Source organism: Polaribacter marinus (assembly GCF_022662535.1).
In the GTDB taxonomy this organism is placed as follows: Bacteria; Bacteroidota; Bacteroidia; order Flavobacteriales; family Flavobacteriaceae; genus Polaribacter; species Polaribacter marinus.
Genome location: NZ_JAKQYM010000009.1, coordinates 1 through 57,671, shown reverse-complemented (window position 1 = coordinate 57,671; position 57,671 = coordinate 1). Strand labels below are relative to the sequence as shown.

Sequence of the window (57,671 nt, the reverse complement as noted above, 5' to 3'; positions counted from 1 at the left end):
CCAGACTTATCAAATGTAGATAGTACTTCTTTTATGTTTAAAGATGCTTATTTAGCGAATCCAAATACAACTAATTGGGATACTTCTAATGTGACAAATATGAGCCGAATGTTTGAAACTGCGATTGCAGCTAATCCAGATACTACCAATTGGAATACTGCAAATGTTACAGATATGTCATTTATGTTTAAGCAAGCATCAATAGCAAATCCCAACACCACGAATTGGAATATAGATAAGGTAACTAATATGGAAGGAATGTTTTATCAAGCAGACTTGGCAAATCCAAATACCATCAATTGGAATACTATAAATGTAACGAATATGTCAAATATGTTTGTTTCAGCTGACCTAGCAAATCCCAATGTATCAAACTGGAACACTTCTAATGTAACCACTATGCAAGGTATGTTTCAAGGGGCTACTTCTGCAAACCCAAATACAACGAATTGGAATACTGATAAGGTAACAAATATGGCAGGAATGTTTGCTGGAGCCACTTCTGCAAATCCAGATGTTTCAGGGTGGAATACTTCTAGTGTGACTATTATTAGCGACATGTTTTCAGGTGCCACTTCTGCTAATCCAGATACTACTAATTGGAACATTTCCAAGGTAAGTAATCTAACTAATATGTTTCGTAATGCCACTTCAGCAAATCCAAATGTTTCAAATTGGGATACATCCAAAATAACAGATATGAAAAGAATGTTCCAAGGAGCTACTTCTGCTATCCCAAACACTACTAATTGGGATACCTCAAAGCTGAGAAATATATCAGAAATGTTCCAAGGAGCTACTACTGCAAATCCAGATGTGTCAAATTGGGATGTTGTTGAGATAGATAATGCGTATAATGCTATGACTAACTCTGCTTTCTCTACCACAAACTATGACGCATTATTAGAAAATTGGAGTGCCCAAGCCCTTCAATCAGGAGTTAATTTGGGGGTAGTTCCTGCTGAGTACTGTAGTATAAATGCATCCATTGGTCGTGACGATATGATTAATGGAAATAACTGGTCTATTACAGATAATGGATTGGGTGGTGGTTGTACGGTAGTTCCACCTCAACATCGTCCAGCTTCAGCTCCAGATCTTCTTGTAAGTTCTGATACTGGTACATCGTCAACTGATAATAGCACTTCAGAAACAAATCCAGATTTTGATATCTCTTGTACCCAAACGGGAAACACTGTAACGCTATATTCTAATCAACCGTCAATGAACACTATAATTGGTTCTCATACTTGTGTTGGAGTTGGTACAGAAACAATAGCAACATCTACAACATTATCCGAGTTGGTCCATAATATTTCGTATACAGAAACAATTACTGGGATAGAATCAGCGCATTCACCAGTACTCCCTGTTTCTATTGTTTCTGAAGCTGCATATAGATTTACCTTAAATCTTTCTGATGGAACAAATACGAAAACAACCCGTATTGTTATAGGAACTGGTGATGGATACGAAAAAGGTTTAGATGTTGGATATGATGCAGGAGCATTTGGAGCAGATCTTCCTGGGACTGGTTTTATAAATATGTTTGATTCTAAATTAGCTGTATATACTCGTCTTATTGAGGATACTTTAGGTCAAGGTTTAGCGTTTACTATACAATCACTTCCGGAATCTGAATTAGATGATATGACTACGGAAGTTGGGGTGAGTGTTGCGTCAGATACTAATGTGGTTTTAGATATAGATATTGCTGATATCCTAGGAAATCCAACCACTCTACCTGTAGGTAATTTACTGATTCTTGAAGATCGTTTATTGGGCACTTTCACAGAATTACAAGATACTGGAACTAGCTATACTACTGCCGTTTCAACAAGTGAGTCAGAAATTGGGCGTTTTTATCTACACATGACAACTGATGTGACAGACCCAACTGGTCCTGGTTCAATGTCGTTACCAACGACATTAATTAATGATATAAATGCTAATATTGTTGGTTCATGTGGTACAGATGTTTCTAATGGGAGTGTATTGGTAACGACAACTCCTGTGAATGGTTTTACGAACCAATACAACACATCAATACGATTAGATGCTAATGGAGATTTTACTATCACGGATCCAAACTGGAGTGAAGGATCATATTCTGTGAATTTTTCATGTACTGATAAGGTTGGAAACGGACCAACAACTATGGGACCATTCGGACCGATTGAAATCGACACCACCCCGCCTCCAACCCCCACAACCCCAGACCTACAAGCAGGATCAGACACAGGACTCACTAACTCTGATAACAATACGTCAGATAGTACACCCACTTTTGATATTACTTGTACTGAATCAGACAGCACCATCACCCTGTATGCTGAGGGAATATCAGCAGGAACTCACGTATGTACTGCTATTGGCTCAACTATGGTAATGGTCTCAACAACTCTTTTAGATGGCACCTATGATTTTACAATTAGTGAAACAGACCTTGCTGGTAATGAGTCACCACAATCTTCCTCACTGTCAGTAGTTATCGATACCACTATCGATCCGGTTACACTTAATACACCAACAACAGGATCACCCTTATCAGGAACAGCCGATGTTAATAGTACCGTCACAATTACTACACCAAGTGGAGCAACATGTACTAATACAGCAAATGCAACAGGTGCTTACACTTGTACGCTCTCACCATCACCCGTAGATGGAGAAAACATTACGGCAATATCTATTGATATCTTTGGAAACACGGCAAGTACCATCGAAGTAGGAGGGATTGATACAAATGCTCCAGGTAACCCAATTATTAATCTAGTTACCGCAGGAGACACTGTTATTACTGGCTCAGGAGAAAACGGAACAACTATTACTCTTGATATTGCAACATGTACCAACGCACCCGTAATTGTTGCAGGAGGTGTATGGTCATGTGATCTAAAGCCTACCGATGCACCGAATAAAGGAGAAGGTATCGTTGCAACGTCAACTGATATTGCAGGGAATTATAGTACGGGGGTGTACAGAATTCCTAGTGATAAAAAAACTAGTTCAAAGCGAGTTTCAAAAGCAAGATTAAAGGAAATATTTGGTAAGAAAATAGAAGAAATTGTACTTGAAGAGCAAGCCGAACCTATTACAAATGAGACTAAGTATAATTGCTTTGTTAACTACAATCGTTTAATTAAACGAGGAATGCAAGGAGGAGATGTTAAACAAGTACAAAAATGTATTGCGTCACTTGGGTATCCAACAGGGCCATTTGATGGTATCTATGGACCTCTAACCCATGCTGGTATACGTTCATACCAACAAGCAAATAATCTTATGCTTGATGGAATTATTGGACCCGAAACTGCAGGGCACTTGAATGGTCTATCTGGTGTAGCATTAGATGGCTTAACAAAACTCTAGTATTATTATAAATTTGTTTAAAGAAAAACAAGACAGAGAAGTAATTCTCTGTTTTCTTTTTGTTGATAAAAGGGATTCCAAAGGTCTCCTTTGGCAAGACTGCTTTTGAATTGTTCCGCTGAACTGTTCAAAAGCAATCTTGCAAAATTCAAGTTTTTGGATTTTCCGTTTATTTTGATTTGTCGAAAAAGCATCGCAATGCGACTTTCGTTTAATCGAAGACGTCTGCTTCCAAAAAGTCCGCAGACGACTTTGGACAGACCTCAAAAATGTCTTTTAAATATTAAATTATCAGGTGTTTATACTTGGAAATACATATTTATAAATATGTATATTTGAAGCAAACTACTTTTGATATGAGAAATATTTTAATATTATTTATTTTTTCAGTTTTCGTTTCTGGATGTTGTTCATCTAAAATTGAGCTTACAGGATGTAAACATTCTTCAGGATGGTGTAATGAAATAAGAGATATTTCGTCCGAATCTTGGAAATATGCTCAATTATCAAAAAATGTATATAAAGATGATTATAAGTTTGATGTTTCTGCTTTTTTTGAATCTTTAGAGGTTTTTTCGAATGATAAAATTGATTATTATTCTGAACTTTTTAAAGATAAATCAAATGGAGATTTAGTGTTAGTTTTTAGAGGTACTGATTCATTTGAAGATTTTAGAACTGGTAATAATCCTTTCAAGCAAAGACAGAATGATTATGCCTTAAAGATATTTGATGAAATCAGAAACAAATACGGTTCAGAAAACTATATTGTAGCTGGGCATTCTCTTGGTGGAGGTATATCAATTCATGTTTCTCTAAATAGAGAGAATGTAGTAGCATTTTCATTTAATGGAAGTCCCGTTTTTAGAAATAAGAAGAATTTTAAAAATAAGAGATACAGTATTGTTGAGAATGGTGAGATATTGAAAATAGTTAGACTTTTAGGTAAAGAAGCTAACCAATTATATACTTCTATAGGATGTTCAAAAGGAAATCTTATTTCGCAACATGATATGAAAAGTTTGGCATTATGTTTAACTCAGATAGGAGCGATTAAAAATCATCAAGCTAGGGAGTCATTAAAAACCAACAATATTGACTTTAAGTATAAAAAATAACTTTATTTAATCCTTATTTGATTTAACTCAGTAAGACGAGATTTCATCTTTACACCCTACGTTTTTCCAATTCTATTTTTCTCAATAATGGATGCTTTTGAACTGTTCAGTTGAAAGAGACCAAAAAGATAACTTTGAAAACATCATAAACTTATTTAGATTTTATATCTTAATTAGTTAATTATTAATTAAATTTTAGAATCAGGATGTATAAATACTAAATTCCCTTTTGATGTAATTTTTTCCATTAATTCTTTATCTATGAAATTGTTTTCTGCATCTTTTAATCTTAAAGAAATTCTTCGTGATTTAACATCTTCTGTTGCGTGATAAGGAAAAGAGTCAATTTCTCTATAACAATAAAATCCAGTAAAAAAAGAATGGTGTGTGTAAATATCAATTTCCAAACCATTTTTATAAATAACAACAGTATACATTTCATTTTCTAACCCCTGACTTTCAATTAATTCAAAACAAAATAGCTCTTTTTTTAAATTACCACTTGATTCACAATTTAATGTTTTACCGAGTAGTAAATTGTTATTCTTTAACTTTATATGTTCAAAAATAAAATCAGATACAAAAGTATCTATAACATCTTTCTCTAAAGATTGACACAGATTTAAAGCTTTCTTATTTGCTAACTTAATCTCTTCAATTTTAAACGTGTATGGTGAGCTTAAACCATGCTCATCTAAAACATTGTCAATTGATGACATTCTTTCTTTTTCATTACCAGAAAATGAGTTGTAAAATTGTTTATCATTTGTTAAAAAAATAGAGTGATCTTCTTTTAATAAAGGTTGTGGAAAAATACTCGAGAGTAAAACTAAACTATCCTCTTTTGATATTCTTGAGGATAAGACTAAATCTTGATGTGGCTTCCATAGGTCTTCATGCAGAATATTATCTTCATAGATTATTCCATAATTATCATTCATCTCCTTTAATTCATCTTCAATAATGATTTTTATATCCTGATAGCAATCTTGAAAATCTAATTCAGGAGCTTTAAATCCATTCCTATATTTTAATGCAGAACTAAAATTCATAGTTCCCCCAGAGCTTTGAGATTCTTGGTGTATTGCTCTTAAATAATGCTCATATTTTCTAATACCAATAAATTCATAGGTCACAAACCTAGAGCAAACTATATCTACAAAAGGAGATTTATTGAGTTTTGAAAAGAAATAATTAAAACTAGGAAAAGTATTATCTATTAAATATGCCAATAATTGAGTATCAATGGCTATTTTTATTTTAAAATTTGTAAGAATAGTACCTGTAGGTTTTGTCATATTGATCGAATTAGTTTTCAAAATACTTTTCTACAAATTCAGCACTAATTTCATCATTATCATTTAATTCATCAGCAGCTCTTTCCATAATGAAATATAATTTTCTTAAAACTAATCTTGGTAATTCTTCTGATGCTTTATTTAAAAAATCTATAGCTTCATCGGAAAAAGGAAAGATATTTTCACTTGGTTCTCTAGATAAGTTTAAATAATTTAGTATAATTTGTTTTGTTTGAGTATTTGATAAACGTTCTATATTTATTTGTCTATCTGTTAATCTATCAACCAAAGGAGGTGATGTTTTTTTTATGTCATCTAAGGCAGTTCTAGTAAGTGCAATCAGCAAACACCATCTTCTTTCTTTGTCTATTAATGCTCTTAAATTGTAGGCATAAGAATCACTTTCCTTTTTTGTTAATCTACCAGATGTAATATCTTCAAACTCATCAACAAGTAAATAAAATCTTTCAAAACCTTGATTTTGTATTATATTAATAATTGCGTTTAATAGTTTAACAACTTTATTATCTAAATATTTACCAGAGCCTGTAGTAATAGTTTCCCATGTTTTATTGACTCCAAAATCTTCTGAAATTAAATTATAGAAATAATCAGAAATCACTGGGTCATTACTATTTTCTTTCTCAAAAATTCTTAATATAATAGATTTAAGTGTCTGATTGAATTCAGTTCTTTTGGTTCTGTTATTTATTTGATTTAAAAATGCGTCTAAAAAAGCTTTATGATTAGATTCATTTTCAACCGAAAAAGGATCATTATCACTACCAAACATTTGACCTTGTTTATCGGATAAATAGCTTAAAAGTGAGTTTTTGTAATCATTACTGTCTTTTTTAATTTCATCAATAACTTGATTCCAAAGATATTTTTTGAATTGTTCTTGTCCAATTTTCTCAATTATAGATCCAATTAGTTCTGATAATTTTGTTCCAGGATTATTGATATAAATTACAAAAGCTTTTTTATCTTGATTCTGAATTAAGTATTTCGCATATAATAAAAGTTGAGTTTTCCCAGTTCCATAATCGCCAGTTATTGTTCCAATAAGTTTTTGATCTTCCTCTTGTGTTGAAAACAAAGAATCCTTTACATAATTAATTATTTGCATATGTACTTCATCATCAATTGGTATTAATAACCTTGTTTGATCACTTGATTCATTAATATTTGCCGTCCCAGATTTTGGAAAAGGGTTTGATGTTAGGTCAAATTTTTCAAATCTTTCCTGATCAGATTGATTTGCCCTTTTATTAAAAATTTTATTTATATCAATGCTCATTTTCTTAAAATTAGGTGTGAAATATAATTGTTATTAATTATAGGGTAAAGATATGTTGCGTCTTTTATATTCCCAATACTATTTTTCCCTTTAATAATGAAAATTTCAGAAGTTCTCTCAAAAGTCAATTTATCGTTAGAATGAATTTCATTTATAATAAATTTTTTCACACTCTCTACAGAAAAAGAAAAATCATTTACTATTTTAAAAATTAATTCAGGAATAGATATTTGCCTATTCTTAAAAGGTTTGTTCGCTATATAATTTACTAAATCAAATTTTTTAAAAGGTTTGATAAAATATACTAAAGTTAAATTTTTATCAATATCAGTTTTAAAATCGATTAATGAAAGGTTAAACTTATCTATTATTTTTAAATAAGTTCCCCATTTTATATATACTTCACAAAACCTCATTAAATGCGAAAGCTCATCGTTAATTTTATATATATATTTAATAGACTCAATATTATTTATTAATCTATTATAAAATCTATTCTCAATTTTATAAAAGTATAAATGCTTTGATTGAGTAATAAAATCAATTTCATTTAATACTTCATAATTTTCATGAAACTCAATACTTGGATTAATAAACCAAGAAGAAATTTCTTTAAACCTAAAATAAGAAAAGAAAATTTCTTTAAAAACAAAAGTATCAGAAGTACTTATATCTGAATTTATAACAGAATTTATAAAAACTTCACTCTTTATAGAATAGTCTTGGTAGACTAATTGGAAGTTTACTAATGCATTTAAATATTCAAGAACTTTTCTTTCATTCCAATCTTTACTTTCTGGAATAACTTTTTTTTCAACTTCTATTGATATTGTTTTTAAATCTTTTTTAAAAGGATATTTTAATACTAAATAAACATCTCTTAAAGCTCTTAAGGAATATATATTAGAATAAGTCCACCCCTTGTTGAATTTGATTTTTGCATCTTCATCAGAAAGGATAGGAAGTGTTTTTTCGGTAGCTCCTTTTATTTCAATTAATTTTTTATTCAAGAATTAATATGTTTTCAGATAATTTTAAACTATGTCTATATCTTAATGATTGCCATTTAGTACCTCTTTCTCTTATTTTTATAATTTTATAATCATTAAACCCAACATTTTTTGCTATTTCACCCAACATTTTTGTAGTATCAATAAAAACACCATAAGGGGCAGAGTCTCCCAATACTAGATAAGCTTTACTTCCATCACGTAAAACTCTTTTCATTTCAACAAGGACTTTGTACATATCTTCAAAATAATAAAGTGAAAGTATATGAAAACTTTTTTTTCCTTTTCGTGTTTTACTTATTTCGTGAATCTTGAAAATATCAGGCATTATGCTATCCATGATTTTTTTATTTTCAATATAAAAATCTCTTAACTTCCATTCTTCAAATTTAAATTCACTTTCTTTATAATGTGTAGTGGCGCCAGTTACTAATTTCTTTCTTACTTTTTCTGTAATGTCACCCCAACTATCTGTAATTCCATAAAAATGCGAACATACTTTTGATACTTCACCGTAATCCAAATTGTTTAAGTAAGGAGGAGATGTTATACAAATTGAACATGAGTTATCTGGTATGTTACTATTAATCTCACGTGAATCTTGTAAGTATATACTTGTCGTCTTTGGTAAACCTTTAACAGATTTTAAATCTAACAACATTTTTATTACTGTATTTTTAAAAGTTTCTAATGCGCTTAATGAATTACTTAAAGTTTTACTTCTAGATATATATGGTATTGCAATTGGATGAATACTTACTTTATGCAAGGTTTGTGTTAGAGCTAATTCCAGAAATGTAGCTTCATCTACATTTTTAACTTTTTCCCTAATAAAATCCCTAATAAAATATAATTGAAATAAGTCACCCTCTGAATAAAGGGTTTTATGTAATTCATGAATGGGGATTAAATTAGAATTTAAGGATGTACTTGATTCAATTTCATTAATAATATTCTTAATGTTTGTAAAATTAATGTTCCAATTCAATTTAGCATTAATTACTCCAAATAAAAGTTTTTGAGCTTCATTGCCGACTGCGCGAATTCCTCTTTTTTGAGCAGAGACCAATGTTGTCCCACACCCTGCAAAGCTTTCATATATTACATCATCTTTCCCAAGGTTTTCATCCTTTATTATTTTATCAACTAATTTATATGAAAATCCAGCAGTAAACCTATACCAATCGTGTACTGGACTTTTTCTGTTATCTTTCGCTGTACCTATTTCCTTGTGAAGTTCTGTTGAATTCATTTTTAGCCAATTCTATTATTAGAATTAAAATACTATATATTTATCTTTTAATGTAATTTTTCAAAAGTAAGAATTTATAATAACAAGTTAATGTAATATAAACAAAGACTAAAAAATTAGGTCAATAAAACATAAAGAATTATTTTAGTGTGGGAATAAAAATTCATTTAAAGAACGTCCAATTAAAAGTTGAAGTAGCCGTATAAAAAGAAATCAAGCACATAAAAAGATGAGGAATAGCTATCTTCGATTTAAAACATATTGTACTTAATAACAAACCAGTATTCCAATATAATAAGAAAATTCAATTTGTTTGACCTATGTTTGACCCAAATAAAAAACCGAAGTGTAAAACTTCGGTTTTTATCAGTGTACTCAAGGCGGGAATCGAACCCGCACTTCCGAAAAAACTGGATTTTGAATCCAGCGCGTCTACCAATTCCGCCACTTGAGCATAAAATAATTTAGATTGCAAATCTACTAAATATTTTTAGTTTTTAAAGTCTAAAAATAAATTTCAAACTCAATAAATAATATCTACTTTTGTTTGCTAACAACAACAACACAAAAATACAACTAAATGCCTACAAATCAATTAGCGCCAAAACTTTTTGCTTGCTCTCAAAGTACTGTTTTAGCAGAAAAAATTGCAAAAGAATACAATACAACATTAGGAAAAGTAATAACCACAAAGTTTAGCGACGGAGAATTTCAGCCAGCTTTTGAAGAATCTGTTCGTGGAAGACGTGTATTTATTATAGGTTCCACTTTTCCAAATGCAGACAATTTAATGGAAATGTTATTGATGTTAGATGCTGCTAAAAGAGCATCAGCAAGACATATTACAGCAGTAATGCCTTATTTTGGTTGGGCAAGACAAGATAGAAAAGATAAGCCAAGAGTTGCTATTGGTGCAAAATTAGTAGCTAACTTATTACAAACAGCTGGTGCTACAAGAATTATGACTATGGATTTACATGCAGATCAAATTCAAGGTTTTTTTGAAAAACCTGTAGATCATTTATTTGCGTCAACAATTTTTATGCCTTACATCAACAATTTAAAACTAGAGAATTTAACCATTGCGTCACCTGATATGGGGGGTTCTAAAAGAGCTTATGCATATTCTAAACACTTACATTCTGATGTAGTAATTTGTTATAAACAACGTAAAAAAGCCAATGTAATTTCTCATATGGAGTTAATTGGGGATGTAGCAGGAAAGAATGTGATTTTGGTTGATGACATGATAGACACTGGAGGAACATTAGCACACGCTGCAAATTTAATGATGGAAAGAGGGGCTTTAAGTGTTCGTGCAATATGTACGCATCCAATACTTTCTGGAGACGCTTATGAAAAAATAGAAAATTCAGGATTAACAGAGCTAATCGTTTCAGATACAATTCCGTTAAAAAAGACAACATCTAAGATAAAAGTTGTATCTTGCGCGCCATTATTTGCGGATGTTATGCATAAAGTGCAAGACAACACTTCAATTAGTGGACAATTTTTAATGTAAATAAATTAATACAAAAAAGTAATGAAATCAATTACAATTAAAGGATCAAAAAGAGAAAGCGTGGGTAAAGTAGCTACTAAAGCCTTACGTAATGCTGGTATGGTTCCTTGCGTTATATACGGAGGAGAAAACCCAATACACTTTTCAGCAGAAGAAAAAGCGTTTAAAAACTTGGTATTTACTCCAAACGTTTATACAGCAAGTATTAATGTTGATGGACAAAAAGTAGGAGCGATTTTACAAGACATTCAATTTCACCCTGTAACAGATAGAATTTTACACGTAGATTTTTATCAATTATTTGATGATAAAGAAGTAACAATGAACATTCCTGTAAAATTAACAGGTACTTCTCCAGGAGTTTTAAATGGAGGTTCTTTACGTTTTACAAATCGTAAATTAAAAATAAAAGCATTACCTGCTAACTTGCCAGATTTTGTTACTGCAGATATTTCTAAATTAAAAATTGGAAATAAATTATTTGTAACTTCATTATTTAATGATGATTATACATTTATGCACCCAGATAATACTGTTGTAGTTCAAGTAAGAACTTCTCGTAACGCAACAGTAGTGGAAGAAGACGAAACAGAAGCAGCAGCTCCTGAAGCAGCAGCAGAATAAATTTTGCAAACATAATTTACAAAAGCGTTACAAATCTGTAACGCTTTTTTTATTTTAGTATTTTACCAAATGAGTTTAAGAAGTTTATTGTTTAATTTTTTTGGTACAAAAGTTGAATCTAAAGAAGAATTGATGAAGAAATTTTTAATTGTTGGTTTAGGAAATATTGGTGATAAGTATACAAACACGCGTCATAATATTGGCTTTAAAATTGTTGATGAAGTTGCAGAAGAACACAATGTAACTTTTGAAACCGAAAAATTAGGAGACGTTGCTACTTTTCGATTTAAAGGAAGAACATTTGTTTTATTAAAACCAAGTACCTTTATGAATTTAAGTGGAAAATCGGTTAAATATTGGATGGACAAAGAGAAAATATCTATAGAGAATATTCTAATTGTTACAGATGATGTCAATATAGATTTTGGTACCATTCGTTTAAAAGCAAAAGGTTCAGCTGGTGGGCATAATGGATTAAAAGATATTCAAGAAAAATTAAACACTCAACAATATGCGCGTTTTAGATTTGGAGTTGGAGCAAATTACCCAAAAGGAAGACAAGTAGATTTTGTTTTAGGAGAGTGGAGTAAAGAAGAAACAAGTCAATTAATAGAGCGTTTGCCTACTTCTGCAAAAGTTATTACTTCTTTTGGAACAGCAGGGTTAAATAATACCATGAACACTTTTAATGGAAAATAATTTTTTTAATTTTCGCTAGCAAACCATTCCGCAAAAGAAGATTCTGTTTCTTGTAATTTTAGAGAAAACAAATTAATATTTTCTGGTAAACGATTCTTTATTTTTTTTGCAAAATCAATTACCATCATTTCGCTAGTTGGCTGGTAGTCAACGAGAATAACATGGTGGTCTCTTTCTTTTAATTCTTTTGCCAACTCAATATGAGGTGTGTTTTTGTTAAAAACGGTAGCATGGTCAAAAACATCTACAATTTCTTCTTTTACAATTTTTTTAAGGTCAGAAAAGTCAATTACCATTCCAAATTTAACGTTTGTATGGTCTGTAATTGGTTTTCCAGAAACTGTTACAGAAAGTTTGTAAGAATGTCCGTGAACATTTTTACACTTTCCATCATAGCCATAAAGTGCATGACCTGTTTCAAAATTAAACTGTTTAGTAATTCTAATTGTGCTCATTAACGACGCTTGTTTCTATATTTGTTGTAAAAGTATACAATTACTAATGCTATTGCTAATCCTAAAAATAAAAAGTCTCCTCCCATTTTATCTAATTTAATTTTATTCTTTTATTAAAAAATTTTCTAAAACATCTGCAATTTTTCTATTATCTGATAATTGCGGAATCTTATTCTGTCCGCCAAATTTACCAATAGATTTCATATATTCATGAAAACCACCTTTTTTAACTTTTCTAATAATTAAAGGGCGTAAAACTTTTCCTTCAATTAAATCTAAATAGTAAACATTTTGTGACTGCATAGAAGCATCAATTTTTGTGGCTAAAATTGATAAATCTTTGGGTTCGTTTTCAAACTCTATAAACCATTCATGATAAGGCAAACCACTTTCTGGGTTTACTTGTGGTGCTACCGTAAATTCACTTACATTAATGTTTGTTCCTAAAATAGCATCATTTAAAGCTTTTTCTACTTCTTTTCCTATTACATGTTCTCCAAAAGCAGAAATAAAGTGTTTTATTCTACCTGTAACTTTAATTCTATAAGGTTTTGTTGATGTAAATTCTATAGTATCTCCAATATTATATCCCCAAAGTCCTGCATTTGTATTTAAAATGATAACGTAATTGATTCCTATTTGAACATCTTTTAAAGAAATTCTATTTGGATTTTCGTTAAAAAATTCAGTAGCAGGAATAAACTCATAAAAAATTCCAGAGTCTAACTGGAGTAACATTCCTTTTTCTGTTTGAGAATCTTGATAAGCAATAAATCCTTCTGATGCAGGATATAATTCAATATAATCGATTTTTTTGCCAATTAAACTTTCAAATTTATTTTTATAAGGCTCAAAGTTAACACCTCCATAAATAAAGAAATTAAAATTTGGAAATAATTGGGAAACAGATTTTCCTGTTTTTTCAATTAATTTTTCGAAATACATTTGTACCCAAGAAGGAATTCCGCTAATAACAGACATATCTTCGTTAATGGTTTCTTCTACAATGGCATTTACTTTGGTGTCCCAATCTTCAATACAATTGGTTTCCCAACTTGGCAACCTGTTTTTTAATAAATACTGAGGCACATAATGCGCTACAATTCCACTTAATCTTCCAAGTTTTACACCGTTTTTATCTTCTAAAATAGGGCTTCCTTGAAGAAAAATCATTTTTCCATTTACAAAGCTAGCATCTTTTTTATCAACAATATAGAATAACAAAGCATTTCTGGCGGCTTTGATATGCGTTGGCATCGACTCTTTAGTAATGGGGATGTATTTAGCACCAGAAGTTGTGCCAGATGTTTTTGCAAAATAAAGAGGTTTTCCTTTCCAAAGAACATCAGATTCTCCTGCTACAATTCTATCTACATAAGATCTTAAGCCTTCGTAATCTGTAACTTTTACGCGTTTTTTAAAATCATCATAATTAGTAATGTTTTTAAAATCATGATCTTTTCCAAAGGCAGTATTCTTTGCGCTTGAAATTAATTTTTTAAAAACTTTATCCTGAGTTTTATGGGGTTTTTTAGCCCATTTTAAAACTCTTTTTGTTGCAATTTTAGCAAAAGGAATTGCAAAAACAGATTTTACGCTCATTATTTAAAATCTATAAAATTTGTTGGATTTATGGCATAACCGCCACTCCAAAGTTCGAAATGTAAATGTGGCCCTGTTGTAAGCTCTCCTGTAGAGCCAACGCTTGCAATGACCTCTCCAGATTTTACAAAATCACCTTGTTGTTTTAATAAGGTTCCATTGTGTTTGTATACAGAAATATAATCGTTGCTATGTTTTAAAATAATAACATAACCTGTTTCTGTACTCCAACCAGAAAAAAGAACGGTTCCGTCTGCAATTGCTTTTATTGGGGTACCCACTTTAGCTACAATATCCACAGCAAAGTGTTTTGTTTTGATATCAAAATTTTGAGATATTGTTCCAGAAACAGGAGCAAAAAAGACAATTTTTAAATTGCTTTTTGAGGTGTTTAAAATAGGGAAACGATCTTCACTTTCTATTTTTTCTCTAAATAAAGAATCTTCTTTTGTTGCGTTTAATTTGCTTTCATCAATAACTCTATGTCTTGCTTCTATTTGTATAGAATCGAAACTCTCTGTGTTAACTTCACCAGTTAAAATAGGTCTTAAACTATTGAGATAATTTTTAAAATATTCGAGTTCAATTTTTAAGGAATCTGCTTTAAAGGTTGCAGAAACGGCGTCTGCTTTTAATTTTGATGATGAATAGCCAGGAATATATTCTTTGATTGGTGTAAAAGCAATTAAAACAGTTGTTGCTGCAATTAATAAAATTGAAAAAAACCCGCCTAAAACAAATACGTTTAAACGAGATAATTTTAAAGAAAAACGTTCCTCAAAAGTATTTTCGTTTAAAACAACTAATCGATATTTATCTGTTAGTTTTTGTTTTAATTTTCCTTTTTTTTTATTTTTTTTAGCCAAAACTAGTTTTTGATTTTTTTCAAATATATAACGTAAAAATAGTGAAACTATTTTTTGTAAAAATTCATTTCATCTATATATTCCCAAACTTCTTTAGAGAGTAAGGGTTGTATGTTCTTTTTGTTTTTAATTCCGTTACGAATCATGGTTGATGAAATTTGTACTATTGGTGCATCAACTTTATGAATTTTTGAATGATTTGAAAATTGACTCTCTACCTTACCTTCTGCAATCCTAGGATACACATAAATATGATGATTTTCTAAAATAACTTCATAGTTTTTCCATTTATGAAAGCTTTTTAGGTTGTCTTCTCCCATAATTAAACAGAATTCATTTTCTGGATGTAGATCTGAAATATGTGCTAATGTATGTACTGTATAGTTGGGTTGAGGTAATTTAAATTCAATATTTGAGGGTTTAATTTTTGAGTAATTTTCTGTTGCTCTATAAACTAACTCAAACCTGTGATTGTTTTCTAATAGAGAACTTTTCTTTTTAAATGGATTGTGTGGCGTTACCACCATCCAAATTTCCTCTAAATCAGAATTCTCAACCATATGATTGGCAATAATTAAATGGCCAACATGAATTGGGTTAAATGTACCAAAGTATAAACCGATTTTCATTTTTTTTAAGATGATAGAAGAAAGAGGATACTCTGACTTCTTTATTCTTTATTTTTATTTAGTTCTAAAAAATCACTTACCAAATCTTCTGCTTCTTTTAAAGCATCTTCTAAGACGTAATTTTTTATGATTTTATCAAATTGTGGTGCTGTTGCAAGTTCTACAGAAGCTTTAGCAATTCGCATATTTATTTTTTCTTCGCTTTCTGTTTTGCGTTTTTTTAAACGAATTTTTAATTCATCTACACTTGGTGGTTTTACAAAAACAGATAAAGTTTCTTTTGGGTATTTTTTCTTAATTCTTAAGCCTCCAACTACATCAATATCAAAAATAACATGTTTTTTTAAAGCCCATATTCTTTCTATTTCACTCTTAAGTGTGCCATAAAAATTATCTCGATAAACTTCTTCCCATTCTAAAAACTCATCGTTTTTAATTTTGTTTTTAAATTCTTTTAGTGATATAAAATAATAATCTTTTCCATCTTTTTCAAAACCTCTTGGTTCTCTAGAGGTTGCAGATATGGAAAAGGCTAAATTAAATCTTTCTTGTTCAAGTAAATGACGAACTATGGTAGTTTTTCCGGATCCTGAAGGTGCTGAAAAAACAAATAATTTTCCTTTAAAATCTGACATTTACAATACGTTTAAAATCTGTTCTTTAATTTGCTCTAACTCATTTTTCATTTGGATAACCGCTTTTTGCATAGGTGCAAAATTTGCTTTAGATCCAGTTGTATTTATTTCTCTTCCCATTTCTTGAACAATAAACCCTAATTTTTTACCATTAGAATCTTCGGATGCCAATGTTTGTAAAAAATAATCTAAGTGATTTGCTAAACGAACTTTTTCTTCATTTATATCTAGTTTTTCTAAATAATAAATCAATTCTTGCTCAAAACGGTTCTCGTCTGTTTCTACTTTTAAGTCGTCAATTGCCTTTTTTAAGCGTGTTTTAACGTTTTCAACTCTTTCGCTATCTAAAGCTTTTACTTCTTCTAAATAGGTCTTAATATTAGCAATTCTTTCTTTAAAATCTATTTCTAAAGAAGCTGCTTCATCAATTCTGTATTGTACTATTTCTGTAATAGCAATATCTATATTTTGATTGATAAGATTCCATTCATTTTCATCTAATTCTTCACGTTCTGTTTTTAAAGCATCTGGCATTCTTACGGCCATCTTTAATAATTCAACATCGTCTGAAGTACCTGTTTGCACAACGTTTCTTAGCTGTAGCATATATTCTTTTACAACTCCATGATTTATGGTTGTAGAAGTTTCATCTGCTGTCATTTCTATAAAAATAGAGAAATCTACTTTTCCTCTAACTAGAGCAGAGGCTAGTTTTTTACGAACGTCTAATTCTTTTTCTTTGTAATAAGAAGGAATTCTAACGTTTAAATCTAAGTTTTTACTGTTTAAAGATTTTATTTCTATAGTTACTTTTTTTGTTGGTAACTGTAATACAGATTTTCCATAACCTGTCATAGATTGAATCATACAATCGTGATTTTAAATGAGTTGCAAATATAGCTTTATTTCGTAGATTTTTCTACTTGTTTAGTAACCAAATATACACCTAAGAAGATAAGTAGAGTAGCGCAAATTTTAACAAGATTTAAAGAATCGCTACCTACAATTAATGCATAAATAGTAGCAATTACGGGTTGTAAATAAATAAAAACGCTTACAGTTGTAGGTTTTAATTTTGATAAACCATATAAATTAAAAAGATAGGTAATACAAGAAGTGAAAATAACCACAAAGCCAATATTCCAATAAATATTAGAAGGAATTTCTTGCCAAACAATTTCGGTTAATTCTCCATATCCAAAAGGAATTACAAAAAACAATCCAAATAAATACAGCCATTTTACAAAAACAACAGGATGGTATTTGGAAATAAGATTTTTAGCCAACACCAGGTACAAACCGTAAGATGCTGCATTTATGAATACTAAAAAATTTCCCCAATTACTATTTGTATTATTCCCTTCAGCAGAATTTCCATAAGTAATTAATAAAATAGTACCAACTAAGCCTATAAATACACCTAAAATTCTTTGTTTTCCAATTGCTTTTTTTATCAAAATGCTAGAAAAAACAAGTACCATTATTGGCGAGGTTACCATCATTACAGAGGCACTTATTGGTGTTGTTAAGCTTAAGCCTTTAAAAAAAGCAAGCATATTTAAAGTAATACCAAAAAAGGAAGCTAGTAATATTTTTTTATAATCTCCTTTATCTATTTTTTTAGATCTTACAAACAAACCAACAGTCCAAAATACCAACGTTGCTCCAGAAACTCTTAATAAAATAAAAGCATAAGGCTTAACATAAGTAGGCATTACATCTTTGGCAATGGTAAAAGTTACTCCGTAGATTAACGTAGCTATAGAAACGGCAATTAATGCTAATGTTCTTTGGTTCATTAGAAAATAGACTCTAAAATTAGAGTGCAAAGTTGGTGATAAAATTTAAATTTATCGCATAAAAAAGAGTTTCAAAAACTTGAAACTCTTTTCACTTTGGTTGATTAACTTTTGGTTAGTCCACTAAAGGTGGAATTCTTAAAACCTGACCAGGGTAAATTTTATCTGGATGTGATAACATAGGTTTGTTTGCTTCAAAAATTACAGGATACTTCATTGCGTTTCCATAATATTCTTTTGCAATTTTACCTAATGTATCTCCGCTTTCTACTGTGTGAAATTGCGCCATTGCAGCCTCTTCAATTTCTTCAACTTCTGCAACAGACATATTGTCTTCTACAGAAGCAACACCGTTTGTATTACCAACCACTAAAACAACTTTTTCTTTTGTTGCTAAATCTGAAGCTTCTCCCCATACTTTTACAGCATCATCATTTACCTCTATAGATAAATCTGTAACTTCTAATTCTAGATTTGTGATGGCATTTCTTAACTGCATTGATTTTTCAGCATTTTCTTCTTCGGTTGTTTTTCCTATACCAAAGACTTTTGCTCCTGCATTTTTAATGAATGAAAATATTCCCATTTTTTTGATTTTTGTTATTAATTAATATTGATTTTTTGTGTGTACAAGATACATCTTTTATGCAATTAGTTTACATTTGTTTTCTAATTTTAGAAAAATGACAATCCATTATCTTGCAGAAGAAAATTCAATTCTTAATAAATTTATAGCAGAAATTAGAGATGTTTCAATCCAAAAAGATTCTTTACGTTTTCGAAGAAATATTGAAAGAATAGGAGAGGTTTTAGGATATGAACTAAGTAAAAACTTAACTTTTACAGATGTAGAAGTTACTACTCCTTTGGGAAATAAAACAATAAGTCTACCTAAAAAAGATGTTGTTTTATGCTCTATATTAAGAGCAGGACTCCCATTGCACCAAGGCTTGTTAAATTATTTTGATGATGCCGAAAATGCATTTATTTCTGCGTACCGTCATCACCCTAATAATAATGAAGAATTTGAAATTGTTGTAGAATATTTTGCATCTCCTGCGATTGAAGGTAAAACAATGTTATTAGCCGACCCAATGTTAGCCACAGGTCAATCTTTAGTAGCGGTTTATGAAGCTATAAAAAAGTATGGCACCCCTAAAGAAATTCATATTGTTGCTGTTATTGGTTCTACAGAAGGAATCTCCTTTATTAAAGACAAGTTTCCGGAGAATACACATTTATGGATAGCAGCTATTGATGATAATTTGAATGATAAGGGTTATATCGTTCCTGGTTTAGGAGATGCTGGGGATTTAGCTTTTGGAACTAAGTTATAAGAAAAAAGTACAAAGTATAAAACTTAATAAAAGCATATAAATTACACTGTTTTTAAAAAGATTGTTTTTTATTAATTCTAATCCATTTGCTAAAATAACGGATACAGGAAATATTAAAAAAGCAATTTTATCTTCATTATTGCTTCCTAAAATAATAAAAAACACAGTAGTTATTAGGAGATGGAAAATAAGTAAAAGCCAACTTTTTTTAAAAATATTATTTACACTTAAAGCTTTTGGGGTTTTTATTAGAACAGACATAAAAGTTAGTGTGAAAATGATTAAAAGTAACCAGGTGTACTTGCTTTTTATGAGGAATTCTTCTGTAAAATCAATTTTAAAAGTAAATAGAGCAATAAAATCTTCAGTATTGTCATACCAAAAACAATAAGAAAAATAAAGTATTACTGGGGTAATAAAACCGATAACAGGTGTTAAAAGTGTTGTAATAGTAATTTTTTGATATAAAAAAATAGCACTAAAAATTAACACCCCAAAGATTAAGAAATAGGGGTCTATTATAAAACTTACTCCAAGCCAAAAACCACTGTCAAATAGTTTTTGAATAATTTTTCTTGAAGAGTGGAAACTATAAATTTTTCTTAGTAGTAGAAAGTGTAATAGTATTAAAATCAATACATTACTACTAAGTATTTCGGGAAGTATGCATGATAATAAAATGGTAAAAAAAAAGAAAGCATAAGAATTATCGTATGTCAAATTATTTTTAGAAACAATAAAATTGTAAAAGAAAAAAAGACTTAAAAGGATACCTAAATACAAGCAACTATTTAGCAATTTATCCAAGGAAAAACTACCTGCTAACACGGTTGAAAAAGAAACACGACAAAACCCTAAAAAAAATAAACTCAACAAAACAATAAAATTGATGGGTTTTGATTTGTTTAAAAAATTGGCTAGCATTGTTTCTTTTGTTATTTTTGCAACGTAAAGATAATTAAGTTATGATAGCAAGCAATATTTTTAGATGGATTGGTAGTTTATTTACTGATTTTTTATTTGTTCCTTTTAAGTGGTTACGATTAAATGTAGCCTTATCTGATGCAGGTTGGTGGACATCTAATGCAATAAATTGGGGTTTTTTAGTAGTACTTTTAGTTTTATTTGCTTATTGGATGAAAGAATCTCGTAAGTTTTTAAAAGAAGGAACTGAAGACAGAGCATAATTTTACACTTTGGGAAGCAAAAACAAACTAAAACGTTTCAAAGAAAATGAAACGTTCAAAAATGTCATTCAACCAACAAGAGAAGAGGTTTTAAATAATTTTTCTCTAAAAGGGAAGTGGCATTCTTTTTTTGATAATAAAAATCCAATTGTTTTAGAATTAGGTTGTGGTAAAGGAGAGTACACTATTGCCTTGGCTCAAAAAAATCCGGATAAAAACTTTATAGGTATAGATATTAAAGGTGCTCGTTTTTGGAGAGGGGCAAAAACTGCAATTGAAGAAAATTTAGAAAATGTGGCTTTTGTTAGAACTCAAATTGAGTTGGTAGATTTTATTTTTGAAGAAAATGAAGTTGATGAAATTTGGATAACTTTTCCAGACCCACAAATTAAATATCAGCGTACTAAACATAGAATGACAAATACCCAATTCTTAAAAAAATATAATCATATTTTAAAAGAAGATGGTATTATGAACTTAAAAACTGACAGCGAATTTATGCACGGTTATACTTTAGGTTTATTACATGGGGAAGGTCATGAAATTTTACACGCTAATCATAATGTTTATCATAACGAAGGCGCTCCAGAAGAAGTAACTTCTACACAAACTTTCTACGAAAAACAATATTTAGAAAAAGGAAAACCAATTACTTATATTCGTTTTAAGTTAAAGTATTAGTTTTTTAAAGAATCCTTTGTTTAGATTTAGAGCATTTATTATAATTCGAAACAAGCTATCTTTACTTTGTGAAAAAAACTGAAAATTTTTTTGAAAAAACATATGAGGTTGCTCGTTTAATTCCTTTTGGAAAAGTAACTAGTTACGGAGCAATTGCCACTTACTTAGGTACAGCAAGATCTGCAAGAATGGTTGGTTGGGCTATGAATAAAGCACATGATTTAGAAGATGTTCCTGCGCATAGAGTTGTAAATAGAAAAGGGATCCTAACAGGGAAACATCATTTTGATGGTACAAACCTCATGCAACAATTATTAGAAAATGAAGGAGTTGTTGTGGTAGAAAATCAGATTCAAAATTTTGATAAAATCTTCTGGAACCCTATGGATGAGTTGTAGCTTTTTTATTTCTTAATAATAAAAAAGCCTATCACTTAAATGATAGGCTTGTGTTTTATTGTTTTAAGAAAGTTTTATTCTTCAAGAAGATCGTCATCTACTTTTTTAAATTTTCCTGTCCAAGATAAATCTTGTAAATCAGATTTATAATAATACTTATTACCTTTAACCTTTGTTATTTTAGTGTTTAACGTTGTTCCTGCTTTAAAAGGAATGTTTTTCTTTTTTAAATCTACAATTGTAAGTGTATACTCATCTTCAGATGTCCAGTTGATTTTAGCTTTTATAAATTCATTATTTGGGTAATACTCTGTGTAGTAGTCTCCTTTAATAGAAACAATAACGTCATTAGAGCCTAATCTGTAGGTGTAGGTACCTTCTTTTAGAGCAGTGTTTGTAATTACTGTGTCACTAGAGTAGGTTACCTGAGTGTCTCTTTCTGAAGTAGTCATTGCAATGTCTTGACTATAAAAATTGATTGTGGTTGCTAAGAATAAGATTGCAATACCGAATGTTTTAATTGTATTTTTCATAATTGGGGGATTAAGTGTTTTTCAAATGTAAGAAAAATTTTATTATTATTTTCATAAAAAATATTTATAATGTTAAATTTATGTCAATAAAATGTATTTAAAATATGAATAATTCATATAAATACATAAACATATGTGAGAATAATTCAATTTAGTATAGGTTGTTTTTATTCAGTTTTTGCCAAACCTTATAATAAGTAGTGCCTATTCGCTGATAAATATTCAATATCTAAACGCTTTATTTTCTAATGACTAAAATGTATCTTTGGAATTTAGAATTAATCCTAATTAAAATCTCGAAATGAGTTTTAAAAAACAAGATATATACAAAGCGTTAGAAACTATTACTGCGCCAGGAGAAGGTAAAAGCTTAATAGAAAACAATAATGTAACAAATGTTGTAACCTTTGGTAACGAAGTAATTGTAGATGTTACTATTAGTAATCCAACATTACAGGCAAAAAAGAAAATAGAAACAGAAATTTCAAAAGCAATTCACACAAATATTGATAAAAATATTACTGTAAAAGTGAATGTAAAGGTTGTAGCTTCTGCTCCGAAAGAGAATCCTAATCAAATTAGGGGAAAAGAAATTCCTAATATTAAAAACATTATAGCCATAGCCTCAGGAAAAGGCGGGGTTGGAAAATCGACAATTACAGCTAATACAGCTATCTCTTTAGCTAAAATGGGTTTTAATGTTGGTGTTTTAGATGCTGACGTTTACGGGCCATCACAGCATTTAATGTTTGATGTAGAAAGAGCAAAACCACTTTCTGTAAATGTAAACGGGCGTTCTAAAATGAAACCTGTAGAAAATTACGGGGTAAAATTACTGTCTTTAGGGTTTTTTACAAATCCAGATCAAGCAGTAATTTGGCGTGGACCAATGGCTTCTAAAGCATTAAATCAATTAATTTTTGATGCAGATTGGGGTGAATTAGATTTTCTTTTAATTGACTTACCTCCCGGAACAGGAGATGTACATTTATCAATTGTACAAGCGCTACCAATTAATGGTGCTGTAGTAGTAAGTACACCGCAAAATATTGCTTTAGCAGATGCTAAAAAAGGAGTTGCAATGTTTCAGCAAGAAAGTATTAATGTGCCAGTTTTAGGAATTATAGAAAATATGGCATACTTTACACCAGAAGAATTACCAGAGAATAAATATTATATCTTTGGTAAAGACGGGGCAAAAAACCTAGCAGAAGATATTAAAACAAAGTTCTTAGGAGAAATTCCTTTAGTACAAAGTATTCGTGAAGCTGGTGATGTTGGGCATCCTGTTGCTTTGCAAGAAGGAACTATTTTAGAAAATTCTTTTAAAGATATCACTAAAGAAATGGTTTCAGAATTATTAAAAAGAAACGCAAATCTACCACCAACAGAAGTAGTAAGAATAACTACAATGAGTGGCTGTAGCACAAAATAAACTTGATTTATGACAGCAGAAGAAACATTAAACAATGTTGAAAAGGCATTAGATGAAATTCGTCCTTTTTTAATGAGTGATGGAGGGAACATCAAACTACTTTCTATAGAAGACTCTATTGTAAAAGTACAATTAGAAGGCGCTTGTACAGGTTGTTCTGTAAATCAAATGACTTTAAAAAATGGTGTTGAAGCTACTATTAAAAAGTATGCGCCTCAAATAGAAGAAGTAATTAATGTTTTATAACTGATAAAAGTCAGTTTTTATTTAAATATCTACCTTTATTTTTACTCGATTTTTAAGAACAGAATGATTACAACAGATATACTAATTATAGGAGCAGGACCAACAGGGTTATTTACGGTTTTTGAAGCTGGTTTGTTAAAATTACGTTGCCATTTAATAGATGCTTTACCGCAACCTGGAGGGCAATGTTCAGAAATTTATCCTAAGAAACCCATATATGATATTCCTGCATATCCAGAAATTTTAGCAGGAGATTTAACAGGAAAATTAATGGAGCAAATTAAGCAATTTGAACCAGGATTTACCTTAGGAGAACGTGCAGAAACAATTGAAAAACAAGAAGACGAAACCTTTATTGTTACTACCAATAAAGGTACAAAACATCAAGCAAAAGTTGTTGCAATTGCTGGTGGATTAGGTTCTTTTGAGCCTAGAAAACCACCAATTCCAAACATCGTAAATTTTGAAGATAAAGGTGTAGAGTACATGATTCGAGAGCCAGAAATGTACCGTAATAAAAAAGTAGTTATTTCTGGAGGAGGAGACTCTGCTTTAGATTGGTCTATTTTCTTAACCGACATCGCAGCTGAGGTTACATTAATTCATAGAAGAAATGAATTTAGAGGCGCTTTAGATTCTGTTGAAAAAGTACAAGAATTAAAAGATGCAGGTAAAATTAAAATGATAACACCTGCGGAAGTTAAAGGAATTATTGGTAAAGATAAAGTAGAAGGAGTTTCTGTTGTTCAAAATGGTGGAGAAGAATTTACGATAGAAACAGATCATTTTATTCCTCTATTTGGATTGTCACCAAAGTTGGGTCCCATTGCAAATTGGGGATTAGAGATAGAGAAAAATGCTATTAAAGTAGATAACGCATTAGACTATCAAACTAATATACCAGGAATTTACGCTATTGGAGATGTAAATACCTATCCAGGAAAATTAAAGTTAATCCTTTGTGGCTTCCATGAAGCAACGTTGATGTGTCAAAGTGCATTTCAACGAATTTTCCCTGATAAGAAATACGTAATGAAATATACAACGGTAGGTGGTGTAGATGGTTTTGATGGAACCAGAAAAGAAGCACCGAAAGCAGTTGTTAAGAAAATAGACTAATGAATCCAGATATCACTATAAAAGTAACAGATAGGGAAGGAACACTTCACGAAATTCTTGCGCCAACAGATATGGCCATGAATTTAATGGAAGTGGTACGTTCTTACGAATTAGCTCCAGAAGGAACCATTGGTATTTGTGGCGGAATGGCAATGTGTGCATCTTGTCAGTGTTATGTTAAATCGGATCACGAATTGCCAGAAATGGGAATTGACGAAGATATGATGTTAGCAGAAGCTTTTCACGTTCAAGACAATAGTAGATTGGGTTGTCAAATAGCGATTACTCCAGAACTTGATGGGTTAGAAATAGAACTAGCTCCAGAAAGTTAAAAATCATTGAAACTTTCTGTATATTTGTAGAGCTAGCAATTTTAAAGCTCTAAAAAAATGTATTTAGACTTACTATCACATTTAAAATTTTTGATAAAACGCAATCCAGAATGATGAACATCTTGTTGTTATCCTGAACTTGTTTAGGATCTCTTTTATCAAGTAAAAGTTGAATCATTAAATAAAAAACATGCCTTTTTATCATAAATTAGGAGAAATTCCACCCAAAAGACACACGCAATTTCGTAAAAAAGACGGAAGTTTATATTACGAACAATTGTTTGGTACTATTGGTTTCGACGGAATGTCTACCAATTCGTATCACGAGCACAGACCCACAATGGTCAAAGAAATTCGTAAACAGTATTCTGTAAAACCAAAAATAGCGAAAGCTAATAATATACAATCGTATCGTTTTCGTGGATTTCAAGTCCCACCAGAAAATGATTATTTAGAAAGCAGAAAAGTTGTTTTAACCAACTCTGATTGTAATATTATTCTATCAGCACCAAAACAATCTACCAAAGATTATTTTTATAAGAATACAGATGCAGACGAAGTTATTTTTATACATAAAGGAACCGGAAAGTTAAGAACACACCTCGGAAATATCAATTTTAAATACGGAGATTATTTAGTAATTCCTCGTGGAATTATTTACAAATTAGATTTCGATGACGAACATAATCGCCTTTTTATCGTTGAATCGTACTCGCCAGTGTACACGCCAAAACGTTATAGAAATTGGTTTGGTCAATTATTAGAGCACTCACCTTTTTGTGAAAGAGATTTACGTCGTCCAGAGGAATTAGAAACCTATGATGAGTTAGGAGATTTCTTAATCAAAGTAAAAAAACAAGGTGAAATTATAGAAATGATTTATGCTTCACATCCTTTTGATGTGGTAGGATACGATGGTTATAATTTTCCATACGCATTTTCAATTCATGATTTTGAACCTATTACAGGACGCATTCATCAACCACCACCAGTACATCAAACTTTTGAAACCAATGCCTTTGTAATTTGCAGTTTTGTGCCGCGTTTGTACGATTATCATCCAAACTCAATTCCTGCACCCTACAATCACAGTAATATCGATTCTGATGAGGTTTTATACTATGTAGATGGCGATTTTATGAGTAGAAATGATATCGATCAAGGTCATATTTCCTTGCATCCAGCAGGAATTCCACATGGTCCACACCCAGGTGCAACAGAACGCAGTATTGGTCATACAAAAACTGAAGAATTAGCTGTTATGGTAGATACTTTTAAGCCTTTAATGGTTACAGAAGAAGCAATGAAAATTGCCGATGAAGAGTATTATAAATCTTGGTTGGAAGAAAATAAACATTAGAAGCTATTTCCTGCTTTTCGCTATATTTTTTTAATTTTATTCTCGATACAAATTTGAAAAAAAGCAAATTCACTCGAACTGACAATTAAAAAGAATGCCGCTACAATCAGGGTTAAATAGATTAATAATCAAATAGTTAACAGCTATATTAAGCCTTTTTATAAGGTCAAAAAACAAAACATCATGAGTAAAAAAGAAATAAAATCAGTAAACTACGGTTTAGAAAAAATATTTGAAGGAGCACAAGATTTCCTTCCATTACTAGGAACAGATTACGTTGAGTTTTACGTTGGTAACGCAAAACAAGCAGCGCATTTTTATAAAACAGCATTCGGTTTTCAATCGCATGCGTATCGTGGATTAGAAACGGGTTCTAAAGATTCGGTGAGTTATGTGTTAACACAAGACAAAATAAAGTTGATGCTAACAACTCCATTAAATAGCAAATCGCCAATTAACGATCATATTGTAAAACATGGTGATGGTGTGAAAATTGTTGCGCTTTGGGTAGAAGATGCAAGAAAAGCATATGAAGAAACAACTTCTCGAGGAGCAAAATCTTATATGGAACCAACTGTAGAAACAGACGAACATGGAGAGGTAGTAAGAGCAGGAATTTACACCTACGGAGAAACAGTACACATGTTTGTAGAGCGTAAAAATTATAACGGCGCTTTTTTACCAGGCTTCCAAAAATGGGAATCGGATTACAATCCACCAACTGCAGGTTTAAAATATATAGACCACATGGTTGGTAATGTTGGTTGGAATCAAATGGATGTTTGGGTAAAATGGTATGAAGATGTTATGGGGTTTGAGAATTTCTTGTCTTTTGATGACAAGCAAATTCACACAGAATACTCTGCATTAATGAGTAAAGTAATGTCTAACGGAAATGGTAGAATTAAATTTCCAATAAACGAACCTGCAAAAGCAGCAAAACGTTCTCAAATTGAAGAATATTTAGACTTTTATGAAGGTGCAGGTGTACAACATATTGCCGTTGCCACAGATGATATTATCAAAACTGTCTCTCAATTAAAAGCAAATGGTGTAGAATTTTTATCTACACCACCAGAAGAATACTATAAATCAGTTCCTGGAAGATTAGAAGAATTTAGTCATGAATTAGGAGAAGATATCGAAAAGTTAAAAGGTTTGGGTATTATGATTGATGCTGATGAAGAAGGGTATTTATTACAAATATTTACCAAACCGATAGAAGACAGGCCAACATTGTTTTTTGAAATTATTCAAAGAATGGGGGCAAGAGGTTTTGGAGCAGGAAACTTTAAAGCTTTGTTTGAATCGATAGAAAGAGAGCAAGAAAAAAGAGGAACCTTATAGAAAAATAGAATTAAGACCTTAGAGCCAAGAAATAAGAATACATTTCTTTTTTCTTGGTTCTTTTTTACCTTCTTAAAAAGGGAAATATGGATAAAGACTTTAAAAACATAAAATCACCTTTCTCATAAAATATACTTTTTATAATAGTATAGAAAAAGTAAATTTTAATAATATAAAATATCAAAATGAGTAAAGACGAGATTTTAAAAGCCTTAGAAGAAAAGTATGAAAAACTTGGAGTTCCTTTAGATTCTATGCTAGAAGGATTGCTTTGGAGTACGCCAATTACTTATTGGGATTATATCCAAACAGATGCACTTTTAGGATTGCAAACCCCTAGAACAACACAACCAGATGAAATGGTGTTTATTATGTATCATCAGGTTAATGAATTGTTGTTTAAAATGATTTTGTGGGAAATTGATCAAGTAGCTAAACCTATAGATATTTCAGCAGATAGATTCTCGATGCATTTAATGAGAATTAGTAGGTATTTTGATATGTTGTGTAGTTCTTTTACGGTAATGGGAGATGGAATGGAAAAAGAGCAATATTTGAAATTTAGAAATACGTTAACTCCTGCTAGTGGATTTCAATCTGCTCAATATAGAAAAATTGAATTTGCTTCTACAGAACTAATTAACCTAATTGATGTTAGGTATAGAGATACTATAGATAGAAATTCATCATTTAAAAACGCATATGATCATTTGTATTGGCAAGCAGCAGGAGTAAATCATAAAACAGGAAAAAAATCAACCTTAATAAAACTTTTTGATAAAAAGTATATGGGAGATTTTATAGATTTTATGGAAGATTATAATGATTGTAATTTATCTAAAAAATTTAAGCAATTGCCAAAAGAGGTTCAAGAAAACGAAGAGTTAATCAAGGCAATGCGTCATTACGATCATACGGTAAATGTAAAATGGACTTTAGCTCATTATCATGCTGCGGGCAAGTATTTAGGAGGAGATGAGAAAGAACTTGAAGCAACAGGAGGAAGTAGTTGGCGTAAGTATTTACATCCAAAATACCAACGAAGAATTTTTTATCCATACTTATGGAGCAAAGAAGAAATAGAAACTTGGGGTACGTTTTAGTATATTAAATAATAGTTAAAAAGACATTTACAAGCTGCTTGTAAATGTCTTTTTTTCATTTTGGAACGGTAATTGTCATTACTTTTTTATAAGTTTGGTTTTCCTATGAAAAAATATATCGTAACAATTTTAGTTTTAGTACTAACTTTTTCTGTACTTGGTCAAGAAAAAAAACAAGCTTTTAAAGGTGGAGAATGGTTGCGTTATAAAATGAGTTATAGTGGCTTTTTAAGAGCAGGAACTGCCATTTTAGAAGTAAAAGAGAGAGGTTTTAACGGAAAAAGAGTTTTTCATACAAAAGGTAGTGGTTGGACTTCTGGTATGATAAAATGGTTTTTTAAGGTAGATGATGTCTATGAGTCTTTCTTTGATAAAGATACTATCAAACCCTATCAATTTAGAAGGAAAATAGATGAAGGAGGTTATAAAAAACACAGAATAACATCATTTAATTACAAAACAAAAAAAGCATACGTTCAAGATTTTATCAAACAAAAAGATACTTCTGTTGCTTTTGTCAATGTTCAAGATATGCTTTCTTCCTTTTATTATTTAAGAAATCAAAATTTAGATACATTAAAAGAAGGAGAAGAAATTTCTATAGATATGTTTATGGATTCTCAGATATATCCTTTTAAGCTTCGATTTTTAGGAAGAGAGGTTTTAAGAACTAAATTTGGACAAGTCAATTCTTTAATTTTTAGACCATTGGTTCAATCTGGAAGAGTTTTTAAAGCACAAGAAAGTGTAACTATCTGGATAACAGACGATGAGAATAAAATTCCAATTAAAATGAAAGCATCCCTTTCTGTTGGTTCTTTAAGAGCAGAACTAGAAGCTTACAAAGGTTTAGCAAATCCATTTAGAAAAAAAGAAGATTAAATTTAGAAAACTTTAACGAAACCGTTATAGGAACTTCATCAAATAGATTAAAAATAAATCAATTTTATTTGTACTTTTGAAAGCTACACCTAATAGTTTAAGTTTCTTGAAAAATACAACACTCCTTTTAGTTCTAATTCTATCTTTTTTATCGTGCAAGAAAGATGAAATAAAACCCATAATTGTTCCGAAAATAGAAAAAAAACCAGAATACAGGTACGGGTATAAAATTGAAAATTTTAAAGTAATTCAAGACACTATTAAAAGCGGAGAAAGTTTTGGAGCAATTTTAGACAGACATCATGTTTATTACCCAAAAATAAATAAAATTGCAAGTTCAATAAAAGATGTTTTTGATGTTAGAAGAGTTAGAGCCGGTAAGCCTTACACAATTTTAGCAAGTAAAGATTCTCTAGAAGAAGCAAAAGTTTTTATTTATAAAGACAATAAGATTAAAGCTACCGTTGTCGATTTTTCTGACTCTATAATTAAAGCACACACCTACTTACAACCTATAAAAACAATAGAGAGAATTGTAGAAGGAAAAATTTATTCTAATTTTTCTAACTCTATGGACAGCTTACATTTATCAGCAAATTTAATGTATGAAATTGCAGATATTTACGCCTGGACTTTAGATTTTTACAAACTTCAAAAAGGAGATACCTTTAAATTGATATTTGAAGAGAAGTATATTAAAGATTCTCTTTTTGCAGGTTATGGAAAAGTAAAAGCTGCTTATTTTAAACATAATGGAGTAGATTTATATGCTTTTAGATTTATAGCGGACTCTGTACAAGGAATTCCAGAATACTATAATGAAAAAGGAGATATGTTGCGTAGTCAGTTTTTAAAATCACCTATAAAATTTCAATATAGAATTTCTTCTAGGTATAATTTAAAAAGAAGAATTGCATATTATGGTAATAGAATTAAACCTCACAGAGGTACAGATTTTGCTGCAAATATTGGTACTGAAATTTTAGCTACAGCAAGTGGAACTGTAATTAAATCTGAAAGAAGAGGTGGGAATGGAAATTATGTAAAAATAAAACACAACAATACCTATTCTACTCAGTATTTACATATGAAAAAACGTAAAGTTAAAAAAGGACAATACGTAAAACAAGGAGATGTAATTGGTTGGGTAGGAATGACAGGAAATACAGGAGGGCCACACGTTTGTTATCGTTTCTGGAAAAATGGTAGAGAAGTAGATCCTTTTAAACAAAAATTACCAGCGGCAGAACCTTTAAAGAAAAGTTTAAAACCAAAATATTTAGAGTTTATTAAAACCCTTAAATATCAATTGGATTACAAACAACTAGAGGTTCCAGAACCAAAAATAATTACAAAAGAAATTGTACAAAATTAAAAAATGGCTTTAAAAAACATCAACCCAACTACAACTAACGCCTGGAAAAAATTAACAAACCATTTTAATGAGGCTCAAAACCTAAACATTAAAGAACTTTGTAAAGATGTAAATAGAAAAGAAGATTTTTCAATTTATTTTGATGATTTACTAGTCGATTTTTCAAAAAATAGAATTACTAAAGAAACCCTAGACTTGTTAGTAGAATTAGCAAATGAAGTTGATTTAAAAGACGCTATAGAAAAACAATTTTTAGGAGAAAAAATTAATGTTACAGAAGGTAGAGAAGTTTTGCATACTGCCTTAAGAAGCAGTTCTGATGAACCTATTTTAATTGACGGAAAAGATATTAAGCCTAAAATACAAACTGCTTTAAGAAAAATTAGAAGTTTTTCTAATAAGGTGATTTCTGGAAAGTGGAAAGGTTATACTGGAAAACAAATTACAGATATTGTAAATATTGGTATTGGAGGTTCGGATTTAGGTCCTGATATGGTTGTTGAATCTTTACAATATTATAAAAATAGATTAACCACACATTTTGTTTCAAATATAGATGGTGATCACGTTTCCGAAATTATTAAAAGATTAGATCCAGAAACAACATTATTTGTTATAGTATCTAAAACATTTACCACACAAGAAACAATTACCAATGCAGAAACTATAAAAAATTGGTTTTTAAAATCTGCAACTATCTTTGATATTCCTAAACATTTTGTAGCCGTTTCAACAAATTTAGAAGCAGTAGATAATTTTGGAATTGATAAAGCAAATGTTTTTCCTATGTGGAATTGGGTTGGAGGGCGTTTTTCTCTCTGGTCTGCAGTGGGTTTATCTATAAGTTTATCTGTAGGATTTGATAATTTTAAAGCCCTTTTAGAAGGGGCAGAAGAAATGGATCTTCACTTTAAAAACGAAGACTTTAACAAAAATATTCCTGTTGTTTTAGCTTTACTTAGTATTTGGTATAATAATTTTTATTTAGCAGAAACAGAAGCTGTTTTACCTTATTCTCAATATTTAAAGAAACTTCCAGATTACCTGCAACAAGCAATAATGGAAAGTAACGGGAAAGGTATTGATAGAAATGGTGAAAAAGTAGATTATCAAACCGGAACAATAGTTTGGGGAAGTACTGGTACAAACATGCAACATGCATTTATGCAATTAGTACATCAAGGAACCAAATTAATTCCAGCAGATTTTATTGGTTATAAAGAATCTTTATATGGTTTAACAGATCATCATAAAAAACTAATGGCAAACTATTATGCCCAAATGGATGCTTTGGCTTTTGGTAAAACAAAAGAAGAAGTGCATTTAGAATTAAAGTTTTCTGGTAATGAAGCTAAGATTAATCAACTTTTACCTTTTAAAGTTTTTGAAGGAAACAGACCAAGCAATAAAATCTTATTTGATAAATTAACTCCTAAATCTTTAGGGAAATTAATCTCGCTGTACGAGCATAAAATTTTTACACAGGGAATTCTATGGAACATCTATAGTTATGATCAATTTGGTGTAGAACTAGGTAAGGAATTGGCTAAAAAACTATTGAACAGCTAGAAAAATAAGTCTGTCTATATGAGACTTTCATAAAGTTAACAAAAAAGAATCTTTGTGTTAACAAAATTGTTAATATGTAAAATATTGACTTACAGTTAAAAACTAACTTTTTTATTACTTTTCAGTATCATAATTTTTTGTTAAAACTTAACATTAAATTAACATTGCAATGCCTTAAAAACAAGAATTTTGCAAAACATTTAATAACATATAAATTAAAAATGAAAAATTTTAAAAATTTATTACTCGTAGCATTGTTCTTTGCAACAACTACGATTTTAGGACAGACTAAAATTACAGGTACTGTTGTAGATGAAGCTAACCAAGCTTTACCTGGAGCAAGTGTTCTTGTAAAAGGAACTACCAATGGAACAGAAACTGATTTCAACGGTAAATTTACCTTAACAGCTGATTCTAATTCGGGTGTTTTAGTAATCTCTTTTATAGGTTACAAAAAAATTGAAGTAGCTTTTTCTTCTGGAAAAACTAATGTGGGTACAATTCAATTAAAAGAGGATGAAGATTCTTTAGATGAAGTTGTAATCATTGGAAAAGGAGTTGTTGATTTAGCAGGTGGAAGAAAAACACCAGTTGCAGTATCTACAATTAAAGCTGCAGAAATTCAGAAAAAAATTGGAACACAAGACGTTACAATGACTTTAGTAAATACACCATCTGTGTATGTTGCTGGTCAATCTGGAGGTTTTGGAGATTCTAGAATTTCTGTAAGAGGATTTCAACAAGACAACACTGCGTACTTATTAAACGGACAACCAATTAATGGTATGGAAGATGGTAAGATGTATTGGTCTAACTGGTCTGGAATTAATGATATTGCTAGCGCAATTCAAATTCAAAGAGGTTTAGGTGCTTCTAAATTAGCAATTTCTTCTGTAGGTGGTACAACTAACTTTGTAACAAAAACTACAAGTAAAAAAGCAGGAGGTTATGTTTCTACAGCATTTGCTAATGATGCTTACTTTAAAACTACAGCTTTTTATAATACAGGAAAATCTGAAGGTGGTTTTGCTACTTCTGTAATGCTTTCTCACTGGGAAGGTGATGGATATAGTGATGGAACACAAGGTCAAGGTCAAACGTATTTTATTTCTTTTGGATATACACCGAACGAAACACATAACTTTAACTTCTTGTTAACGGGTGCTCCACAAACACACGATCAAAATTTTAGTAAAAGTATATCAAGTTATTTACAATATGGTAGAAAGTACAATAGTAACTGGGGTACTTACCAAGGTAACTATATGTCAGAAAGAACAAACTTCTACCACAAACCTGTAATGAATTTAAACTGGGATTATAAAATTAGCGAAACAGCTAACTTATCTACAGTATTATACGCATCTTTTGGTAAAGGTGGTGGAACAGGTCCTAGAGGAGCTTATGTAAACCTTAACTCTCAAGGTCAAATAGATTATGATGCTATATATAGCCTTAATGCTTCTGTTGTAGATTCTCAAAACTATCAAGGTTATATTACTAGAGCTTCTATGAATAATCATAGTTGGTTCGGTATGGTATCTAATTTTGAGAAAAAAATCAATGATAACTTAACTTGGAATTTAGGAGCTGATTTAAGATCTTATTATGGTACTCACTTTAGACAAGTAGAAAACTTTAGAGGTTTAAATTCTTGGTCAGAGAGCAGAAAATTAAAAGGTGCAGATCATCTTGCAGATGGTACAAGTGTAACTGTTGTTGCAACAGAAAGCTTTAAAGCGAATCCTTGGGATACAATGTTTAATTCAGCTAGCGAAAGCCAAAGAATTGATTATGATAGTAGTGAAAGAATTTCTTACTTAGGTGTATTTACTCAATTAGAGTATGCAACTGATAAATTTTCTGGATTCTTCCAAGGTTCTGCGTCACAACAATATAATCAAAGATTTGATAGATATGACTATGAAGCAGCATTTGAAGATTCTGAAAAAGTAAGTAACTTCGGTTATAACTTAAAAGCTGGTGGTAGTTATACTATAAATGAAAGCAATAAAGTATTTGCTAACGTTGGGGTTTATTCTCGTCAACCTTACCAAGACAACATGTTTTCTACATATAACAACTACATCAATCCTTTTAGCCAAAACGAAGACATTCTTGGTTTAGAAGCTGGTTATTCTTTTGCTAAAGAAAACTTTACTGCAAACGTTAACTTATATAGAACTTCTTGGAAAAATAGAGTTGTAAACTCTTCAAGAACTACGGGTGGTATTGTACAAAATACATTAAACTTTGGAGTTGAACAATTACACCAAGGAATAGAAATTGATTTTAAAGCTAGATTATTTAATGATAAATTAGACTTTAAAGGATTTACTTCTATTGGAGATTGGGAATATAAAGGAAGTGCTACTACAAGAGTACAAGATGAAAATCAAAACATTATTTCTGAAACAAATGAAGATATAGACGGAGGTAAAGTTGGTGATGCTGCTCAATTTACTTTAGGATTTGGTTTAGACTATAAAATTACAGATGATTTTTCTGTAGATTTCGATTGGAGATTCTACGACGGTTTATATGCTAGTGTAGGAGCTGTAAAAGAAAACTTAGAATTACCTTCTTATGATATTGCAGATTTAGGTATCTCTTATAGACTTAAAGTTGGTGAAGAAAAAGACAAAACTTTAAACTTTAGATTAAACGTAAACAACTTATTTTACGAAGTATATTTATCTGATTTAAGAACAGCAAATACTGTAGGTGCAGGAGATGCTACTTGGAAAGGAATTAATGTAAACAATCAAGGTTACTTTGGTTGGGGTAGAACATGGAATGCTTCTGTTAGATATAACTTCTAATTAAGTTAGAAATTAATTTTTTTAAAAACCACCTCTTTTGAGGTGGTTTTTTTATGTTTAAAATTAGTAACTTTACACTATTAAAATAAACAATTAATTATGAAAGAACTTCACTCTTATTGGGCATATTTAGTATTAGCTATATTAATTTTTGCAGTTGTTAACGCAATAATTGGTTTTACACAAAAGAAACAATTTACAGACAAAGATTTACGTATAGGGTTATTTACCCTTATCGTTTCTCATATTCAATTATTAATTGGTCTAGGTTGGTATTTCATGTCTCCATGGTACAAAGCCTTAAAAACTAATGGAAATGAAGTTATGGGTGATAAAGCCACTCGATTATTAGCTATAGAGCATCCAATAATGATGATTTTAGCTATTATATTTATAACAATAGGTTGGTCTATGCATAAAAAGAAAAAAGATGGAACAGCCAAATTTAAAACTTTTGCAATTTTTTATGGTTTGGCTTTAGTGCTAATTTTAGCTAGAATTCCGTGGAATAATTGGTTATAGTATATGAAAATTATAAGTCATATTTTATCACCAATATTTGCATTGGTATTTCTCACTTTATTGGTGATTTTTCACCCATTACAATGGTTGAGTTTAAATCTATTTGGCCACAAAGCACATGAAAAAGTTGTAGCATTACTTAACTTTACCTTGGTTAAATCGTTATTGATTTTAGGGGTAACCATTAGAGTGAAAAATAAGCATAAAATACCAGAAGATACTTCTATCATTTTTGTTTCTAACCATCAATCTACGTTCGATATCCCACCAATTGGCTGGTATTTTAGAAAGCACCATCCAAAATTTGTTTCTAAAATTGAACTAGGGAAAGGTATACCAAGTGTTTCATATAATTTAAGACATGGTGGAGCTGCACTTATTAATAGAAAAGATCCAAAACAAGCAATTAGTGAATTGGTCAATTTTTCTAAGAGAATTAAAGAAAAAAAATGGGGAGCAATTATTTTTCCAGAAGGGACAAGAAGTAGAAATGGTGCTCCTAAAAAATTTGCTACAAATGGATTAAAAATTATTACCAAGTATAATAAAGACGGATATATTGTACCTTTAACAATTAATAATTCTTGGAAAGTTTTTAAGTACGGAAAATACCCTTTAGGAATTGGAAGTCCAATTACAATAACAGCACATAAACCAATAAAAATAAGTTCTTTACCTTTTGATGAATTATTAAAAGAAACAGAAACAATTATAAAACAAAATATAAAATAATGTCAATACAAAACATTAGAAAAGAGGTTATGCTAACGCTAGAAAAAAGTATGAACCATTTTATGGAAAAATACTTAATTCCTGCAGAAAAAATTTGGCAACCTACAGACTTTCTTCCAAACTCACAAAAAGATTCTTTTATCACTGAGGTAGAAGAAATAAGAGAACTCTCTAAAGAATTACATGATGATTTTTGGGTGGTCTTAGTTGGAGATACCATTACGGAAGAAGCATTACCAACTTATGAATCTTGGTTGTTAGACTTAGATGGAGTGACCCAAGACCCAGATAATAGTTGGGCAAAATGGGTAAGAACTTGGACTGCAGAAGAAAATAGACACGGAGACGTTTTAAATAAATATTTGTATTTATCAGGGCGTGTTAACATGAGAGAGGTAGAAATTTCTACCCAACACTTAATTGCTGATGGGTTTGATATTGGTACTTCAACAGATCCTTACAAGAATTTTGTTTATACTACTTTTCAAGAATTAGCAACGTATGTATCTCACAATAATGTAGCTAAAATTGCACGTAAAAAAGGGCATAAAGCATTAGCAAAAATGTCTAAAATTATTGCTGGTGATGAAATGCGTCACCACCAAGCATATGCTCATTTTGTCAAAGAAATTTTTAAAATAGATCCAAGTGAAATGATGTTGGCTTTTCAACATATGATGAAACATAAAATAGTAATGCCTGCAATGCATTTAAGAGAATCTTTTGGGGCTAAAGGAAGTTTGTTTGATGACTTTTCTATTGTTGCTCAAAGAGTAGGTGTGTATACAGGTTTTGATTATGTAGACATTTTAAAGAAATTAAATACAATGTGGGAAATAGATAAGATTACAAATCTTACTCCAGAAGCCGAAAAAGCAAGAGACTATTTAATGAAATTACCAGATAGAATGTATAGAATTACAGAAAGAATTGTGGTTCCAAATACAGAGTTTAAGTTTAAATGGATGTTAAACCCAAGTTAGATTTAAGCAAATAATATTGATTAAAGACTCTTTTAAAGTTCTATTTTAAAAGAGTCTTTATCATTTAAGAATCCTAGTTTTTTTCGAATCTTTTCTTGAGCAGGTTTATAAAGAGTAGCCGTTATAATTCCAACTTCGTTTTTATTTAAACTAGAAAGTTGCTCACCTAAATAATTTACAATTAAAGAATTTCCAGAATAATCAAAATCATTAGCATCTTTTCCGGTTCTATTTACGCCAACAGTATAACACATGTTTTCTATAGAACGCGCCTTTAATAGGGTGTCCCAGGCTTTTATTCTTGTTACAGGCCAATTTGCCATATATATTAATAAGTCGTAATTTTCTGTGTTTCTACCCCAAACAGGAAAACGCAAATCATAACAGATTAACGGACAAATTTTCCATCCTTTATAATTTACAATTCGTTTTTCGGTTCCAGAAGTATAAATTTTATTTTCACCAGCTAAGGTAAAAGAATGTCTTTTATCATAAGTTTCTATCTTACCTGATGGGTGCACAAAAACAAGACGATTATAAAAATTTTTGTTTTCAGAAATGACTAAACTTCCACAAATGGCGATTTGCTTTTCTATTGCAATTCTTAACATCCATGAAACAGAAAACCCATCCATGTTTTCTGCTACATTTTTAGGGTTCATTGTAAACCCTGAAGTAAACATCTCTGGTAAAACAATTAAGTCTACCTTATTCTCTAGATTGTTAATTTTTTTTTCAAAAAAAGCAATATTTTGAGTTGTGTTTTCCCAAATTAAATCAGCTTGAATCCCAACAATTTTTAATTCATTATGCATCAAAATTTATTTTAAAGATTAACCAAGTATAAAAGTAAGTTTTTGTAATTTAGAAATTCAAAATTGAACAAAAATTCTATGCAATCTTTTATTTCTGAAACTTTAGAGGATATTTTAACAACTACAAAATCATTTGAAAACGTAGTTTTTATATTACCATCTCAAAGAGCAAAAGTATTTGTTAAACAAACGTTTAAAGAGAAGCTATCTGTAGGGTTTTTACCCAAAATTTTAAATGTAGAACAATTTATAAATCAAATTTCTGGTATAGAAAGAGCAGACAGTATTCAGTTATTATTTCACTTCTACACCATTTATAAAAGCATAGAAAAAAATCCAGATTCATTTGATGTATTTTCTTCATGGGCATTTACGGTTATTCAAGATTTTAATGAAATAGATCAGCATTTGGTAAACACCAATGATATTTTTATTTATTTAAGAGATATTCAGCGGTTAAAAAAATGGTCTGTAAAAGGAGAGTTTAAAGAAACAGTTTTGATTAAAGATCATTATTCTTTTTTAGAAAAATTAAACAACTATTATCCTGCATTTTATCAGTTCTTATTAAAAAACAACATTGGATATCAAGGTTTAATTTATAGAGAAAGCTGTAATAAAATTGATGATTTTTTAGAAAAAAATGAACAAACAAAATTCTTTATTATCGGTTTTAATGCTTTAAATAAAGCTGAAGAATTTTTATTTCAAAAAATATTAGAAAGAGGGAACTCTGAGATTTATTGGGATATAGATACTGCTTTTTTCAATTCAAACCACCAAGCAGGTACTTTTATTAGGAAATATAAAAAGGAATGGAAATATTATGAAAAAAAGGAAATAAAGACTTTAGGGAATTCATTTTCTACTCCAAAAAACATTCAAGTTATTGGGGCGTCTAAAAATATTACACAAATAAAATATGCTGGAGAAATTCTAGAAAATATTTCAGACCTTAGTAATACAGCGTTGGTTTTAGCAGACGAAACTTTATTGCCAATTACGTTAAATTCATTGCCTCAAAATATCAGTGCAATAAATATTACCATGGGGTATCCTTTAAAAGATATACCTACAACTAGTTTAATTTTTTCTATTTTTCAATTGTTTATTTCTCAAGAAAAACTACAAAAAACAATTGTAAACGAATTTTACTATAAAGATGTAATTCGATTTTTAAAACATCAATCTATTTATAAACTGATACACGCCATTGATGATTTTTCTGAAGAAATTGCGAAACAAAATCAAACGTTTATCAATCAGAAACACATCAATCAATTATTAGAAAATTCGAGTAAAATACTTCAAGAAATTATTACATCTGTATTTAATTCGTACACTTCTATTGATGAATTTATGGGGCGAATTTTAAACATTATAGATCTTTTAAAAGAAAACGTAAATGATTTAGAGAAAGAATATTTATTTCGTTTTTATACCGTTTTTACGCAGTTAATAACCTTACAAAATGAGTATAAATATTTTTCTGATTTAAAAACATTATCGCTTTTCTTTAGACAATTAATTTCATCAGAAAGTTTATCTTTTCAAGGAGAACCCTTAAAAGGATTGCAATTAATGGGAATGTTAGAAACACGTATTTTAGATTTTGAGAATATTATTTTAACTTCCACCAATGAAGGTGTTTTACCTGCTAGTAGTCAGCAAAACTCATTCATCCCTTTTGATGTAAAAACAGCTTTTGGATTACCTACTTATAGAGAGAAGGATGCTATTTTTTCGTATCATTTTTTTAGATTGATACAAAGAGCTAAAAATGTTTTTATCTTGTACAATACAGAACATGATGTTTTTGGAAGTGGAGAGAAAAGTAGATTTGTTGCGCAATTAGAAATGCTAAAAAGGGATATTGTTCAAAAAATTATTTCACCAAAAGTAGTTACTAAAAACATCGATTTGAAAGTGGTTTCTAAAAATGAAGTTGTTTTTGAAAGGTTAAAAGAAATTGCAAAAAAAGGAATTTCTCCTTCTTCTTTAACTAATTATTTATACAATCCAATATCATTTTACAAACAAAAAATTTTACAATTAAAAGAGTTTGATGATGTAGAAGAAACCATTGCTTTTAATACATTAGGAACTGTTGTTCATGAAACTTTAGATGAATTATATACTCCTTATGTTGGTAAGTACCTACTGAGCGAAAGTGTTGATTCTATGATGAAAATAGCGAAAGAATTGGTGGTAAAACATTTTAAAAACCACTTTAAAAATGGAGATATTTCTACAGGTAGAAATCGTTTAATTTTTGAAGTAGCTAATAGGTTTGTATCTAATTTTTTATCCAAAGAAAAAGAATTGATTTCAGATGAAAATAATCAATTAAAAATAATAGCAACAGAAGAAGATCTATTTACAGAAATTCAGGTTGATGGAATTGATTTTCCAATAATATTAAGAGGTCAAGTAGATAGAGTAGATGAATTAAATGGAGTTGTTAGAATTATAGATTATAAAACAGGAATGGTGACAAGTGGTAATTTAAGAGTTCCAGAGTTTGAGAACTTAAGAGAAGAAAAACACTTAAAAGCAATTCAGGTTTTAATGTATGCGTATTTGTTTACAAAAAGTAAAAATTACGACTATAATCAACCTTTAGAAGCAGGTATTTATTCTTTTAAAAATTTAAATAGTGGGTTTTTATCCATTGATTTTGCACAACCAAGAAAAACAGCAGATACAAATATCACTAAAGAAAAGCTAGAAGAATTTTTAGATGAAATTAAAATTTACATTAAAGAAATTTACAATTTAGAAAACGACTTTATAGAACCTGCAGATTTAAAGTATTAAATTACATTTTCCCTTTTAAAATCAATAACGGAACATTTGTGGTAAACTCTTCTTTTAGAATGGTATTCTTTTCCCATAATTTTTTAAAGAAACCTCTTTTACGTCTAAAAACACATAACATGTCTGGGTTAATCGTTTGTAAGTGTTCTAAAACTCCTTGAAAAGTTGTCGCGTTTTCAGTTTTTGTTAATGTAGATTGTAATTTTGCTAAATCTTTATTAATAACTAAATCTGTTTCTTTATAATTAGGCGTTTTTACCAACAATAAATGAACCTTTGCATTAAATTCTTTCATAAGATACTGCATAGGCTTTAAAGCAGTTTTGCTTTTTACAACTCCTGATTTAAATGCCATTAATACAGAATTGATTGGCTTAAAAACATAATTTTCTGGTATTGCTAATACAGCAATTTCTGTTTGTTTAACAATACTACCTGCGGTTTTTCCTAAAAAAAGTTCCTCTTTTATAGAATTACTTTTAGTACCAACGATTATTAAATCGACTCCTAATTCATTGTCAATAGTCTCAATACTAACAGCAGTATTACCTTTTGCAGAAATGAGTTTAACTTCTACGTTTTTTCTATCAACACTCTCTACCATTGTTCGTAAATACAAATTGGTTTCACGTTCAATGATTGTATCTATATTTATCATTGTTCCAGCTTTAGATTGAGCACTGTATGCTCTAAAAACAAAAACTTTAGCGTTGATTTTATCTGCAAAATCAATAGCATATTGTAATGTTGCTTTTGCACTTTCTGTAGATCCTATAGGTACTAATATGTGTTTCATATCAAAAATTTTAACAATGCAAAGTTACTTATTTTTCAGTTATGAAACTCTTTTTACATTTTTTAGATATGTACATTTGTACTATAAACTTTTTATTTGAAAAGCACGATCAATTTTAAAACCATTAATAAATTAGCAATTCCTGCTTTAATAGCTGGTATTGCAGAACCCGTTTTATCTATTACAGATACTGCGATAATTGGAAATATAAATGAAAACGCAACAGAAAGTTTAGCTGCAGTGGGCATTGTTGGGGCTTTTATTTCTATGTTGGTTTGGGTATTTGGACAAATTAGAAGTGCAATTTCTTCTATCATTTCTCAATATGTTGGAGCCAATAAATTAGATGAAGTGAAAGCCTTACCTGCTCAAGCAATTGCAATTGTGGTTATGGGAAGTTTATTTGTTTTAATGATTTCATATCCGTTTTCTAAACAAATTTTTCAGTTTTATAACGCATCAGGAGCAATTCTAGAATATTGTATTTCTTATTTTGAAATTAGAATTTTTGGATTTCCGTTTTCTCTTTTTGTTTTTGCTGTCTTTGGAACTTTTAGAGGCTTACAAAATACTTTTTATCCTATGATAATTGCTATAATTGGTGCATTGCTAAATATTGTTTTAGATCTAATTTTGGTATATGGTGTAGATGGTTTTATTCCAGCAATGCATATTAAAGGTGCTGCGTATGCAAGTGTATTGGCTCAGATTGCTATGGCAATAATTGCCATGATTCTGTTGTTGAAAAAGACTCCTCTCTCATTAAAAATAGCATCTAAAATCCATCCAGAAATTCCACGATTATTAGGAATGATTGGAAACCTTTTTATGCGAACAATTGCTTTAAATACAGCATTGTATTTTGCAACAGCTTTTGCAACAGGTTACGGAAAAGAATATATAGCTGCTTATACAATTGGTTTAAATATTTGGTTGTTAGGTGCTTTTATGATTGACGGATATTCGAGCGCAGGGAACATATTGTCAGGAAAATTATTGGGAGCAAAAGAGTATAAAACTTTAATATTATTAAGTAAAAAGTTGTTTAAATATGGGCTTACAACTGGAGTTTTAATAGCTGTTTTAGGTTTTCTTTTTTACCATTCTATTGGAACCTTTTTTACAAAAGATCAACTCGTTTTAGAGCAATTTTACAATGTTTTTTGGATTGTTTTAGCAATGCAACCTTTGTGTGCCATAACATTTATTTTTGATGGAATGTTTAAAGGAATGGGAGAAATGAAATATTTAAGAAATCTTCTTTTACTTTCTACTGCTTTTGTTTTTATACCTACTTTAGTGTTTTTCGATTATTTTGACTTTAAATTAATTGCAATTTGGACTGCTTTTACATTTTGGATTATTGCACGAGGTTTACCTTTGATTTTTAAATTTAGAAACAAGTTTTTACCGCTTGCTCAAAAAAGTTAACTTTACTAAAAAATTCATTTAAATGAACACAACAAGACAAAACGGAAGTTTATATACCAACCTAAAGAATAATATTGCTATTATAGAATTTGGTCATCCTGCAAGCAATTCTTTTCCAAGTGAATTATTAGAAAGATTAACAAATGAATTGAATTCTATTTCTAAAAATGATGCAATTTCTGTTGTTGTTTTAAAATCAGAAGGAGAAAAAGCTTTTTGTGCAGGTGCTTCTTTTGATGAATTAATAGCCATCTCAAACTTAGAAGAAGGAAAACAATTTTTTGCTGGTTTTGCAAATGTTATAAATGCCATGAGAACTTGTGGAAAGTTAATTGTTGGTCGTGTTCAAGGAAAAGCAGTTGGTGGTGGAGTTGGTTTAGCAGCGGCTTGCGATTATGTTTTAGCAACAGAAAGTGCGGCCATAAAATTATCTGAGTTTACGATTGGTATTGGTCCGTTTGTGATTGCTCCAGCAGTTGAAAGAAAAATTGGTGTTGCGGCTTTATCAGAATTAACTTTAGACGCTACCAATTGGAAAAGTGCTTATTGGGCTAAAGAAAAAGGTTTGTTTGCTAGAGTTTTTGAAGATATCAAAACACTAGATACAGAAGTTGAAATTTTATCTGAAAAATTAGCTTCTTATAACCCCCAAGCAATAGCAGAAATGAAAAAAGTTTTGTGGAAAGGAACAGGCAACTGGAATGATTTACTTGCAGAAAGAGCTGCTATTTCTGGCGAATTAGTCTTATCTGATTTTACAAAAAAAGCATTAGAAAAATTTAAAAAGTAAGTCTACTAGGTCTTTTAATTCATAAAAATGAAAATTGTTTCAACAAATATTGGAGAACAAAAAAAAATAAACTGGAAAGGAAAAGAAGTTTTTACAGGAATTTTTAAATATAAAGTTGGTAAACCTATTTTTTTAGACAAAGAAGAAGTAAAAGGAGATACTATTTGTAACCGAGAAAATCATGGAGGAATTTTGCAAGCAGTTTATGGATATTCATTAAAACATTACGATTATTTTAAAAAGTTATATCCAGATTTAAATTTCGAAATGGGAATCTTTGGAGAAAACTTAACTATTGATGATTTGGACGAAACTAAAATTCATCAAGGGGATACTTTTAAAGTTGGTGAAACTATTTTAGAAGCAACCGTTCAGAGAGATCCGTGTTATAAATTAGGAATACGTTTTAACAACATGAAAATTGTAAAACAATTCTGGAATACTACTTTTTGTGGCGTTTACTTTAAAGTAATACAAATAGGTTTTGTAAAAGATGGAGACATTTTTGAGCAAATTAAATCTTGCCCCCAAAACCCTACCATTGCAAACTTATATGTTGTTGCTAAAAGAACTGCAACTTTTGAATAAGGATTAAAGAATTTCTTCTTTCTTATGTAGAAACCTAGTTAATTTCATGGAAAGATCTAACAGAATAATTTTTGCGTTTCCATTTCTTTCTATATGATAAATGGCTTCATTTAATTCTTTTTCTATTTCTAAAATATTTCCCGCGTGCACAAAAGGAGCAAACTTAGAAAGATCAAAACCTGTTTTTGTTTCCATAAAAACTAACTGATCAGATTTGTAGTTTAATAATAGAGCTTGTCTAAAAAACTGCAAACAATAATCTAAAAAACGTTTTTGAGTTTCACGTCCTGTTTTTGCAATTGTATCAGACCAAGAAATAAGTTGTTGCACAACAGATGCATTTCCTTTGGCTCTAAAAGCTGTTCTAATCCAAGCAACAAACCACTCTTCAAAAACCAAATCATTCCCATCGTTTTCTAATAAATGTATTGCTTTGTTGTAATTTCCTTCTGCTTGATGTGCAATTTTTGCAGCTTCATTATCAGAAACTTGATGATTTACAATTAAAGTATTTGCAATATCTTGTTCGCTCAAAGCAGGAAAATATAATGCCTGACAACGAGATTTTATAGTATTTATAATCTGTTCTTCGTTTTCTGTAATCAATAAAAAAACGGTTTTTTCTGGGGGCTCTTCAATGAGTTTTAGTAATTTATTGGCAGCAGCAATGTTCATTTTTTCTGCCATCCAAACAATCATCACTTTAAAACCACCTTCGTAACTTTTGAGTTTTAGTTTTTTTACAACTTCTTCGGCTTCATCAACCCCAATAATTCCTTGCTTGTTTTCTACGCCAATATGTTGCAACCAATTAAATAAACTTCCATAAGGTTGTGTGGCTATAAAATTCCTCCAATCTTCTAAAAACAAGCTGCTAACCGGGTGTTTTTTTACCTTTTCATTAGAGGTCACTGGAAAGGTAAAATGCAAATCAGGATGCTGTAATTTATCGCATTTAATGTTGCATGCATCTTGGTCATTAGAGAAATTACACAGTAAAAATTGTGCATATGCAATTGCCATTGGTAAAGTACCGCAGCCTTCTTTTCCTACAAATAATTGTGCGTGTGGAATTCTACCATTTTCAGCAGAAACTTGCAGGTGGTTTTTAATATGTTCTTGACCTATGATTTGGTTGAAAAGCATACGCAAATATAAGAGATAATATTACGAAATCGATATTTTAACTTTTCAGTTTTCAATTTCTTTATACCTAAATAAATCGGTATTTTTGTTAAAAATCAAAATTCATAAAATGAAAACTTTAAAAGATTTTAATTTCAAAAATAAAAAAGCAATTATTCGTGTAGATTTTAATGTGCCTTTAAATGATAAGTTTGAAGTAACGGATGCTACAAGAATACAAGCGGCAAAATCTACAATTATAGAGATATTAGAACAAGGCGGAAGTTGTGTCTTAATGTCGCATTTAGGAAGGCCAAAAGGAGTTCAAGAAGAGTTTTCTTTACGCCATATTGTAGAAACAGCAACAGATATTTTAGGGGTTAAAGTAAATTTTGTTTCAGATTGTATAGGAGAGAAAGTTGCCACAGCTGTTGCAAACTTAGAACCTGGAGAAATTTTATTGTTAGAAAACCTTCGTTTTTATGATGAAGAGAAAAAAGGGGATGTTGCTTTTGCAGAAAAATTATCGAAATTTGGAGACATTTATGTAAATGATGCTTTTGGAACTGCACATAGAGCACATGCATCTACAACGATTATTGCACAATTTTTTAAAGAGAAGAAATGTTTCGGAAATTTATTGGCAAGAGAAATAGAAAGTATAGATAAGGTTTTAAATAATTCAGAAAAGCCCGTATTAGCAATATTAGGGGGGGCAAAAGTATCTTCAAAAATTACGGTTATTGAAAATATTTTAGATAAAATAGATCACCTAATTATTGGTGGTGGAATGAGTTTTACGTTTGTAAAAGCGAAAGGAGGAAAAATAGGCGATTCTATTTGTGAAGATGATAAAATGGAGTTGGCTTTAGAGATTTTAAAGCAAGCTAAAGCGAAAGGTGTTCAAGTTCATATTCCTGTTGATGTTATTGCTGCAGATGACTTTAGTAATGACGCAAATACTCAAACAATAGATATTACTAAAATTCCTGATGGTTGGCAAGGACTTGATGCGGGACATAAATCTAGAGAAATTTTTGATGATGTTGTAAATAAATGTAAAACCATTTTATGGAATGGACCTTTAGGTGTTTTTGAAATGGAAAATTTTGCAGGAGGAACAATAGCATTAGGTCATTCTATTGATAAAGCAACAAAAAATGGAGCATTTTCTTTAGTTGGAGGTGGAGATTCTGTTGCAGCAGTAAAACAATTTGGTTTTGCAGATAAAGTAAGTTATGTTTCAACTGGTGGTGGAGCTATGTTAGAAATGTTAGAAGGAAAATCTTTACCAGGAATTGAAGCTATTTTAAAATAGTTAACACGATATATTATAACAGCGTCTAATTTATTTTAAATTAGACGCTGTTATTTTTACTATAATCATACAAATCATTTATGAAATATACCACATTACCAAATACAGATATAAAAGTTTCTAAAATTTGTTTAGGAACCATGACTTGGGGAAATCAAAACACTCAAGAAGAAGGTTTTGAACAAATGGATTATGCTTTAGAACAAGGTGTAAATTTTTTTGATACAGCAGAGTTGTATCCAGTTCCTGCTACTCCAGAAACCTATGCAAAAACAGAAAAAATTATTGGAAACTGGTTTCAAAAAACAGGAAACAGAGACAAAATAGTTTTGGCAAGTAAAATTGCTGGAGGAGGAGATTATACAAAACATGTAAGAACGGGTGGATTTAATAAAGAAAATATTATTGAAGCTGTCGAAGGAAGTTTAAAACGTTTAAAAACAGACTATTTAGATTTATACCAATTACATTGGCCAGATCGTGGAGTAAACTGCTTTGGAGTTAGAGAATATCCTTACCAAACAGCAACTAAAGAAGCAGAAAAACATTTAGAAATATTAGAAACCTTAAATCAATTTGTAAAAACAGGGACGATAAAGGCTATTGGGCTTTCAAATGAAACTCCTTGGGGAACCATGAAGTATTTACAAGAAGCAGAAGCTAATAATTTTGTAAAACCATCTACCATTCAAAATTCTTATTCATTAATTCATAGAGGATATGAATATGGAATGAGTGAAGTGTCTATGAGAGAAAACATTGGTTTACTGGCCTATTCGCCTTTAGCACAAGGAGTTTTGTCTGGGAAATATTTAAATGGAAATTTACCAGAAGGAGCTAGAGGAACTTTGTTTCCAAGGTTTATTGCACGCTATATGTCTGAAAGTTCATTAAAAGCTGTTGTTGAGTATCAAAAAATTGCAGAAAAACACGGGTTGTCTTTATCGGAAATGTCTTTGGCATTTATAAATCAATTGCCATTTGTAACCAGTAATATTATTGGAGCTACTAAAATGAGTCAGTTAAAAGAAAATATTAACTCTATCTATATTGATTTATCTGATGAAATTATAAAAGAAATTGAAGTTGTTCATAAATTAATTCCGAATCCTGCACCTTAAAAAGTATTCCGTTTTTCAGTATTTAGTTTTCAGTATAAAAAAATCCGAAGTAATAAATTTACTTCGGATTTTATTATTTACTATTCTGTAAAAAAAGCAGAAATCTATTATTCAATAAGTTTAATAGCACTTGCTTTAAATCTACCATCTTCAACAACTCCAGCAATTTCGGCTTTTCTAATTACTTCACAAAAACCAGTTTCTTTGTTATGCGCATCTCCAAAATCATCAATACTAAAGCCATCCACAAAATAAGCTTTATCATTAAATCTTACAGCTAAACTGCAGCCATTTTCAGAATCTAATTCAAACTGACACTGTCCACAAGAAATTTCTGCTACTTGTTTAATTTCTTTTTTGTTTCCGCAAGAAGCGAATATTAACAAAGTTAAAATGATTAATTTTTTCATAATTTTATTTTTTAAATAGTTTTTGCTATTATTTTTTGGCCCAAGAATCACGTAATCCAACGGTTTTATTAAAAACTAAATTTTCAGCAGTAGCATCATCATCTACATTAAAATACCCCAAACGTTGAAACTGAAAACGTTCTCCAATTTTAGCTGTTTGTAAACTAGGTTCTACAAAGGCATTGATGATTTCTAAAGAATTTGGGTTTATAAATTCCATAAAGTCTTTGTCTTTATGACTGTCTGGTGCTTCGTCTAAAAACAATCTATCATAGGCTCTTACTTCTGCTTTTACAGCGTGTTTTACAGAAACCCAATGCAAAGTACCTTTAACTTTACGTTTGCTTTCTTCTGTATCCATTCCTGATTTAGTTAACGGATCATAGGTACAGTGAATTACTGTAATTTTTCCATTTTCATCTTTTTCACAACTTGTTGCTGTAATAAAATACGCGTTTTTTAAACGCACCTCTTTTCCTAATTTTAAACGGAAGAATTTTTTATTTGCTTCTTCTCTAAAATCTTCACGTTCTATGTATATTTCTCTAGAAAAAGGAACTTCTCTGCTACCAAAACCATCTTCATAATCGTTATAGTTAGCATCTAGCATTTCTTCTTTTCCTTCCGGATAATTATCAATAATTACTTTTACAGGATCTAAAACTCCCATAACTCTTTTAGCAGTATTATTTAAATCTTCACGAATTTTAAACTCTAAAAGCGCTACATCAATAATGTTTTCTCGTTTAGAAACTCCAACAGTTTCTACAAAACTTCTAATAGCAGCAGGTGTATAACCACGTCTTCTTAAGCCAGAAATGGTTGGCATTCTTGGGTCATCCCAACCAGAAACAACACCTTGTTCTACCAATTTCATTAACTTTCGTTTACTCATTACAGTATAACTTAAGTTTAAACGAGAAAATTCACGTTGTTTTGGTGGATTTGGAAATTCTGTTTTACCGTATTCGTAAACATGATCTCGAAACCAATTATATAATTCTCTATGAGGTTTGAATTCTAAAGAACATAAAGAATGCGAAATTTGCTCTAAATAATCACTTTCTCCATGTGTCCAGTCATACATTGGGTAGATACACCAATCTTTACCCGTTCTGTGATGAGCTTTTTTTAAAATACGATACATTAACGGATCTCTCATTAACATGTTTGGTGAGGTCATATCTATTTTAGCTCTTAATACATGTGTTCCTTCATCAAATTCTCCAGCTTTCATTCTGTTGAATAAATCTAGGTTTTCTTCTATAGATCTATTTCTATATGGACTATTTGTACCAGCTTCAGTTGGTGTTCCTTTTTGAATACGCATTTCTTCAGAAGATTGGCTATCAATATATGCTTTTCCATCTTTTATTAATAAAACGGCCCAATCATATAATTGTTGAAAGTAATCTGAAGAATACAATTCTTTATCCCATTTGTAACCTAACCAAGTAATATCTTTTTTAATAGCCTCTACATACTCTTGTTCTTCTTTAGCAGGATTTGTATCATCAAAACGAAGATTTACGGGTGCATTATATTTTTCACCCAAACCAAAACTAATTCCTATAGCTTTCGTGTGTCCAATATGTAAATAACCATTTGGCTCTGGTGGAAAGCGAAAACGCAAATTCTCTTTTGGCATTCCGTTTGCCAAATCTTCTTCAATAATTTGCTCTAAAAAATTTAATGATTTCTTATCTTCTGACATCTTCTGTTAAAATTGAAGTGCAAAATTACGGAAAATTGTTGAAGCTTTATATTTCCTTCTGTAACAAAAAGAGAATTAATGCAACTAATAAATAAAACAACAGAATATGAGCAACAAACCATTAAATTATATGTGTCCAAAATGTAATAGTAAACATTATATAATTGGAGAAATGCGTGCAACCGGTGGAAGATGGTCAAAAATTTTTGACGTTCAAAGCGCTAAATTTACAAGTGTTACTTGTGAACGCTGTAGTTATACAGAGTTTTACAAAGCAAAAACAAGTGCATTAAGTAATATTTTTGATTTGTTTACAAATTAAGAAACAGTTGGTATCTTTGCAAGATGGGAATTATACAAGTAAACAATATTAAGCTTTTTGCATATCATGGATGCTTAGATGAAGAAGCAAAAATTGGATCTGAATATAGAGTTGACGTAGAGGTGAAAGCAGATTTAAAAAAATCTTCTAAAACTGATCAACTATCTGATACTGTAGACTATGTGAATTTAAATCATATTGTAAAAGAAGAAATGTCAATACGTTCTAAACTTTTAGAAGAAGTTACAAAAAGGATATTAGATAGAATTTTAAATGAAATTTTGATGGTAAAAAAAGCAACCGTTTCTGTTGCAAAAATAAATCCACCAATTGGAGGAAATGTGGCAGAAGTTGTTATAATTTTAACAAAAAAGCGTAAAAAGCAAAAAAGACTTGCTTAAAACGATAAATTGCGTAAATTTGTCGTCCTTAAAAAGGTGTCGTGGCCGAGTGGCTAGGCAGTGGTCTGCAACACCATCTACAGCGGTTCGAATCCGCTCGACACCTCAAAAAAGCGTTTCAAGAAATTGAAACGCTTTTTTTATATTCTACGAATTCTAAAAAAACTTTTACGAATTCTCATTTTTCAATTTTTTTCATACTTAAATTATTATTTTTGAGTAGTATTTACAATTCTATGACTATGAAAACAAAACACTTACTTATCGTTTCCAGTATTTTTTTATTTCTTTTTTCATGTAAAAAAGAAGAAATTAAAACCGATAACATATATAAATTCAAAGAATACATTAGCTATACAACATCAGGAATTGTTTCTGTGACAGACAAAATTGATGTAAATCTGGCCAAAGAAGTTGATAATTGGGAAATAAATAAAGAGCTTTCTACAGGTTTAGTATCAATAAAACCATTTGTAAATGGAAAAATAAAAATAATAAATAAGCATGCTTTTGCTTTTATCCCGGATGAAAACTTAGAGGCAGATACGGAATATACCGTTTCTGTTAACCTAAATGAAATTTATAAAAGTATTCCTAAAGAGTTTAAAAATTATACGTTTCAGTTTAAAACGATAACGCCTAATTTTAATATTCAAACAAATAATTTACAATCCTATTCTAAAGAATTTCAGTATTTAGGAGGAGTTGTAAAGTCTGCAGATGTAATTTCTCTAGAAAATGCAAAGAAGTTAATTAAAGCTACACAAAAAGGAGTTTCAAAAAAGATAGTTTGGAACGAATCGTATAAACACGGAAAAATTTTTGAGTTTAAAATTGATAGTATTCAACGATTTATAGAGGATTCTAAATTAGCAATTTCTTGGAATGGAAAAACAATAAATGCTGATTCGAAAGGTGAAAATGAAATTGTAATTCCAGGAAAAAATAATTTTAAAGTAGTTAGTCTAAAAGTAAATAACGATACTGATCAGTACATTTCTATCAATTTTTCTGACCCACTAAAAAAACAACAAAATTTTGATGGTTTAGTAACTATTAAAAATGTAAAAAAACCGCGTTTTATTGTCAATGGAAATGAATTGCAAGTGTATTCTGATAGCAAATTTCAGGGTGTTATTTTGGTTTCTGTTTACCAAGGTATTAAAAATTCGGAGGATTATAAACTCAAAAATTCTTTTAAAGAAAATATTGTTTTCGAACAAAAAAAACCACAGATTAGAGCAATTAGTAGCGGAACTATTTTGCCTAATTCTAAGGACTTGAAATTTAACTTTGAAGCGATAAACGTAAAAGAAGTAACAGTTAGAATTATTAAAATTTATGAAGATAATGTGTTGCAGTTTTTACAAGAAAACAACATCAATAGTAATAACGAATATGATATTAAAAGAGTAGGAAGAAGGGTTGCAAAAAAAAACATTACATTAATAGATCGTAAAGAAAATAATTCTCAAAAATGGAAAGCCTACAGTGTATATATTTCTAAAATGATTAAAACAGAACCAGGTGCTATCTATAGAATAGAATTGAGTTTTAATAAAAGTCAAATAATTTATAATTGCTCAGAAAGTCAAGATTCAAACATAAAGAAGAATGATGTAGATGATGAGTATGATCATTTAAGTGAAATTGAAGACCAAGAAGAAAAAGAAAAACTATATTGGGATAACAAATTATATCGCTACAAGAGCTATAATTATAACTGGAGAGAAAGAGAAAATCCATGTCATGACTCCTATTATAATAACAGAACAATTTCTCAAAATTTATTAGCTTCTAATTTGGGAATTATTGCCAAAAAAGGAACAAACAACTCTTATTTCTTTGCTGTTACTAATATTTTAAATACAAAACCAGAAGCAGGCGCAATCATAAAACTATTCAATTTCCAGCAACAAGAAATTCTTTCTACACAAACAGATGCAGAAGGATTTGCAAATATTGAAACCTCTAAAAGTGCAGCTTTTGCAGTAGTTTCTAAAGGGAAAAATAAAGGTTATATTCGATTGTTCGATGGAAATTCTTTGTCATTAAGTAAGTTTGATGTTGCAGGAAGTAAAACCGAAAAAGGTTTAAAAGGATATATCTATGGAGAACGTGGAGTTTGGCGTCCTGGAGACCAAGTACATTTAACTTTTATACTAAATGATGCAGATAATAAGTTACCAAAAAATCATCCTGTAAAATTAGAAGTTACAGATCCAAGCGGAAAACTGGTATATAAAAAAGTAACCTCAGAAAGCATTAATAATTTCTACAAGTTTACGTTTGCAACTGCTCAAAAAGCAAAAACAGGAAACTACAATGCTAAAATTTCTGTGGGAGGAGCAAAGTTTTATCAGAATTTAAAAATTGAAACGGTAAAACCAAATCGTTTAAAAATTAAAGTAAATTTTGATGATGAGGTTTTAACAACCAACAAACCGATTAATGGAACTTTAGATGTAAAATGGTTACACGGAACACCTGCCAAAAATCTAAAAACAGAAATAAAAGCAAAAGTTTCTACGGCAAATGATGGTTTTAAAGATTACAAGAATTATGTTTTTACAGATCCATCAAGAGAGTTTTCATCCGAAGAAATAAATATTTTCGAAGGAAAATTAGATGCGAACGGAATGGCAAAAATCAATAATAAATTAAATATTGGTAAAAATGCTCCTGGAATGTTAAACGTTCAATTTTTAGTAAGAGCTTTTGAAAATGGAGGCGATTTTTCTATTGATGCTTTTACTAAAAAATATGCGCCATTTACTTCTTTTGTAGGATTAAAATCGCCAAAAGGAAATAGATATGGTTCTTTTTTTACCGATGAAAATCAGTCTTTTTCTGTGGTTTCGGTTGATGAAAAAGGAAGTCCAGTAAAAAGAGATGAAATAGAGGTAGAAGTTTATAAAATTGAATGGCGTTGGTGGTGGAGCTCTTCTGATGATAACTTATCTAGATATACGTCTAGCACCTATAAAAAACCTTATAAAACCATAAGAATTAGTACAGATTCTAAAGGAAAAGGAAGTTTTAATTTAAATATTCCAGAAAGAGATAGAGGTCGTTTTTTAATAAGAGTGATTGATAAAAAAAGTGGTCATGCAACAGGTAGAACTGCTTATTTTTATAAAAATTGGTGGCAAAATTCTAGTTCTAGCGATAAAGAAGCTGCAAAAATGTTAGTTTTTTCTGCGGATAAAGAAAAGTACAATGTTGGTGAAACTGCTAAAATTACATTTCCTTCAGGAAGCAAAGGGCATGCATTAATAAGTGTAGAAAATGGCACCAAAGTTTTAGAAACCAAATGGGTGAAAACGAAAAAAGGAACAACCTCTGTAGAAATCCCTATCAACAAAAATATGGCACCAAATGTGTTTGTAAACATTTCATTATTACAACCGCATCAAGTATCTGAAAACGATTTACCTTTAAGATTGTTTGGTGTAATTCCACTTTTAGTAGAAGATAAAAACACCAAATTAGAACCTCAAATTTCAATGCCAGATGAGTTGCAACCAGAAAAGGAATTTGTTGTAAAAGTTTCAGAAAAAAACAACAAAGCCATGACCTATACGTTGGCGGTTGTAGAAGAAGGCTTGTTAGATTTAACACGTTTTAAAACACCAAATGCCTTTGATGTTTTTTATGCAAGAGAAGCTTTGGGTGTAAAAACGTGGGATGTTTTTGACGATGTAATTGGCGCGTATTCGGGTAGTATAGATCAGATTTTTGCAATTGGTGGAGATGGAAGTGCTGCTGGGGCAAAAAATAGAAAAGCGAACAGATTTAAACCTGTAGTAAAATTTTTAGGCCCGTTTTATCTTGAAAAAAGAAAAACAGCATCACATAAAATTACCTTGCCAAATTATATTGGTTCTGTAAGAACGATGGTGGTTGCGGGTGATGTAAATAACGAAGCTTTTGGAAATGTAGAAAAAGCAGTGCCTGTTAAGAAACCTTTAATGGTGTTGGCTACATTGCCAAGAAAATTATCGCCAAAAGAAAAAGTTACCTTACCAATTACTGTTTTTGCAATGGACAAAAAAGTGAAAAATGTAACTGTACAGGTAAAAACATCTAACGGAATTACAGTTATTGGTAGCAAGACTCAGAAACTCAATTTTGAGAAGCCAGATGAAAAAATGGTGTATTTTAAAATGGATGTTTTAAAGGCAAATGGCATCAATACGGTTGAAATTATTGCATCTGGAAACGGAGAAAAAGCAACTTATAAAGTAGAACTAGATGTTGTGAATCCAAACCCAATAACCTCCAAAGTAATAGATGCAACGATAGAAGGAAAACAAACTCAAAATATCAATTTTAATACGTTTGGTATAGAAGGTTCTAATACAGCAATATTAGAATTATCTACCATTCCATCAATTATTTTTTCTGGTAGGTTAGAATATTTAATCCGCTATCCGCACGGTTGTGTAGAGCAAACAACATCAAGTGTATTTCCACAATTATTTTTAAATGATATTTTTGACTTAACGGCAGATAAAAAACATCAGATTCAAGAAAATATAGAAAGCGGAATTAAAAGGTTGGGTAATTTTCAACAAGCAAATGGAGGTTTGAGTTATTGGATTGGTGAAAACCATGTTGATGATTGGGGAACAAGTTATGCAGGTCATTTTATGTTAGAAGCGGCTAAAAAAGGCTTTGTTTTACCTGTGGCTTTTAAAAGTAATTTTATCAAATATCAGAAAAATGCAGCAAGAAATTGGAGACCAAATTATCGAAATAATTATACAGATTTAGCACAATCTTACAGATTATATACTTTGGCTTTGGCGGGTAGTCCAGATTTGTCTGCGATGAATAGAATGCGCGAGTTTAAACAAATTTCTAATGATGCTAAATGGCGTTTGGTTGCAGCCTATGCATTGGCAGGACAAAAAGAAGCGAGTTTAGAAATTATGAGCACTGCAAATATCAATTTTACAACTTCTAAATACAATTATTATTCTTATGGTTCTGTAGATAGAAACAGAGCAATGGCTTTAGAAACCATGTTAATTACCAATCATAAAGACATTAAAGATGTGGCAAAATCTATTGCAAAAGAATTGTCTAGTAGTAAATGGATGAGTACACAATCTACTGCATATAGTTTATTGGCAATTGGTAAAATGGTGGTTAAAAATGGAGGGAAATCCATCAATTTAAAGTATACGAATGAAGGGAAAACAGTTGCAATAAAAACGGAAAGTTCTATGGTACAACGAACTTTAAAGGTACAAAAAGGCACGAATTCCATCAATATAAAAAATGAGGATAATAATGTTGTTTTTGCAAGAATTATCAATTCTGGGCAATTGCCTTTGGGTGATGAAATTTCAGAAAGTAGAGGTTTAAGTGTTGTTGTTCAGTATGTAGATTTACAAGGAAAATCAATTGATATTAGAAATTTAAAACAAGGGCAAGATTTTGTGGCAAAAATAATAGTGAGCAACCCTAAAAATGAAACTGTAAAAGACATTGCATTAACACAAGTTTTTCCTTCTGGATGGGAAATTGTAAACACTCGTTTTACAGATTTTGGAACTACTACAAAAAGCGAAGCTCGTTACACAGATATTAGGGACGATCGTGTTAATTTTTATTTCGATTTAAATCATCAATCTAAAAAATCAGCAACAAAAACCTTTACTGTTTTATTAAATGCAGCATATTTAGGAAAATATTATTTACCAGGAGTTCAAGTAGAAGCCATGTATGATCATGATTATATGGTGAGAACTAAAGGACGTTGGATTGAGGTGATTAAGTAATAAAAGGAATACGAATGTCATCCTATGTTTGTCAAGTGTTAAATACTTTGTTAGAATTAATTACATTTAAAATTAATATTAACAAGAAAA

At 30.3% G+C, this 57,671-nt stretch carries 51 protein-coding genes and 2 tRNA genes (1 of these 53 running past the window's edge); 33 read left to right on the top strand and 20 right to left on the bottom strand.

The window, feature by feature from the left end:
* Window positions 1-3,372 carry the 3' portion of a BspA family leucine-rich repeat surface protein gene (locus tag MC378_RS12125; protein ID WP_242179026.1) on the top strand. It extends 444 nt beyond the left edge of the window, so 3,372 of the gene's 3,816 nt are visible here — the last part of the coding sequence; the start codon falls outside the window, past its left edge; the stop codon is at window positions 3,370-3,372.
* A 356-nt stretch (window positions 3,373-3,728) separates the two neighbouring features.
* On the top strand, window positions 3,729-4,490 hold the full coding sequence (locus MC378_RS12120) for a Tle-like phospholipase domain-containing protein (protein WP_242179025.1): 762 nt from the start codon (window positions 3,729-3,731) through the stop codon (window positions 4,488-4,490).
* A gap of 188 nt (window positions 4,491-4,678) precedes the next feature.
* On the opposite strand, the gene MC378_RS12115 is transcribed toward MC378_RS12120, so the two are convergent.
* The 5 genes from MC378_RS12115 to MC378_RS12095 form a co-directional block, all read right to left on the bottom strand.
* Window positions 4,679-5,788 carry a hypothetical protein gene (locus tag MC378_RS12115; RefSeq protein WP_242179024.1) on the bottom strand — a complete coding sequence of 370 codons (1,110 nt, stop codon included), beginning with the start codon at window positions 5,786-5,788 and terminating at the stop codon, window positions 4,679-4,681.
* Between the two features lie 10 nt (window positions 5,789-5,798).
* The gene (locus MC378_RS12110; RefSeq protein ID WP_242179023.1) at window positions 5,799-7,088 is read right to left on the bottom strand and encodes a BREX system ATP-binding domain-containing protein; all 1,290 of its coding nucleotides are present in this window, start codon (window positions 7,086-7,088) and stop codon (window positions 5,799-5,801) included.
* Window positions 7,085-8,098, bottom strand: a complete 1,014-nt coding sequence (locus MC378_RS12105) for a hypothetical protein (protein WP_242179022.1) — start codon at window positions 8,096-8,098, stop codon at window positions 7,085-7,087. The genes MC378_RS12110 and MC378_RS12105 overlap by 4 nt, the downstream gene beginning before the upstream one ends.
* Window positions 8,091-9,350, bottom strand: a complete 1,260-nt coding sequence (locus tag MC378_RS12100) for a methyltransferase (protein WP_242179021.1) — start codon at window positions 9,348-9,350, stop codon at window positions 8,091-8,093. Before MC378_RS12100 ends, MC378_RS12105 begins: the two co-directional genes overlap by 8 nt.
* 372 nt (window positions 9,351-9,722) lie before the next feature.
* A tRNA-Leu gene (locus tag MC378_RS12095) sits at window positions 9,723-9,804 on the bottom strand.
* A 126-nt stretch (window positions 9,805-9,930) separates the two neighbouring features.
* On the opposite strand from MC378_RS12095, the gene MC378_RS12090 reads away from it, so the two are divergent.
* The 3 genes from MC378_RS12090 to pth all read left to right on the top strand — a co-directional run bounded on the left by MC378_RS12090 (window position 9,931) and on the right by pth (window position 12,195).
* Complete coding sequence (locus tag MC378_RS12090; protein ID WP_242179020.1) at window positions 9,931-10,872, top strand: ribose-phosphate pyrophosphokinase; 942 nt, start codon at window positions 9,931-9,933, stop codon at window positions 10,870-10,872.
* Between the two features lie 21 nt (window positions 10,873-10,893).
* A complete protein-coding gene (locus MC378_RS12085) occupies window positions 10,894-11,496 on the top strand; it encodes a 50S ribosomal protein L25/general stress protein Ctc (protein ID WP_242179019.1) in 603 nt (200 codons plus the stop codon).
* A 132-nt stretch (window positions 11,497-11,628) separates the two neighbouring features.
* Complete coding sequence (gene pth, locus MC378_RS12080; RefSeq protein WP_242179125.1) at window positions 11,629-12,195, top strand: aminoacyl-tRNA hydrolase; 567 nt, start codon at window positions 11,629-11,631, stop codon at window positions 12,193-12,195.
* A 5-nt stretch (window positions 12,196-12,200) separates the two neighbouring features.
* On the opposite strand, the gene MC378_RS12075 is transcribed toward pth, so the two are convergent.
* From MC378_RS12075 to lysM, 8 genes are all read right to left on the bottom strand, one after another.
* The gene (locus MC378_RS12075) at window positions 12,201-12,650 is read right to left on the bottom strand and encodes a 6-pyruvoyl trahydropterin synthase family protein (RefSeq protein WP_242179018.1); all 450 of its coding nucleotides are present in this window, start codon (window positions 12,648-12,650) and stop codon (window positions 12,201-12,203) included.
* A 102-nt stretch (window positions 12,651-12,752) separates the two neighbouring features.
* Window positions 12,753-14,252: a GH3 auxin-responsive promoter family protein gene (locus MC378_RS12070; protein ID WP_242179017.1), complete on the bottom strand. Its 1,500-nt coding sequence runs from the start codon at window positions 14,250-14,252 to the stop codon at window positions 12,753-12,755.
* Window positions 14,252-15,118, bottom strand: coding sequence for a M23 family metallopeptidase (locus MC378_RS12065; protein ID WP_242179016.1), 867 nt, complete (start codon window positions 15,116-15,118; stop codon window positions 14,252-14,254). Before MC378_RS12065 ends, MC378_RS12070 begins: the two co-directional genes overlap by 1 nt.
* Before the next feature lie 47 nt (window positions 15,119-15,165).
* Window positions 15,166-15,747 carry a nicotinate (nicotinamide) nucleotide adenylyltransferase gene (nadD, locus tag MC378_RS12060; RefSeq protein WP_242179015.1) on the bottom strand — a complete coding sequence of 194 codons (582 nt, stop codon included), beginning with the start codon at window positions 15,745-15,747 and terminating at the stop codon, window positions 15,166-15,168.
* Window positions 15,748-15,788: 41 nt separating this feature from the next.
* Window positions 15,789-16,382: a guanylate kinase gene (gene gmk, locus MC378_RS12055; RefSeq protein ID WP_242179014.1), complete on the bottom strand. Its 594-nt coding sequence runs from the start codon at window positions 16,380-16,382 to the stop codon at window positions 15,789-15,791.
* Window positions 16,383-17,249 (bottom strand): YicC/YloC family endoribonuclease, encoded by an 867-nt coding sequence (locus MC378_RS12050; RefSeq protein ID WP_242179013.1) that lies wholly within the window; start codon window positions 17,247-17,249, stop codon window positions 16,383-16,385. It lies immediately after the preceding gene.
* Between the two features lie 35 nt (window positions 17,250-17,284).
* Window positions 17,285-18,181 (bottom strand): DMT family transporter, encoded by an 897-nt coding sequence (locus tag MC378_RS12045; protein WP_242179012.1) that lies wholly within the window; start codon window positions 18,179-18,181, stop codon window positions 17,285-17,287.
* Window positions 18,182-18,296: 115 nt separating this feature from the next.
* Window positions 18,297-18,767 (bottom strand): peptidoglycan-binding protein LysM, encoded by a 471-nt coding sequence (lysM, locus tag MC378_RS12040; protein WP_242179011.1) that lies wholly within the window; start codon window positions 18,765-18,767, stop codon window positions 18,297-18,299.
* Window positions 18,768-18,864: 97 nt separating this feature from the next.
* Between lysM and upp the strand changes: the two genes are divergently transcribed.
* Entirely contained in the window at window positions 18,865-19,518 is a 654-nt protein-coding gene (gene upp / locus MC378_RS12035) for a uracil phosphoribosyltransferase (protein WP_242179010.1), read from the top strand.
* Here upp and MC378_RS15485 read toward each other — a convergent pair.
* Complete coding sequence (locus tag MC378_RS15485; protein WP_420851010.1) at window positions 19,513-20,442, bottom strand: DUF6427 family protein; 930 nt, start codon at window positions 20,440-20,442, stop codon at window positions 19,513-19,515. The two genes, upp and MC378_RS15485, sit on opposite strands and share 6 nt — an antisense overlap.
* Window positions 20,443-20,483: 41 nt before the next feature.
* On the opposite strand from MC378_RS15485, the gene MC378_RS12030 reads away from it, so the two are divergent.
* The 3 genes from MC378_RS12030 (at window position 20,484) to MC378_RS12020 (ending at window position 21,784) form a co-directional block, all read left to right on the top strand.
* On the top strand, window positions 20,484-20,705 hold the full coding sequence (locus tag MC378_RS12030) for a DUF6341 family protein (protein WP_242179009.1): 222 nt from the start codon (window positions 20,484-20,486) through the stop codon (window positions 20,703-20,705).
* A 9-nt stretch (window positions 20,706-20,714) separates the two neighbouring features.
* Window positions 20,715-21,386 (top strand): tRNA (guanosine(46)-N7)-methyltransferase TrmB, encoded by a 672-nt coding sequence (trmB, locus tag MC378_RS12025; RefSeq protein ID WP_242179008.1) that lies wholly within the window; start codon window positions 20,715-20,717, stop codon window positions 21,384-21,386.
* A gap of 68 nt (window positions 21,387-21,454) precedes the next feature.
* Window positions 21,455-21,784, top strand: a complete 330-nt coding sequence (locus MC378_RS12020; protein ID WP_242179007.1) for an MGMT family protein — start codon at window positions 21,455-21,457, stop codon at window positions 21,782-21,784.
* A gap of 74 nt (window positions 21,785-21,858) precedes the next feature.
* On the opposite strand, the gene MC378_RS12015 is transcribed toward MC378_RS12020, so the two are convergent.
* Window positions 21,859-22,317 carry a hypothetical protein gene (locus tag MC378_RS12015; RefSeq protein WP_242179006.1) on the bottom strand — a complete coding sequence of 153 codons (459 nt, stop codon included), beginning with the start codon at window positions 22,315-22,317 and terminating at the stop codon, window positions 21,859-21,861.
* 301 nt (window positions 22,318-22,618) lie between these two features.
* Between MC378_RS12015 and MC378_RS12010 the strand changes: the two genes are divergently transcribed.
* The 14 genes from MC378_RS12010 to MC378_RS11945 all read left to right on the top strand — a co-directional run bounded on the left by MC378_RS12010 (window position 22,619) and on the right by MC378_RS11945 (window position 38,144).
* The gene (locus tag MC378_RS12010; RefSeq protein WP_242179005.1) at window positions 22,619-23,752 is read left to right on the top strand and encodes an Mrp/NBP35 family ATP-binding protein; all 1,134 of its coding nucleotides are present in this window, start codon (window positions 22,619-22,621) and stop codon (window positions 23,750-23,752) included.
* Between the two features lie 9 nt (window positions 23,753-23,761).
* A complete protein-coding gene (locus MC378_RS12005; RefSeq protein WP_242179004.1) occupies window positions 23,762-23,998 on the top strand; it encodes a NifU family protein in 237 nt (78 codons plus the stop codon).
* A gap of 63 nt (window positions 23,999-24,061) precedes the next feature.
* Window positions 24,062-25,117, top strand: coding sequence for an NAD(P)/FAD-dependent oxidoreductase (locus tag MC378_RS12000; protein ID WP_242179003.1), 1,056 nt, complete (start codon window positions 24,062-24,064; stop codon window positions 25,115-25,117).
* Window positions 25,117-25,449, top strand: coding sequence for a 2Fe-2S iron-sulfur cluster-binding family protein (locus MC378_RS11995; protein WP_242179002.1), 333 nt, complete (start codon window positions 25,117-25,119; stop codon window positions 25,447-25,449). The genes MC378_RS12000 and MC378_RS11995 overlap by 1 nt, the downstream gene beginning before the upstream one ends.
* Before the next feature lie 190 nt (window positions 25,450-25,639).
* The gene (locus MC378_RS11990; RefSeq protein WP_242179001.1) at window positions 25,640-26,809 is read left to right on the top strand and encodes a homogentisate 1,2-dioxygenase; all 1,170 of its coding nucleotides are present in this window, start codon (window positions 25,640-25,642) and stop codon (window positions 26,807-26,809) included.
* A 183-nt stretch (window positions 26,810-26,992) separates the two neighbouring features.
* Entirely contained in the window at window positions 26,993-28,156 is a 1,164-nt protein-coding gene (gene hppD / locus MC378_RS11985) for a 4-hydroxyphenylpyruvate dioxygenase (protein WP_242179000.1), read from the top strand.
* A gap of 185 nt (window positions 28,157-28,341) precedes the next feature.
* The gene (locus MC378_RS11980) at window positions 28,342-29,259 is read left to right on the top strand and encodes a tryptophan 2,3-dioxygenase family protein (RefSeq protein WP_242178999.1); all 918 of its coding nucleotides are present in this window, start codon (window positions 28,342-28,344) and stop codon (window positions 29,257-29,259) included.
* 105 nt (window positions 29,260-29,364) lie between these two features.
* On the top strand, window positions 29,365-30,141 hold the full coding sequence (locus MC378_RS11975) for a DUF3108 domain-containing protein (RefSeq protein WP_242178998.1): 777 nt from the start codon (window positions 29,365-29,367) through the stop codon (window positions 30,139-30,141).
* 106 nt (window positions 30,142-30,247) lie between these two features.
* Window positions 30,248-31,516, top strand: a complete 1,269-nt coding sequence (locus tag MC378_RS11970; protein WP_242178997.1) for a peptidoglycan DD-metalloendopeptidase family protein — start codon at window positions 30,248-30,250, stop codon at window positions 31,514-31,516.
* Between the two features lie 3 nt (window positions 31,517-31,519).
* On the top strand, window positions 31,520-33,085 hold the full coding sequence (gene pgi / locus MC378_RS11965; protein WP_242178996.1) for a glucose-6-phosphate isomerase: 1,566 nt from the start codon (window positions 31,520-31,522) through the stop codon (window positions 33,083-33,085).
* A gap of 221 nt (window positions 33,086-33,306) precedes the next feature.
* Complete coding sequence (locus MC378_RS11960; protein WP_242178995.1) at window positions 33,307-35,907, top strand: TonB-dependent receptor; 2,601 nt, start codon at window positions 33,307-33,309, stop codon at window positions 35,905-35,907.
* A gap of 99 nt (window positions 35,908-36,006) precedes the next feature.
* Window positions 36,007-36,429 carry a hypothetical protein gene (locus MC378_RS11955; protein WP_242178994.1) on the top strand — a complete coding sequence of 141 codons (423 nt, stop codon included), beginning with the start codon at window positions 36,007-36,009 and terminating at the stop codon, window positions 36,427-36,429.
* Window positions 36,430-36,432: 3 nt separating this feature from the next.
* Window positions 36,433-37,161: a lysophospholipid acyltransferase family protein gene (locus MC378_RS11950; RefSeq protein ID WP_242178993.1), complete on the top strand. Its 729-nt coding sequence runs from the start codon at window positions 36,433-36,435 to the stop codon at window positions 37,159-37,161.
* Window positions 37,161-38,144 (top strand): acyl-ACP desaturase, encoded by a 984-nt coding sequence (locus MC378_RS11945; protein WP_242178992.1) that lies wholly within the window; start codon window positions 37,161-37,163, stop codon window positions 38,142-38,144. The genes MC378_RS11950 and MC378_RS11945 overlap by 1 nt, the downstream gene beginning before the upstream one ends.
* Before the next feature lie 32 nt (window positions 38,145-38,176).
* Here MC378_RS11945 and MC378_RS11940 read toward each other — a convergent pair whose 3' ends face one another.
* Window positions 38,177-38,959 (bottom strand): amidohydrolase, encoded by a 783-nt coding sequence (locus MC378_RS11940; protein WP_242178991.1) that lies wholly within the window; start codon window positions 38,957-38,959, stop codon window positions 38,177-38,179.
* 78 nt (window positions 38,960-39,037) lie between these two features.
* On the opposite strand from MC378_RS11940, the gene MC378_RS11935 reads away from it, so the two are divergent.
* Entirely contained in the window at window positions 39,038-41,776 is a 2,739-nt protein-coding gene (locus MC378_RS11935) for a PD-(D/E)XK nuclease family protein (protein ID WP_242178990.1), read from the top strand.
* 1 nt (window position 41,777) lies between these two features.
* On the opposite strand, the gene MC378_RS11930 is transcribed toward MC378_RS11935, so the two are convergent.
* On the bottom strand, window positions 41,778-42,572 hold the full coding sequence (locus MC378_RS11930; protein WP_242178989.1) for a universal stress protein: 795 nt from the start codon (window positions 42,570-42,572) through the stop codon (window positions 41,778-41,780).
* Between the two features lie 96 nt (window positions 42,573-42,668).
* Here MC378_RS11930 and MC378_RS11925 point away from each other — a divergent pair, with 96 nt between their 5' ends.
* Genes MC378_RS11925 through MC378_RS11915 form a run of 3 tightly spaced genes read left to right on the top strand, consistent with a single transcriptional unit; the run spans window position 42,669 to window position 45,381 of the window.
* Window positions 42,669-44,003 carry an MATE family efflux transporter gene (locus MC378_RS11925; protein WP_242178988.1) on the top strand — a complete coding sequence of 445 codons (1,335 nt, stop codon included), beginning with the start codon at window positions 42,669-42,671 and terminating at the stop codon, window positions 44,001-44,003.
* A 22-nt stretch (window positions 44,004-44,025) separates the two neighbouring features.
* Entirely contained in the window at window positions 44,026-44,793 is a 768-nt protein-coding gene (locus MC378_RS11920; protein WP_242178987.1) for an enoyl-CoA hydratase/isomerase family protein, read from the top strand.
* Window positions 44,794-44,820: 27 nt separating this feature from the next.
* Window positions 44,821-45,381: an MOSC domain-containing protein gene (locus tag MC378_RS11915; RefSeq protein ID WP_242178986.1), complete on the top strand. Its 561-nt coding sequence runs from the start codon at window positions 44,821-44,823 to the stop codon at window positions 45,379-45,381.
* 3 nt (window positions 45,382-45,384) lie between these two features.
* On the opposite strand, the gene MC378_RS11910 is transcribed toward MC378_RS11915, so the two are convergent.
* Window positions 45,385-46,527, bottom strand: coding sequence for a DNA polymerase III subunit (locus tag MC378_RS11910; protein WP_242178985.1), 1,143 nt, complete (start codon window positions 46,525-46,527; stop codon window positions 45,385-45,387).
* Window positions 46,528-46,636: 109 nt separating this feature from the next.
* Between MC378_RS11910 and MC378_RS11905 the strand changes: the two genes are divergently transcribed.
* Together MC378_RS11905 and MC378_RS11900 are read left to right on the top strand one after the other, a co-directional pair.
* Window positions 46,637-47,824, top strand: a complete 1,188-nt coding sequence (locus tag MC378_RS11905) for a phosphoglycerate kinase (RefSeq protein WP_242178984.1) — start codon at window positions 46,637-46,639, stop codon at window positions 47,822-47,824.
* A gap of 80 nt (window positions 47,825-47,904) precedes the next feature.
* Window positions 47,905-48,945 carry an aldo/keto reductase gene (locus MC378_RS11900; protein WP_242178983.1) on the top strand — a complete coding sequence of 347 codons (1,041 nt, stop codon included), beginning with the start codon at window positions 47,905-47,907 and terminating at the stop codon, window positions 48,943-48,945.
* A 107-nt stretch (window positions 48,946-49,052) separates the two neighbouring features.
* On the opposite strand, the gene MC378_RS11895 is transcribed toward MC378_RS11900, so the two are convergent.
* Entirely contained in the window at window positions 49,053-49,355 is a 303-nt protein-coding gene (locus MC378_RS11895; protein WP_242178982.1) for a DUF6370 family protein, read from the bottom strand.
* 28 nt (window positions 49,356-49,383) lie between these two features.
* Window positions 49,384-51,069, bottom strand: coding sequence for a glutamine--tRNA ligase/YqeY domain fusion protein (locus MC378_RS11890; RefSeq protein ID WP_242178981.1), 1,686 nt, complete (start codon window positions 51,067-51,069; stop codon window positions 49,384-49,386).
* A gap of 106 nt (window positions 51,070-51,175) precedes the next feature.
* Here MC378_RS11890 and MC378_RS11885 point away from each other — a divergent pair, with 106 nt between their 5' ends.
* The 4 genes from MC378_RS11885 (at window position 51,176) to MC378_RS11870 (ending at window position 57,581) form a co-directional block, all read left to right on the top strand.
* Window positions 51,176-51,391, top strand: coding sequence for a zinc ribbon domain-containing protein (locus MC378_RS11885; RefSeq protein WP_242178980.1), 216 nt, complete (start codon window positions 51,176-51,178; stop codon window positions 51,389-51,391).
* Window positions 51,392-51,414: 23 nt separating this feature from the next.
* Window positions 51,415-51,792: a dihydroneopterin aldolase gene (gene folB / locus MC378_RS11880; protein ID WP_242178979.1), complete on the top strand. Its 378-nt coding sequence runs from the start codon at window positions 51,415-51,417 to the stop codon at window positions 51,790-51,792.
* Window positions 51,793-51,827: 35 nt separating this feature from the next.
* A tRNA-Cys gene (locus tag MC378_RS11875) sits at window positions 51,828-51,898 on the top strand.
* Between the two features lie 136 nt (window positions 51,899-52,034).
* A complete protein-coding gene (locus MC378_RS11870) occupies window positions 52,035-57,581 on the top strand; it encodes an alpha-2-macroglobulin family protein (protein WP_242178978.1) in 5,547 nt (1,848 codons plus the stop codon).
* Window positions 57,582-57,671: the final 90 nt, after the last annotated feature.

What these genes read in the sequence shown, in the direction of transcription:
- MC378_RS12120 (WP_242179025.1), top strand. Translation starts at nt 3,729, where the DNA reads ATGAGAAATATTTTAATATTATTTATTTTTTCAGTTTTCGTTTCTGGA.
- MC378_RS12115 (WP_242179024.1), bottom strand. Translation starts at nt 5,788, where the DNA reads ATGACAAAACCTACAGGTACTATTCTTACAAATTTTAAAATAAAAATA.
- MC378_RS12110 (WP_242179023.1), bottom strand. Translation starts at nt 7,088, where the DNA reads ATGAGCATTGATATAAATAAAATTTTTAATAAAAGGGCAAATCAATCT.
- MC378_RS12100 (WP_242179021.1), bottom strand. Translation starts at nt 9,350, where the DNA reads ATGAATTCAACAGAACTTCACAAGGAAATAGGTACAGCGAAAGATAAC.
- MC378_RS12090 (WP_242179020.1), top strand. Translation starts at nt 9,931, where the DNA reads ATGCCTACAAATCAATTAGCGCCAAAACTTTTTGCTTGCTCTCAAAGT.
- MC378_RS12085 (WP_242179019.1), top strand. Translation starts at nt 10,894, where the DNA reads ATGAAATCAATTACAATTAAAGGATCAAAAAGAGAAAGCGTGGGTAAA.
- pth (WP_242179125.1), top strand. Translation starts at nt 11,629, where the DNA reads ATGAAGAAATTTTTAATTGTTGGTTTAGGAAATATTGGTGATAAGTAT.
- MC378_RS12075 (WP_242179018.1), bottom strand. Translation starts at nt 12,650, where the DNA reads ATGAGCACAATTAGAATTACTAAACAGTTTAATTTTGAAACAGGTCAT.
- MC378_RS12070 (WP_242179017.1), bottom strand. Translation starts at nt 14,252, where the DNA reads ATGAGCGTAAAATCTGTTTTTGCAATTCCTTTTGCTAAAATTGCAACA.
- nadD (WP_242179015.1), bottom strand. Translation starts at nt 15,747, where the DNA reads ATGAAAATCGGTTTATACTTTGGTACATTTAACCCAATTCATGTTGGC.
- gmk (WP_242179014.1), bottom strand. Translation starts at nt 16,382, where the DNA reads ATGTCAGATTTTAAAGGAAAATTATTTGTTTTTTCAGCACCTTCAGGA.
- MC378_RS12050 (WP_242179013.1), bottom strand. Translation starts at nt 17,249, where the DNA reads ATGATTCAATCTATGACAGGTTATGGAAAATCTGTATTACAGTTACCA.
- MC378_RS12045 (WP_242179012.1), bottom strand. Translation starts at nt 18,181, where the DNA reads ATGAACCAAAGAACATTAGCATTAATTGCCGTTTCTATAGCTACGTTA.
- lysM (WP_242179011.1), bottom strand. Translation starts at nt 18,767, where the DNA reads ATGGGAATATTTTCATTCATTAAAAATGCAGGAGCAAAAGTCTTTGGT.
- upp (WP_242179010.1), top strand. Translation starts at nt 18,865, where the DNA reads ATGACAATCCATTATCTTGCAGAAGAAAATTCAATTCTTAATAAATTT.
- MC378_RS15485 (WP_420851010.1), bottom strand. Translation starts at nt 20,442, where the DNA reads ATGCTAGCCAATTTTTTAAACAAATCAAAACCCATCAATTTTATTGTT.
- MC378_RS12030 (WP_242179009.1), top strand. Translation starts at nt 20,484, where the DNA reads ATGATAGCAAGCAATATTTTTAGATGGATTGGTAGTTTATTTACTGAT.
- MC378_RS12015 (WP_242179006.1), bottom strand. Translation starts at nt 22,317, where the DNA reads ATGAAAAATACAATTAAAACATTCGGTATTGCAATCTTATTCTTAGCA.
- MC378_RS12010 (WP_242179005.1), top strand. Translation starts at nt 22,619, where the DNA reads ATGAGTTTTAAAAAACAAGATATATACAAAGCGTTAGAAACTATTACT.
- MC378_RS12005 (WP_242179004.1), top strand. Translation starts at nt 23,762, where the DNA reads ATGACAGCAGAAGAAACATTAAACAATGTTGAAAAGGCATTAGATGAA.
- MC378_RS12000 (WP_242179003.1), top strand. Translation starts at nt 24,062, where the DNA reads ATGATTACAACAGATATACTAATTATAGGAGCAGGACCAACAGGGTTA.
- MC378_RS11995 (WP_242179002.1), top strand. Translation starts at nt 25,117, where the DNA reads ATGAATCCAGATATCACTATAAAAGTAACAGATAGGGAAGGAACACTT.
- MC378_RS11990 (WP_242179001.1), top strand. Translation starts at nt 25,640, where the DNA reads ATGCCTTTTTATCATAAATTAGGAGAAATTCCACCCAAAAGACACACG.
- hppD (WP_242179000.1), top strand. Translation starts at nt 26,993, where the DNA reads ATGAGTAAAAAAGAAATAAAATCAGTAAACTACGGTTTAGAAAAAATA.
- MC378_RS11980 (WP_242178999.1), top strand. Translation starts at nt 28,342, where the DNA reads ATGAGTAAAGACGAGATTTTAAAAGCCTTAGAAGAAAAGTATGAAAAA.
- MC378_RS11975 (WP_242178998.1), top strand. Translation starts at nt 29,365, where the DNA reads ATGAAAAAATATATCGTAACAATTTTAGTTTTAGTACTAACTTTTTCT.
- pgi (WP_242178996.1), top strand. Translation starts at nt 31,520, where the DNA reads ATGGCTTTAAAAAACATCAACCCAACTACAACTAACGCCTGGAAAAAA.
- MC378_RS11960 (WP_242178995.1), top strand. Translation starts at nt 33,307, where the DNA reads ATGAAAAATTTTAAAAATTTATTACTCGTAGCATTGTTCTTTGCAACA.
- MC378_RS11955 (WP_242178994.1), top strand. Translation starts at nt 36,007, where the DNA reads ATGAAAGAACTTCACTCTTATTGGGCATATTTAGTATTAGCTATATTA.
- MC378_RS11950 (WP_242178993.1), top strand. Translation starts at nt 36,433, where the DNA reads ATGAAAATTATAAGTCATATTTTATCACCAATATTTGCATTGGTATTT.
- MC378_RS11945 (WP_242178992.1), top strand. Translation starts at nt 37,161, where the DNA reads ATGTCAATACAAAACATTAGAAAAGAGGTTATGCTAACGCTAGAAAAA.
- MC378_RS11940 (WP_242178991.1), bottom strand. Translation starts at nt 38,959, where the DNA reads ATGCATAATGAATTAAAAATTGTTGGGATTCAAGCTGATTTAATTTGG.
- MC378_RS11935 (WP_242178990.1), top strand. Translation starts at nt 39,038, where the DNA reads ATGCAATCTTTTATTTCTGAAACTTTAGAGGATATTTTAACAACTACA.
- MC378_RS11930 (WP_242178989.1), bottom strand. Translation starts at nt 42,572, where the DNA reads ATGAAACACATATTAGTACCTATAGGATCTACAGAAAGTGCAAAAGCA.
- MC378_RS11920 (WP_242178987.1), top strand. Translation starts at nt 44,026, where the DNA reads ATGAACACAACAAGACAAAACGGAAGTTTATATACCAACCTAAAGAAT.
- MC378_RS11915 (WP_242178986.1), top strand. Translation starts at nt 44,821, where the DNA reads ATGAAAATTGTTTCAACAAATATTGGAGAACAAAAAAAAATAAACTGG.
- MC378_RS11910 (WP_242178985.1), bottom strand. Translation starts at nt 46,527, where the DNA reads ATGCTTTTCAACCAAATCATAGGTCAAGAACATATTAAAAACCACCTG.
- MC378_RS11905 (WP_242178984.1), top strand. Translation starts at nt 46,637, where the DNA reads ATGAAAACTTTAAAAGATTTTAATTTCAAAAATAAAAAAGCAATTATT.
- MC378_RS11900 (WP_242178983.1), top strand. Translation starts at nt 47,905, where the DNA reads ATGAAATATACCACATTACCAAATACAGATATAAAAGTTTCTAAAATT.
- MC378_RS11895 (WP_242178982.1), bottom strand. Translation starts at nt 49,355, where the DNA reads ATGAAAAAATTAATCATTTTAACTTTGTTAATATTCGCTTCTTGCGGA.
- MC378_RS11890 (WP_242178981.1), bottom strand. Translation starts at nt 51,069, where the DNA reads ATGTCAGAAGATAAGAAATCATTAAATTTTTTAGAGCAAATTATTGAA.
- MC378_RS11885 (WP_242178980.1), top strand. Translation starts at nt 51,176, where the DNA reads ATGAGCAACAAACCATTAAATTATATGTGTCCAAAATGTAATAGTAAA.
- folB (WP_242178979.1), top strand. Translation starts at nt 51,415, where the DNA reads ATGGGAATTATACAAGTAAACAATATTAAGCTTTTTGCATATCATGGA.
- MC378_RS11870 (WP_242178978.1), top strand. Translation starts at nt 52,035, where the DNA reads ATGAAAACAAAACACTTACTTATCGTTTCCAGTATTTTTTTATTTCTT.